Source organism: Vineibacter terrae (assembly GCF_008039615.1).
GTDB lineage: Bacteria > Pseudomonadota > Alphaproteobacteria > Reyranellales > Reyranellaceae > Vineibacter > Vineibacter terrae.
In genome coordinates, this window is sequence record NZ_VDUZ01000031.1 from 1 (window position 1) to 57,671 (window position 57,671).

General features: G+C 66.4%; 51 protein-coding genes and 1 pseudogene (1 of these 52 running past the window's edge). 18 read left to right on the forward strand and 34 right to left on the reverse strand.

Going from position 1 to position 57,671, the window contains the following annotated elements; translation table 11 throughout:
- Positions 1–157 precede the first annotated feature (157 nt).
- From FHP25_RS24210 to FHP25_RS24255, 10 genes are all read right to left on the reverse strand, one after another.
- On the reverse strand, positions 158–1,396 hold the full coding sequence (locus tag FHP25_RS24210) for an ABC transporter substrate-binding protein (RefSeq protein WP_147849551.1): 1,239 nt from the start codon (positions 1,394–1,396) through the stop codon (positions 158–160).
- A gap of 104 nt (positions 1,397–1,500) precedes the next feature.
- Positions 1,501–2,727: an ABC transporter substrate-binding protein gene (locus FHP25_RS24215; RefSeq protein WP_147849552.1), complete on the reverse strand. Its 1,227-nt coding sequence runs from the start codon at positions 2,725–2,727 to the stop codon at positions 1,501–1,503.
- Positions 2,728–2,904: 177 nt separating this feature from the next.
- Positions 2,905–3,696 carry an ABC transporter ATP-binding protein gene (locus FHP25_RS24220; RefSeq protein ID WP_147849553.1) on the reverse strand — a complete coding sequence of 264 codons (792 nt, stop codon included), beginning with the start codon at positions 3,694–3,696 and terminating at the stop codon, positions 2,905–2,907.
- A 54-nt stretch (positions 3,697–3,750) separates the two neighbouring features.
- Positions 3,751–4,974, reverse strand: a complete 1,224-nt coding sequence (locus FHP25_RS24225) for an ABC transporter substrate-binding protein (RefSeq protein ID WP_178133747.1) — start codon at positions 4,972–4,974, stop codon at positions 3,751–3,753.
- A gap of 85 nt (positions 4,975–5,059) precedes the next feature.
- On the reverse strand, positions 5,060–6,112 hold the full coding sequence (locus FHP25_RS24230) for a branched-chain amino acid ABC transporter permease (RefSeq protein ID WP_147849555.1): 1,053 nt from the start codon (positions 6,110–6,112) through the stop codon (positions 5,060–5,062).
- A 3-nt stretch (positions 6,113–6,115) separates the two neighbouring features.
- Positions 6,116–7,000 carry a branched-chain amino acid ABC transporter permease gene (locus FHP25_RS24235; protein WP_147849556.1) on the reverse strand — a complete coding sequence of 295 codons (885 nt, stop codon included), beginning with the start codon at positions 6,998–7,000 and terminating at the stop codon, positions 6,116–6,118.
- Positions 6,997–8,964: an AMP-dependent synthetase/ligase gene (locus FHP25_RS24240; protein ID WP_147849557.1), complete on the reverse strand. Its 1,968-nt coding sequence runs from the start codon at positions 8,962–8,964 to the stop codon at positions 6,997–6,999. Before FHP25_RS24240 ends, FHP25_RS24235 begins: the two co-directional genes overlap by 4 nt.
- Positions 8,964–9,788, reverse strand: a complete 825-nt coding sequence (locus FHP25_RS24245) for an ABC transporter ATP-binding protein (RefSeq protein WP_231712458.1) — start codon at positions 9,786–9,788, stop codon at positions 8,964–8,966. Before FHP25_RS24245 ends, FHP25_RS24240 begins: the two co-directional genes overlap by 1 nt.
- Positions 9,789–10,000: 212 nt before the next feature.
- Complete coding sequence (locus FHP25_RS24250; RefSeq protein ID WP_178133748.1) at positions 10,001–10,639, reverse strand: TetR/AcrR family transcriptional regulator; 639 nt, start codon at positions 10,637–10,639, stop codon at positions 10,001–10,003.
- A gap of 159 nt (positions 10,640–10,798) precedes the next feature.
- The gene (locus FHP25_RS24255; protein WP_147849559.1) at positions 10,799–11,935 is read right to left on the reverse strand and encodes an acyl-CoA dehydrogenase family protein; all 1,137 of its coding nucleotides are present in this window, start codon (positions 11,933–11,935) and stop codon (positions 10,799–10,801) included.
- Between the two features lie 160 nt (positions 11,936–12,095).
- On the opposite strand from FHP25_RS24255, the gene FHP25_RS24260 reads away from it, so the two are divergent.
- Both FHP25_RS24260 and FHP25_RS24265 read left to right on the forward strand, forming a co-directional pair.
- On the forward strand, positions 12,096–13,076 hold the full coding sequence (locus FHP25_RS24260) for a Bug family tripartite tricarboxylate transporter substrate binding protein (protein ID WP_147849560.1): 981 nt from the start codon (positions 12,096–12,098) through the stop codon (positions 13,074–13,076).
- Between the two features lie 437 nt (positions 13,077–13,513).
- Positions 13,514–14,395: a hypothetical protein gene (locus FHP25_RS24265; protein ID WP_147849561.1), complete on the forward strand. Its 882-nt coding sequence runs from the start codon at positions 13,514–13,516 to the stop codon at positions 14,393–14,395.
- Between the two features lie 81 nt (positions 14,396–14,476).
- Here the strand turns inward: FHP25_RS24265 and FHP25_RS24270 are convergent, their stop codons facing one another.
- The 5 genes from FHP25_RS24270 to FHP25_RS24290 form a co-directional block, all read right to left on the reverse strand.
- Positions 14,477–15,664 (reverse strand): acyltransferase family protein, encoded by a 1,188-nt coding sequence (locus FHP25_RS24270; protein WP_147849562.1) that lies wholly within the window; start codon positions 15,662–15,664, stop codon positions 14,477–14,479.
- Between the two features lie 318 nt (positions 15,665–15,982).
- Positions 15,983–16,882, reverse strand: coding sequence for a carbohydrate ABC transporter permease (locus FHP25_RS24275; RefSeq protein ID WP_147849563.1), 900 nt, complete (start codon positions 16,880–16,882; stop codon positions 15,983–15,985).
- Positions 16,875–17,831: a carbohydrate ABC transporter permease gene (locus FHP25_RS24280; protein WP_147849564.1), complete on the reverse strand. Its 957-nt coding sequence runs from the start codon at positions 17,829–17,831 to the stop codon at positions 16,875–16,877. Before FHP25_RS24280 ends, FHP25_RS24275 begins: the two co-directional genes overlap by 8 nt.
- Before the next feature lie 164 nt (positions 17,832–17,995).
- A complete protein-coding gene (locus tag FHP25_RS24285) occupies positions 17,996–19,327 on the reverse strand; it encodes an ABC transporter substrate-binding protein (protein ID WP_147849641.1) in 1,332 nt (443 codons plus the stop codon).
- A 99-nt stretch (positions 19,328–19,426) separates the two neighbouring features.
- Positions 19,427–20,479, reverse strand: coding sequence for an ABC transporter ATP-binding protein (locus FHP25_RS24290; RefSeq protein WP_147849565.1), 1,053 nt, complete (start codon positions 20,477–20,479; stop codon positions 19,427–19,429).
- A 237-nt stretch (positions 20,480–20,716) separates the two neighbouring features.
- On the opposite strand from FHP25_RS24290, the gene FHP25_RS24295 reads away from it, so the two are divergent.
- Positions 20,717–21,871, forward strand: coding sequence for a serine hydrolase domain-containing protein (locus FHP25_RS24295; RefSeq protein WP_178133749.1), 1,155 nt, complete (start codon positions 20,717–20,719; stop codon positions 21,869–21,871).
- Positions 21,872–22,001: 130 nt separating this feature from the next.
- Here FHP25_RS24295 and FHP25_RS24300 read toward each other — a convergent pair whose 3' ends face one another.
- Positions 22,002–22,952: a LytR/AlgR family response regulator transcription factor gene (locus FHP25_RS24300; protein WP_147849567.1), complete on the reverse strand. Its 951-nt coding sequence runs from the start codon at positions 22,950–22,952 to the stop codon at positions 22,002–22,004.
- A gap of 96 nt (positions 22,953–23,048) precedes the next feature.
- Between FHP25_RS24300 and FHP25_RS24305 the strand changes: the two genes are divergently transcribed.
- Positions 23,049–23,672 carry a glutathione S-transferase family protein gene (locus FHP25_RS24305; RefSeq protein ID WP_218578565.1) on the forward strand — a complete coding sequence of 208 codons (624 nt, stop codon included), beginning with the start codon at positions 23,049–23,051 and terminating at the stop codon, positions 23,670–23,672.
- 66 nt (positions 23,673–23,738) lie between these two features.
- Positions 23,739–24,383, forward strand: coding sequence for a cysteine dioxygenase family protein (locus FHP25_RS24310; RefSeq protein ID WP_269434404.1), 645 nt, complete (start codon positions 23,739–23,741; stop codon positions 24,381–24,383).
- A 15-nt stretch (positions 24,384–24,398) separates the two neighbouring features.
- On the opposite strand, the gene FHP25_RS24315 is transcribed toward FHP25_RS24310, so the two are convergent.
- Complete coding sequence (locus FHP25_RS24315; protein ID WP_147849568.1) at positions 24,399–25,439, reverse strand: YeiH family protein; 1,041 nt, start codon at positions 25,437–25,439, stop codon at positions 24,399–24,401.
- A gap of 84 nt (positions 25,440–25,523) precedes the next feature.
- Complete coding sequence (locus FHP25_RS24320; RefSeq protein WP_147849643.1) at positions 25,524–25,745, reverse strand: acetyl-CoA carboxylase biotin carboxyl carrier protein subunit; 222 nt, start codon at positions 25,743–25,745, stop codon at positions 25,524–25,526.
- Positions 25,746–25,919: 174 nt separating this feature from the next.
- Between FHP25_RS24320 and FHP25_RS24325 the strand changes: the two genes are divergently transcribed.
- A complete protein-coding gene (locus FHP25_RS24325) occupies positions 25,920–26,606 on the forward strand; it encodes a tRNA-uridine aminocarboxypropyltransferase (RefSeq protein ID WP_147849569.1) in 687 nt (228 codons plus the stop codon).
- 371 nt (positions 26,607–26,977) lie between these two features.
- Here the strand turns inward: FHP25_RS24325 and FHP25_RS24330 are convergent, their stop codons facing one another.
- The 8 genes from FHP25_RS24330 to FHP25_RS24365 all read right to left on the reverse strand — a co-directional run bounded on the left by FHP25_RS24330 (position 26,978) and on the right by FHP25_RS24365 (position 36,490).
- Positions 26,978–27,706 carry a class I SAM-dependent methyltransferase gene (locus tag FHP25_RS24330; protein WP_147849570.1) on the reverse strand — a complete coding sequence of 243 codons (729 nt, stop codon included), beginning with the start codon at positions 27,704–27,706 and terminating at the stop codon, positions 26,978–26,980.
- 217 nt (positions 27,707–27,923) lie between these two features.
- Positions 27,924–29,093 carry an alpha/beta fold hydrolase gene (locus FHP25_RS24335; protein WP_147849571.1) on the reverse strand — a complete coding sequence of 390 codons (1,170 nt, stop codon included), beginning with the start codon at positions 29,091–29,093 and terminating at the stop codon, positions 27,924–27,926.
- A gap of 87 nt (positions 29,094–29,180) precedes the next feature.
- Positions 29,181–30,713, reverse strand: coding sequence for an FAD-dependent oxidoreductase (locus FHP25_RS24340; protein WP_147849572.1), 1,533 nt, complete (start codon positions 30,711–30,713; stop codon positions 29,181–29,183).
- Between the two features lie 236 nt (positions 30,714–30,949).
- Positions 30,950–31,714, reverse strand: coding sequence for an ATP-binding protein (locus tag FHP25_RS24345; RefSeq protein ID WP_147849573.1), 765 nt, complete (start codon positions 31,712–31,714; stop codon positions 30,950–30,952).
- Positions 31,715–32,163: 449 nt separating this feature from the next.
- Positions 32,164–34,008, reverse strand: coding sequence for a response regulator (locus FHP25_RS24350; RefSeq protein ID WP_178133750.1), 1,845 nt, complete (start codon positions 34,006–34,008; stop codon positions 32,164–32,166).
- 230 nt (positions 34,009–34,238) lie between these two features.
- Positions 34,239–35,243, reverse strand: coding sequence for an ABC transporter transmembrane domain-containing protein (locus FHP25_RS24355; RefSeq protein ID WP_147849575.1), 1,005 nt, complete (start codon positions 35,241–35,243; stop codon positions 34,239–34,241).
- A 142-nt stretch (positions 35,244–35,385) separates the two neighbouring features.
- Complete coding sequence (locus tag FHP25_RS24360; protein WP_147849576.1) at positions 35,386–35,754, reverse strand: DUF488 domain-containing protein; 369 nt, start codon at positions 35,752–35,754, stop codon at positions 35,386–35,388.
- A 259-nt stretch (positions 35,755–36,013) separates the two neighbouring features.
- The gene (locus tag FHP25_RS24365) at positions 36,014–36,490 is read right to left on the reverse strand and encodes a DUF2231 domain-containing protein (RefSeq protein WP_147849577.1); all 477 of its coding nucleotides are present in this window, start codon (positions 36,488–36,490) and stop codon (positions 36,014–36,016) included.
- 409 nt (positions 36,491–36,899) lie between these two features.
- Here FHP25_RS24365 and FHP25_RS24370 point away from each other — a divergent pair, with 409 nt between their 5' ends.
- The 4 genes from FHP25_RS24370 to FHP25_RS24385 all read left to right on the forward strand — a co-directional run bounded on the left by FHP25_RS24370 (position 36,900) and on the right by FHP25_RS24385 (position 42,446).
- Complete coding sequence (locus tag FHP25_RS24370) at positions 36,900–37,709, forward strand: universal stress protein (RefSeq protein ID WP_178133751.1); 810 nt, start codon at positions 36,900–36,902, stop codon at positions 37,707–37,709.
- Positions 37,710–37,806: 97 nt separating this feature from the next.
- The gene (locus FHP25_RS24375) at positions 37,807–38,409 is read left to right on the forward strand and encodes a GreA/GreB family elongation factor (protein WP_147849579.1); all 603 of its coding nucleotides are present in this window, start codon (positions 37,807–37,809) and stop codon (positions 38,407–38,409) included.
- Between the two features lie 66 nt (positions 38,410–38,475).
- A complete protein-coding gene (glgA, locus tag FHP25_RS24380; protein WP_231712459.1) occupies positions 38,476–40,041 on the forward strand; it encodes a glycogen synthase GlgA in 1,566 nt (521 codons plus the stop codon).
- Between the two features lie 2 nt (positions 40,042–40,043).
- Positions 40,044–42,446, forward strand: coding sequence for a glucan 1,4-alpha-glucosidase (locus FHP25_RS24385; protein WP_147849580.1), 2,403 nt, complete (start codon positions 40,044–40,046; stop codon positions 42,444–42,446).
- Positions 42,447–42,544: 98 nt separating this feature from the next.
- Here FHP25_RS24385 and FHP25_RS24390 read toward each other — a convergent pair whose 3' ends face one another.
- Entirely contained in the window at positions 42,545–43,813 is a 1,269-nt protein-coding gene (locus FHP25_RS24390; RefSeq protein ID WP_147849581.1) for an amidohydrolase family protein, read from the reverse strand.
- A 45-nt stretch (positions 43,814–43,858) separates the two neighbouring features.
- The gene (locus FHP25_RS24395) at positions 43,859–45,508 is read right to left on the reverse strand and encodes a hypothetical protein (protein WP_147849582.1); all 1,650 of its coding nucleotides are present in this window, start codon (positions 45,506–45,508) and stop codon (positions 43,859–43,861) included.
- Positions 45,509–45,674: 166 nt separating this feature from the next.
- Here FHP25_RS24395 and FHP25_RS42665 point away from each other — a divergent pair.
- A pseudogene (locus tag FHP25_RS42665) lies at positions 45,675–45,788 on the forward strand (hypothetical protein); the annotation flags it as partial.
- Here the strand turns inward: FHP25_RS42665 and FHP25_RS24400 are convergent.
- Entirely contained in the window at positions 45,743–46,039 is a 297-nt protein-coding gene (locus FHP25_RS24400; protein WP_147849583.1) for a hypothetical protein, read from the reverse strand. The pseudogene FHP25_RS42665 and the gene FHP25_RS24400 overlap by 46 nt on opposite strands.
- 173 nt (positions 46,040–46,212) lie before the next feature.
- Complete coding sequence (gene mtgA / locus FHP25_RS24405) at positions 46,213–47,001, reverse strand: monofunctional biosynthetic peptidoglycan transglycosylase (RefSeq protein WP_147849584.1); 789 nt, start codon at positions 46,999–47,001, stop codon at positions 46,213–46,215.
- 204 nt (positions 47,002–47,205) lie between these two features.
- On the opposite strand from mtgA, the gene FHP25_RS41970 reads away from it, so the two are divergent.
- From FHP25_RS41970 to FHP25_RS24420, 3 genes are all read left to right on the forward strand, one after another.
- Positions 47,206–48,132, forward strand: coding sequence for a glycine/sarcosine/betaine reductase selenoprotein B family protein (locus tag FHP25_RS41970; RefSeq protein WP_147849585.1), 927 nt, complete (start codon positions 47,206–47,208; stop codon positions 48,130–48,132).
- A gap of 160 nt (positions 48,133–48,292) precedes the next feature.
- The gene (locus FHP25_RS24415) at positions 48,293–49,486 is read left to right on the forward strand and encodes a CaiB/BaiF CoA transferase family protein (protein WP_147849586.1); all 1,194 of its coding nucleotides are present in this window, start codon (positions 48,293–48,295) and stop codon (positions 49,484–49,486) included.
- 236 nt (positions 49,487–49,722) lie between these two features.
- Entirely contained in the window at positions 49,723–51,198 is a 1,476-nt protein-coding gene (locus tag FHP25_RS24420; RefSeq protein ID WP_147849587.1) for an amidase, read from the forward strand.
- 66 nt (positions 51,199–51,264) lie between these two features.
- On the opposite strand, the gene FHP25_RS24425 is transcribed toward FHP25_RS24420, so the two are convergent.
- Positions 51,265–51,978, reverse strand: coding sequence for an amino acid ABC transporter ATP-binding protein (locus tag FHP25_RS24425; RefSeq protein ID WP_147849588.1), 714 nt, complete (start codon positions 51,976–51,978; stop codon positions 51,265–51,267).
- A gap of 308 nt (positions 51,979–52,286) precedes the next feature.
- Between FHP25_RS24425 and FHP25_RS24430 the strand changes: the two genes are divergently transcribed.
- Complete coding sequence (locus FHP25_RS24430) at positions 52,287–52,619, forward strand: GYD domain-containing protein (RefSeq protein WP_147849589.1); 333 nt, start codon at positions 52,287–52,289, stop codon at positions 52,617–52,619.
- A gap of 112 nt (positions 52,620–52,731) precedes the next feature.
- Here the strand turns inward: FHP25_RS24430 and FHP25_RS24435 are convergent, their stop codons facing one another.
- Complete coding sequence (locus tag FHP25_RS24435) at positions 52,732–53,082, reverse strand: hypothetical protein (protein WP_147849590.1); 351 nt, start codon at positions 53,080–53,082, stop codon at positions 52,732–52,734.
- A gap of 81 nt (positions 53,083–53,163) precedes the next feature.
- Here FHP25_RS24435 and FHP25_RS24440 point away from each other — a divergent pair, with 81 nt between their 5' ends.
- On the forward strand, positions 53,164–53,754 hold the full coding sequence (locus FHP25_RS24440) for a TetR/AcrR family transcriptional regulator (RefSeq protein ID WP_147849591.1): 591 nt from the start codon (positions 53,164–53,166) through the stop codon (positions 53,752–53,754).
- A 292-nt stretch (positions 53,755–54,046) separates the two neighbouring features.
- Positions 54,047–54,577 carry a gamma carbonic anhydrase family protein gene (locus tag FHP25_RS24445; protein ID WP_147849592.1) on the forward strand — a complete coding sequence of 177 codons (531 nt, stop codon included), beginning with the start codon at positions 54,047–54,049 and terminating at the stop codon, positions 54,575–54,577.
- A gap of 85 nt (positions 54,578–54,662) precedes the next feature.
- On the opposite strand, the gene FHP25_RS24450 is transcribed toward FHP25_RS24445, so the two are convergent.
- The gene (locus tag FHP25_RS24450) at positions 54,663–55,475 is read right to left on the reverse strand and encodes an aminoglycoside phosphotransferase family protein (protein ID WP_147849593.1); all 813 of its coding nucleotides are present in this window, start codon (positions 55,473–55,475) and stop codon (positions 54,663–54,665) included.
- 268 nt (positions 55,476–55,743) lie between these two features.
- Entirely contained in the window at positions 55,744–56,724 is a 981-nt protein-coding gene (gene ppk2 / locus FHP25_RS24455) for a polyphosphate kinase 2 (protein ID WP_231712460.1), read from the reverse strand.
- A 322-nt stretch (positions 56,725–57,046) separates the two neighbouring features.
- On the opposite strand from ppk2, the gene FHP25_RS24465 reads away from it, so the two are divergent.
- Positions 57,047–57,671, forward strand: partial view of a dienelactone hydrolase family protein gene (locus FHP25_RS24465; RefSeq protein WP_218578570.1) — the 5' portion only. Its footprint extends 386 nt past the window's final position; the window shows 625 of its 1,011 coding nt (coding positions 1–625); its start codon is at positions 57,047–57,049; its stop codon lies beyond the right edge, outside the window.

Below are 57,671 nucleotides of genomic sequence, written 5' to 3' on the forward strand. Positions count from 1 at the left end.
GCAAAGCTCGGCGGATGGCATGTATATGAAACCAAGCCGCCGGGACCCATCACCTTCTTCAACGGCTTGACCTACTTCCGCGCCCTCGCACAAGGTTATGCCCTCAACGATCTGTAGACGCCCTAGCGCTCCCGCAGGGAGAGGAGAAGTACGTTCATCACCACTTGTTCAGCATGGGCACCGGCGCGTTGCGGGCGGCGGCGGTATATTTGCCGTCCTTGATCGTGCCGATGCCGGCCGCCAGCCCGGCGACCGGGAACGGCGCCTCCTTGGTGAACTTCAGGTCGGAGAAGGTGCCGAAGATCTGATCGGACGCGATCGGCGTGCTCAGCATGGTCTCGCGGATGGCCTCGCCGGTGACCTTGTCGGCACCCACCCGCTTGGCCGTGGCCTCGACGGCACGCAGCGCCACCAGCACCTGGCCCATGCCCTGGATGGTCGTCACCGACCACTGGGCCTTCATGCCGTGCTTGCTGGTCAGCATGTCGAAGAAGGTGCGCGCCGGCGTCTTCTCGTCGGTCGGCACCGCCATGGCATAGACCTCGTAGTCGCCTTCCATTTGCTTGATGTCGCCCATGGCACGGCCTGAATCGAACATGCCGTTATGCGAGCTCATCAGGATCGGCACGCTCTTGCCCAGCGCCTGCATGGCGCGCTTGGCGGCGACCACGGCGGCGGTGTTGGTCTGGATCGAGACCACCTCGGCGCCCTTGCGCAGCACGCGGCTGATCTGGGTCGTCAGATCGGTGGGCTGCACCTCGGTGAACACCGACTCGACCACCTCGAGCTTGTCGGGGTTGTCCTTGGCGTATTTCTCGATGCCCTTCTGCTGGTCGATGTAGGCCGGCGACGCCTCCGACGAGATGATGGCGACCTTCAGCGGGCCGCTGCCGCCGCGCTTCTCGCGGAACCAGTTGTAGAAGGCCACGGCCTCGTGCGAGTAGGTCGGGCGCGGGTTGAAGATCCAGGGATCGGGCTTCCAGGCAAAGCCGTAGCCGGCGGTCGACATGATCATCGGGATCTTGTCGCCCGGCAGGCGGCCCTGCAGCGCCGCGACGTCCGGTCCGCCCAGCCCGAGCACCAGCACGGGGTTGAGCTCGGCCTTGATGCCCGGCCACAGGCTTGCGACCTGGGCCGCGTCGTAGCGGTGGTCGTAATCCTTGAAGGCGATCTTGATGCCGAGCTTCTGACCGACCTCGGCGTTCCACCAGTCGACGATGGGACGGCGCGAGCCGATGATGTCCTTCATCACGTCGGCGTAGGGGCCCGTGAAGTCGGCCATCGAGGCCATGTTGTACGTGGTCTGGGCAGTGGCGCCGGCCGGCGGCAACGCCCAGGCGGCCACGATCGCCCCGGCGATAGCGGCGCGTCTTGCAACGCGTTTTGCAATACGCATGCTTCCTCCCTTTCGATTGTTCGTGCAGGAAACGCTACGCTGCTCGTTACGGGTCCGTTTTGCCGGGAGCGCGCCACTGCAGTGGCGCGCTCCCGGCAATCACCTCACCACTTGCTCAGCACCGGTACAGCCGCGTCCTTGGCCGCCGCGACGTACTTGCCGTCCTTGATCGTGCCGATGCCGGCCGTCAGCCCGGTGACCGGGAACGGCGCCTCCTTGGTGAACTTCAGGTCGGGCAGGGTGCCGAAGATCTGGTCGGACGCGATCGGCGTGCTCAGCATGGTCTCGCGGATGGCTTCGCCGGTGATCTTGTCGGCGCCGACCCGCTTGGCCGTGGCCTCGATCGCGCGCAGCGCCACCAGCACCTGGCCCATGCCCTGCACGGCCGTGACCGTCCACTGCGACTTCATGCCGTGCTTGGTGGCCAGCATGTCGAAGAAGGCGCGGGCCGGCGTCTTCTCGTCGGTCGGCACCGCCATGGCGTAGGCCTCGAAGTCGCCTTCCATCTGCTTGACGTCGCCCACGGCGCGGCCGGAATCGAGCACGCCGTTATGCGAGCTCATCAGGATCGGCACGTTCTTGCCCAGCGCCTGCAGGGCGCGCTTGGTGGCGACCACGGCGGCGGTGTTGGTCTGGATCGAGATCACCTCGGCGCCCTTGCGCACGACGCGGTTGATCTGGGTCGTGAGGTCGGTGGGCTGCACCTCGGTGAACACCGATTCGACGATCTCGACCTTGTCGGGGTTGTCCTTGGCATACTTCTCGATGCCGCGCTGCTGGTCGATATAGGCCGGCGAAGCCTCCGACGAGATGATGGCGACCTTGAGCGGGCCGCTGCCACCGCGCCTGGCGCGGAACCAGTTGAAGAAGGCTGCGGCCTCGTGGGAGTAGGTCGGGCGTGGGTTGAAGATCCAGGGGTCGGGCTTCCAGGCGAAGCCGTAGCCGGCGGTCGACATGATCATCGGGATCTTGTCGCCCGGCAGGCGGCCCTGCAGCGCCGCCACGTCGGGGCCGCCGGCGCCCAGCATGATGATGGGATTGAGCTCGGCCTTGATGCCGGGCCACAGGCTGGCGGCCTGGGCCGCGTCATAGCGATGGTCGTATTGCTTGACGGCGAGCTTGATGCCGAGCTTCTGGCCGACCTCGCCGTTCCACCACTCGATGGCCGGCCGCTGCGAGCCGATCAGGTCCTTCATGACATCGGCGTAGGGGCCGGTGAAATCGGCCGTCGCCGCGAGATTGTAGGTAGCCTGGCCACTGGCGCCGGCCACAGGCAGAAAGCTTCCCGCCGCGATCGCCCATGCAGCGGCAGTGCGTGTGAAGACCCTCATGTTCCCTCCGTTCGCTCGTTGGCGCAGGAATGCGTTCCCGTTGGAGCGAAGCGAAGGATCCTGCGGTGATCAGGGCCCTGCAATCATGCTACGCGTTCTCTACTCTCTACCGGCACTCTCCTTGACCGTCACCGCAAGGTCCTTCGCAGCGCTCAGGACGACAGAAGCCGCTCGTCTCTACCCCAGCCAGCGCTTGCGGCGGCGGTAGTGCTTGATATCGCGGTAGCTCTTGCGCTCGCCCTCGAGGTTGAGGCCGAGATAGAACTCGCGCACGTCCTCGTTGGAGCGCAGGTCGCTGGCCGCGCCCTCCAGCACGATGCGGCCGTTCTCCATGACATAGCCGTAGTCGGCGATGTCGAGCGCAACGCGGGTGTTCTGCTCGACGATCAGCAGGGTGACGCCCGCCGCCTTGAGGCTCTTCAGCAGGGCGAAGACCTCGTCGACCATCAGCGGCGCCAGCCCCAGCGAGGGCTCGTCGATCATGATCAGCTTCGGCTTGGCCATCATGGCGCGGCCGATCACCAGCAGCTGCTGCTCGCCGCCCGAGAGATAGCCTGAGGTGCGGTCCTTCAGCGCCGCCAGCCGGCCGATGCGGCTGTAGATCTCGTCGAGGCGCGCGCGCACGTCGCGCAGCGATGACGCCATGTGGCCGCCGACCACCAGGTTCTGCTCCACGGTGAGGTGGCGCAGCACGCGCCGTCCCTCCATCACGTGGATGATCCCGCCCTTGACCACCGCGGCGGGGTCCTCGTTGTCGATGCGTGTGCCGCCGAAGCTGATCGTGCCGGACGTGACGCGGCCGTCCTCGGTCTTCACCACGTTGGAGATGGCCTTCAACGTCGTCGACTTGCCGGCGCCGTTGCCGCCCAGCAGCGTGACGCACTTGCCGTCGGGCACGTTGAGCGAGATGCCCTTAACGGCCAGGATCACATCGCTGTAGATCACTTCGACGTTGGTCAGTTCGAGCACGGCGGCCTCCCGATGCTGTCCTTCTCCCCGCTTTCGCGGGGAGAAGGGAAGAGCTCACCACTTGTTCAGGGTGGGAACCGGCACGCCCTGGGCGGCGGCGGCGTACTTGCCGTCCTTGATCGTGCCGATGCTCACGGTCAGGCCCGACACCGGGAACGGCGCGTCCTTGGTGAACTTCAGGCCCGGCAGGATCGAGAACATCTGGTCGGCCGTGATCGGCGTGGTCAGCACCGTCTCGCGGATGGCTTCGCCGGTGATCTTGTCGGCGCCGACCCGCTTGGCCGTGGCCTCGATCGCGCGCAGCGCCACCACCGTCTGGCCCAGGCCCTGCACGGCCGTGACCGTCCACTGCGCCTTCATGCCGTGCTTGGCGGCCAGCATGTCGAAGAAGGCGCGGGCCGGCGTCTTCTCGTCGGTCGGCACCGCCATGGCGTAGACCTCGTAGTCGCCTTCCATCTGCTTGATGTCGCCGATGGCACGGGCCGAATCGAGCACGCCGTTATGCGAGCTCATCAGGATCGGCACGTTCTTGCCCAGCGCCTGCAGCGCCCGCTTGGCGGCGACCACGGCGGCGGTGTTGGTCTGGATCGAGATCACCTCGGCGCCTTTGCGCACGACGCGGTTGATCTGGGTCGTGAGGTCGGTGGGCTGCACCTCGGTGAACACCGACTCGACGACCTCGAGCTTGTCGGGGTTGTCCTTGGCGTACTTCTCGATGCCCTTCTGCTGGTCGATATAGGCCGGCGAGGCTTCGGAGGAGATGATGGCGACCTTGAGCGGGCCACTGCCGCCGCGCTTCTCGCGCAGCCAGTTGAAGAAGGCCACGGCCTCGTGCGAGTAGGTCGGCCGCTGGTTGAAGATCCAGGGATCGGGCTTCCAGGCGAAGCCGTAGCCGGCGGTCGCCATGAACATCGGCACCTTGTCGCCGGGCAGGCGGCCCTGCAGCGCCGCGACGTCGGGACCGCCCAGGCCCAGCACGGCGACGGGATTGAGCTCGGCCTTGATACCCGGCCAGAGGCTCGCGACCTGGGCCGCGTCGTAGCGGTGGTCGTAATCCTTGAAGGTGATCTTGATGCCGAGCTTCTGGCCGACCTCGGCGTTCCACCACTCGATGGCGGGACGGCGCGAGCCCAGCAGATCCTTCATCACGTCGGCGTAGGGGCCCGTGAAGTCGGCCATCGAGGCGAAGTTGTAGGTGGTCTGGGCGCCGGCCGGTGCCGACAGGAAGCCCAGCGCCACTGCCGCCGCGGCGATCGGGGCGTGCTTGAGGACAGACATGCGTACTCTTTCTCTCCGGTTTTCAGTCATGGGTTCCTCGCTCCGCGAGAGCGGGGAGAGGTGTGAATGGCGCCACTGGCGCTTGTCAGTAGGGGAAGGGCCATAGCCGGTAGGAGCGCTTCATGATGTTCCAGCGGTGCATCAGGCCGCGCGGCTCGAAGATCAGGAAGGCTGCGATGATGCCGCCCAGGAACACGTTCATGGTCGCGAACACGACGTCGCCGCCCAGGGCCGGGAACTGGTGCACCAGGCTGGGGCCCAGGGTGACGAAGCCCTCGCGGATGGCGGTGATGATGAACACGCCGATCAGCGCGCCGGTCACCGAGCCCATGCCGCCGACGATGATCATGGCGATGAACCAGATCGAGTGGAACAGCGTGAACTGGTCGACGGCGACGAAGCGCACGTAGTAGGCCCACAGCCCGCCGCCGATGCCGGCATAGAAGGCGCCGATCAGGAACGCGGTGGCCTTGGTGCGCACCACGTTGATGCCCATCATGCCCGAGGCGACGTCGTCATCGCGCACGGCGACGAAGGCGCGGCCGTGGCTGCTGCGCACGATGCCGTAGGCGCCGAAGGCCATGATGATGGCGACGACCAGGCACAGGTAGTAGATCGACCGGTCGGTGGCGAGCGCGATGCCAAAGAAGGTCGCCGGCTCCAGCGACAATCCGTTGGAGGCGCCGAACCAGGACGACGGCAGGTTCAGGATCAGGAAGTGGAACAGCGCCTGCGCCGCGATCGTGGTCAGCGCCAGGTAGAAGCCCTTGATGCGCACCGCCGACAGGCCGAAGACGAAGCCGAACACGGCCGCCGCGCCGCCGCCCAGCGGGATGCTGAGCCAGAACGGCAACCCGGCCTTGGTCGCCAGCACCCCGGTGGCATAGGCGCCCACGCCCATGAAGGCCGCCTGGCCGAGATTCACCTGCCCGGCATAGCCGGTGTTGATCTGCAGGCCGATCACCACCACGGCCGAGATCATCATGGCGGTCGAGATCGCGACCAGCCGCGGCCCCACCACATAGGGCAGCACGAACAGGGCCAGGATGAAGAGGGTGAACGCGATCCATTGCTGGCGCGTGCGGATCAGCGCCTGGTCGCGGGCGAAGCTGGTGGCGAAGACGCCGGCGGGATCCATGCCTCAGACCCTCTCGATGGTCTTCCAGCCGAACATGCCGGTCGGTCGCACGAACAGGATGAACAGCATGATGACGAAGGGGAAGACGGTGCCGACGGCGCCGCCCACGGCCGGATCGACATAGGCGGTGACCAGGCCCTGGATGATGCCCACGATCAGGCCGGCCAGCAGCACGCCGGCGATCGACTCGAAGCCGGCCAGCAGCGCCACCGGCAGCGCCGCCAGCCCGATATCGGAGGCCAGGAAGCTGAGCGACTTGCCGCTGAGGTAGATGATGGCGCCCAGGGTCGAGAGCAGGGCTCCCAGGATCCAGGCGAAGGCGATCGAGCGCTTGACCGAGATGCCGAGCGACATCGCCACCTGGTGATCCTCCGCCACCGCCGTCATGCGCAAGCCGGGGCGGGTGCGATTGAAGAACCACGACAGGCCCAGCCCAACGATGATGGTAAGGATGGCGCCGAACAGCAGCGAGCGCGGGATCAGGATGTCGCCGAAGATCACCGGCTTGAGCGGGAAGATGATCGGGAACGGCCGCACCTGCGCGCCGAACAGCACCAGAACCAGGCCCCGGATCAGGATCAGCAGGCCGATGGTCACCATCACCATGGCGAACACCGACTCGCCCACCAGGCGGGAGAAGAAGATGCGCTCGATCAGCAGGCCGAACACGGCGGCGGCGACGAAGGCCAGCGGCAGCCCCACCGCGAGCGGCATGCCCATGGCCAGCACCATCCACCAGACGATGAAGCCGCCAAAGACGACCAGCTCGCCTTGCGCGAAGTTGAAAACCTTCGAGGCGCGGTAGATGACGATGAAGCCCATCGCCACCAGGGCGTAGAGCAGCCCGACCAGCGCGCCGTTGATGAGGTAGTTGAGGAAGTCGATCATCCGGCGGCTCGCAGTTTCTCGCGGTTGGGCTGGCGCTGGGCCGCGCCGGGCTCGACGTCATGGATCTCGACCCGCGCCACGAGCGCGCCGCGGCGTCCGTCCTGGTAGGTCACGGGAATCTCGACGGTAACCTTGTCGCCGCCGTCGTAGAGCCCGTCGATCAGCGCGCCGTAGCGTTCCAGGAGGAACTCGCGCCGCAGCTTGCGGGTGCGCGTGAGCTCGCCCTCGTCGGGGTCGAGCTCCTTGGGGAAGTTGGCGAAGCGGCGCACGCGCGCGGGCTCGGGCAGGAAGCTGTTGACGCGCGCGATCTCCTCGCGGACCAGCGCCGCCACCTCGGGCTTCTGCGACAGGTCGGTGAAGGTCGAGAAGCCGATGTTGCGGTCCTCGGCCCAGCGCGACACCACGCTCATGTCGATATTGATCAGGGCGCCGATATAGTCCCGGGTCTCGTCGCCCAGGGTCATGATGTCCTTGATGAAGGGGCTGAAGCGCAGGCGCGTCTCGATGAACTGCGGCGGGAAGCGCTCGCCCGAGCGCAGCTTGCGCAGGTCGTCGATGCGCTCCAGGAACACCAGCTCGCCGCTGTCGGTCATCGAGACGGCGTCGCCGGTATGATACCAGCCGTCGGTGATGCGCTCGGCGCTCTTGTCCGGCTTCTTGTAATAGCCCTGGAAGAAGCTGCCGCCGCGCACCAGCAGCTCGCCGTCCTCGGAGAGCTTCCATTCCAGCTTGCCGCCGGCCTCGGGATGCACGTCGACCCAGTGGCCCACGGTTTCCAGGTCGTAGCGCGCGCCCTGGTGGATGGTGACGATGCCGATCTCGGTGGCGCCGTAGAGGTTGCGCAGCGGCACGCCGATGGCATGAAACAGCCGGAACACGTCGGGCGCCATGGTCGAGCCGCCCGACAGCGCCACCTTGGCGCGCGTCAGGCCGAGCTTGTCGCGCAGCGGCTTCAGCACCAGCGCCTCGGCCAGCGGATAGGCCAGCCGCGCCGACAGCGGCACCGGCTTGCCGTCCAGCCGCGCCACGTTGACCTGGCGGCCGACCTCGACGCCCCAGTTGTAGATGCGCTGGCGCATCTTGCCGGCGTCGAGCATGCGCGCCTGGATCGTCGCCGCCAGGCTTTCCCACTGGCGGGGCGCGAACAGCAGCATCTCGACCGCCAGCTCGCGCAGGTTGCCCAGCACCTCTTCCGGTCCTTCGGGGAAGTTCACCACCAGCGGCAGGACCATGCCGATGGTGATGCCGAACAGCTGCTCGGTGCCCCAGGCCGGCGCGATGTAGGTGAGGTACTCCATGCCGGGCTTGGCGCCCGTGGCGGTGATCAGGCGATGGGCGTTGTCGATCAGGTAGCGGTGCGTGATCACCACGCCCTTGGGCTTGCCGGTGGTGCCCGAGGTGTAGGACAGCACGGCGATGTCGTCGGGCTTGCCGGCCGCCACCAGCGTGGCGAACAGCTGCGGCTCGGCGGCGTGGCGCTTGCGGCCCTCGTCCTGCACCGCCTCGAACGTGGTCAGCACCTCCTGCTGGTACGACCACATGCCGGTATCGTCCCAGTAGATGATGCGGCGCAGGCCGGGCACATTGGCCAGCACGGCCAGGCCCTTGTCGACCTGCTCCTGGTCCTGGGCCACGAGGTACACCGCCTCGCTGTCGGCCAGCAGGAATTCGGCCTCGGCGGCGGTGAGGTCGGGGTAGAGCGACACGGCCTTGCCGCCCAGCGCCAGCGCCGCGAACTCGGCCCAGAAATGCTCGGGCTCGTTCTCGCCGATGATGGCGAGCGTCTCGCCCGGCTTCAGGCCCATGGCGTGCAGGCCCAGGGCGAAGGCGCGCACATTGTCCAGCAGGTCGGCGTAGGTGTACTCGCGCCAGATGCCGCGGTGCTTGTGGCGCTCGACCAGCCGCGAGGGGTTCTCGGCGGCGCGCTCCAGCAGGAGCTGCGGCAGGGTGCGTATCGGCAGCATCAGCGGTCACCCTCGCCGAGATAGGCTTTCAGCACCACCGGGTCGGTCTGGATCTGCTTGGGCGTCCCTTCGGCGATCTTGCGGCCGAAATCGAGCACCACGATACGGTCGGCGAGGTCCATCACCACGCCCATGTCGTGCTCGACCAGCACCACCGGGATGCTGCGCGCCTCGCGCACGTCGAGCACGAAGCGCGCGAGGTCTTCCTTCTCCTCGGTGTTCATGCCCGCCATGGGCTCGTCCATCAGCAGGATCTTCGGCTCCTGCGCCAGCGCCCGGCCGAGGTCGACGCGCTTGCGCAGGCCGTAGCCCAGGCTGCCCACCGGCTGGTGGCGGATCGACTGGATCTCCAGCAGCTCGATGATCTCCTCGACGACCTCGCGGTGGCGGAACTCCTCGGCGCGCGCCGGCCCGAAATGCAGGAACGCGGCCGGGATCGAGCTCTTCATGTGGATGTGGCGGCCGACCATGATGTTCTCGATCACGGTCATGCCCGAGAAGATATGCGTGCCCTGGAAGGTCCGCGCCAGGCCCAGGCGGGCGATGTCGTGCACGCTCTTGCCGCTGATCAGGTTGCCGTTGAACCGCACCTCGCCCTTCTGCGGCCGGTAGAAGCCGCTGAGGCAGTTCATCAGCGACGTCTTGCCGGCGCCGTTGGGGCCGATGATGGCGACCAGCTCGTCGGCGCCGACCGTGACGGAGACGTCATTGAGCGCAACGACGCCGCCGAAAGCAAGTCGAATGCCTTGAGCGGTGAGAACCGGTGCCCTGGCATGCACCGCATCGCGGAATGCCGAGGAGTCCGCTTGCGCCGCCGCGCTCACGATCCGCCCACCATGCAGGAAGCCGCGCGCCTCATCGAACCTCCCTCGTCACCAACATGCTGACGTCTCTTTTTTACTAGTTGGCAGTATCCATTACTGATCAGTCAAATCGGGTCAAGTTGTTTCCCCGATGTGAAGGCTCGCTGCGCGATACAGACTCCGAAGCACCAGCTGGGAGGATGCGCGTTGATTGTCGACGCTCGTGCCCGGCGCTACGCCCGCGCCGACGCGCGTGATCGTGCGGCCTTTGCCGCCGGCTCGGCGGGGCTCGCCGAGATCGCCTTGTCGAGCAGGTCCGCGAAGTGGCGCGCGATGTCGGTGCCGGGCAGCGGTCCGTCGGGCCTGAACCAGCGCGTCATCCAGTTGATCGCGCCCATGAAGAAGAACACCGTGAGCTTGGGATCGACGGCGCGTATGCTGCCGTCGGCGATGCCATCGCTGACCAGCTTGCGGAAGTGGCGGTCGAACTTGTCGCGCCGGCGCGCGATGATGGTGCGGTTCTCGGCGTCGAGCGCATCGAACTCGCCCAGCACCGCGAAGGAGCCCATCTCGCTGGTGATCAGCTCGATGTACTTCGTGGCCAGCAGCAGGATCTTGTCGCGGCCGCTGCGGCCGTTCTGCTCGCTGTGCTGCAGCGCCGTCTCGCCGAGATCCTGCGCCTGCATGTGGCACTCGAAGAGGATCTCCTGCTTGTTCTTCACGTAGTAGTAGAGCGCCGCCTTGGTGACTCCCAGCGTCTTGGCCACGTCGTCGAGCGAGGTGTCGTGGTAGCCGTGGGCGCTGAAGGCGCGCGCCGCTTGGCGCAGCAGCGCCGCCCGCTTCAGGGCGAACTGCTGGTCGCGGCTGAGCACGACGTTCTTCCAGGCTGATGAATGACGGCCGCGCCGCACGTAAGGTCCTTGTGAGGTGCCGAAGGCCAGGGGCAGAAGACACGTCTAGGTACCGCTTTTTGACGACTTGGTCAAATTCGCCGGTGGATCGGTCGCCTTGCTGACCGCCGGTCAAATCGGTCACAGGTTGCGCGAGATGATCAGCTTCTGGATGTCGCTGGTGCCTTCGTAGATCTTGCACACGCGCACGTCGCGGCAATAGCGCTCGGCCGGGAAGTCGCGCAGGTAGCCGTAGCCGCCATGCACCTGCAGCGCATCCGAGCACACGCGTTCGGCCATCTCGCTGGCATAGAGCTTGGCGATGGCCGCCTCCTTGAAGCAGGGGATGCCGGCCTCCAGCAGGCGGGCGGCATGCAGGTAGTATTGGCGCGCCACGTCGACCTGCATGGCCATCTCGGCCAGGCGGAAGGCCACCGCCTGCAGCTCGATGATCGGCCGGCCGTAGGCCTCGCGCTCGCGGGCGTAGCGCACCGCCGCGTCCAGCGCCGCGCGGGCGATGCCCACGGCCTGGGACGCGATCGCGATGCGGCCGTCCGACAGGGCCGACATCACGGTGCCGTAACCGCCGCCGACGCCGCCCAGTACGTTCTCCTCGGGCACGCGCAGGTCCTCGAGCGCGATCTGCGCCACATGCGCGGTGCGCTGGCCCATCTTGTCCTCGACCCGCGCCACGCGGTAGCCGGCCGCCTTGGGATCGACGATGAAGATGGTGAAGCCGCGCTTGCCGGCGTCCTTGTCGGTCTGGGCCAGCACCAGGGCGGTCCCGGCCTCGCTGCCGTTGGAGATGAACTGCTTGGCGCCGCTGAGCACGAAGCCGTCGCTGTCGCGCCGGGCGCTGGCGCGGAAGGCGGCGGTGTCGGAGCCGGCCTGCGGCTCGGTCAGCAGGAAGGCGCCGATGTGCTCGCCGCGCGCCATGGCCGGCAGGTAGCGCTGGCGCTGGGCGTCGTTGCCGTGACGCAGGATCGAGGCGGCGCTGGTGTTGTGCACATGCGCGATCGTGCCGACGCCGCCGTCGGCGGCCGAGATCTCCTCCAGCACCAGGCAGTAGCCGACGAAGCCGATATCGGCGCCGCCATGGGCCTCGGGCAGCAGCATGCCCATGAAGCCCAGCTCGGCCAGGGCCTTGAGCTCGGCATGCGGCCACGCCGCCGCCTGGTCGCGCGCCGCCGCCGTGGGCGCGATCACCTCGGTCGCCACCTGGCGCGCCAAGTCGCGCACCGCCACCTGCTGGTCGGTCAGCCCAAGCACCGTCGCCATGGCGTCCTCCGATATGTTTACCGCTTGATTGATTAATTGACGCTAAAGTCAAATACACGAACCCGTCGGGGTGTCAACTGCGGTGCACGGAAATCCTTGGGATTTGCCCCCGGCCGTGCCACATCGGCACCGGATCGTTAGCCTTCCAAGGAGACCGGACATGAGCAGACCAGTCGTCGGCCGGCGCGCCGTCATCGCTGCCGGGGTCGCGACGCTGTCGCTGCCGGCGCGGGCGCAGGGGGCGTATCCCGAGCGGCCGGTGAAGTTCGTGGTACCGTTCCCGCCGGGGCAGGCGGCCGACACGTTCGGGCGCCTGATGGCCGAGCGGCTGTCGGCGCTGTGGAAGCAGCAGGTCGTGGTCGAGAACAAGGGCGGCGGCGCCGGCATCCCGGCGATGGAGGGCGTGAAGGCGGCGGCGCCCGACGGCTACACGCTGGCGGTCGGCAGCAGCGGCACGCTGGGGATCAACCCGGGCCTATACGCCGGCAAGCTGCCCTACGACGCGGTGAACGACTTCGCGCCGTGCTCCAACATCTTCCTGGTGCCGCTGCTGATCACGGCCCATTCCTCGCTGCCGGTCGCCACCCTCGCCGAGCTGATCGCGCTGGCGAAGAAGGAGCCCGGCCAGCTCGGCTACGGCTCGCCCGGGGTCGGCTCCTCGCAGCACCTGGCTATGGAGCTGTTCAAGCACACGGCCGACGTCGATATCCGTAACATCCCCTACAAGGGCAGCGGGCCGGCCGTGTCGGACCTGCTGGGCGGCCACATCAAGCTGATGATGGACAGCGTCACCTCGGCGCTGCCGCATGTGCGCGAGGGCCGCATCAAGGCGATCGCCGTCACCACGGCCAAGCGCGTGCCGCAGCTGCCCGACGTGCCGGCGATCGCCGAGACGCTGGCGGGCTTCGACGCCGCCGGCTGGGCCGGCGTCGTGGCGCCGGCCCGCACACCGCGCGCCATCGTCGAGAAGATCAGCGCCGACATGCGGGCCCAGATCGCGCTGCCCGAGGTGCAGCGGCGCATCATCGAGCTGGGCGGCATTCCCGATCCCGGCACGCCCGAGCAGTACCACGCCTTCATCAAGGCCGAGGTCGCCAAGTGGACCGAGGTCGTGCGCATCTCTGGCGCCAAGGTGGATTAGGCTTTGAACCCTCTCCCGCCTTGCGGGAGAGGGAGGGGCCCGTTGCGCGCAGCGCAACGGGAGGGTGAGGGCCCAAGGACGCGGTGCCGTCAGGCCCTCATCCGCCGGGCGCTTGCGCCCGTCGACCTGGTCTTTGGACACGAGGACACAACGGTCGGACGGCCGGAATAATCCGGCCTGATCGGGGTTGGTCAATCACGGACGTTGGATTCGGATGCGACTCATCCGATGCGACGCAGCACCGACGCCGCGGAGACGAGCGGTCCCGCCGGCAAACGATGCGGTGCTTGCGACGCACGCCGTTTCCTCGCGCTGCCGCATAGAGAACAATCTCTGAGACTTTCTCAACCGGCCATGAGGGATGCCGTCCAGCTGGTCAGCGTACTGATGTCGAGCAAACGCTCACACATCTTCACGCGACCATGGGAGCTCCGAACATGACCTACACCCTGCCACACACGTTCCAAGGTGGTGGATACGATGTGACCATCAACGCCGACCGCTCGATCCGGGTCAGGCAAGGCGACTGGCTGAGCAAGTATTCGATGGCGGTCTATGGCGACTTCACCCACATCAGGAAGTTCAAGGAGAAGATCGGCATCAACCTCTACCGCGACGTCCCGAATCCCAACCTGATCCGGACCGGCGCCACCCTGTACCACCCCGACTTGCTGCCGGGCGAGGCACCTGGAGCCGGCGCGCCGGGAAGCGGGCAGCCGGGGACCGACCCGCAGATCCCCCATAGCCGCATCAGGGCGTTCTTCGAGTGGATATGGAACCGTTTCGTGGTGTGCGACTGGGAGCTGACGGGGACGGCCGGGTTCAATCTTTCCGCGTTTTTCATCAGCGGCCAGTACATGACCGTCGACGTCAGGCAGAAGGCCACGCAGGTCACCGGCCACTTCTACAACGTCGCGGGGGGCCTGACGCTGAACGTTCCCAAGAGCCTGTTCGGCGGATCGGGCGCGCCCTCCTTCTTCCCGACATACGGCACCATCTGGCGCACGCCGTGGCGAGACCACCTGATCCTGGAAGATTTCTGCCACGGCACGCTCGTCGTGGAGTTCAGCTTCGCCTATTGGCTGGGCGCGTCGCCGTCGATGCTGTTCTTCGGCATGGGCATGCCGCCGTGGCGCATCCTCGACGCGTTGAACCGATATCTCCGGTCCGGTGACCCGACCATCTTCGCCATGCTCCTGGTGGACACCGGGCCGAAGGGCGTCATGCTGTTCGCCGGCCCGGAATTGTCCTCGCCGGGCGTCGGTGTCGCCTGCCGGGTCGGCGCCATGTACGACCGGCTGCCCTGGAACGCCCGCTAGCGCCGGAGTGGCCCGCCACCATCCTCTCCCACGTCTTGTGGGAGAGCACGGATGGCGTCACGCCGGGTCGCCATCGCGGCGTCACCCCGATATCGGGCGCGTCGGCTGCAGGCTGCGCCAGGCGCCGCCGCGCATCTTCATCCCGAACAGGGGGCGCATCACATCGATGCGGCGAACCACGCCTTCATAGATCAGCCACGTGCCGAGGAACGTGGCGACGGTGGTGATCAGGAACTTCACTGTCACCGGCAGGTTCGCCGCCGCGAGGTGCCAGGCCACGATCACGGTCACCGTCTGGTGCAGGATATAGAATGGGTAGACCGCCTCGGTGGCATAGGCCAGCGCCGCCGACCGCCGCGTCATGTGGCGGGTGAAGAAGCCGACAATGGCGAACAGCCAGGCCAGCGTGTTGACGGCCTCCAGCAGATGGTGGTCGAGGCGCCCGGCCAGGGCCGGCACCGGCCAGGCCGGGTCAGAGAAGAAGACGGCGTGGAGCACGCCGTAGGTGAGGGCGCCGACGGCCAGCGACGTCCAGCGCTGCCGTGCCAGGGTCTGCAGCAATGCCGGGCTGCGGAACAGCAGGGCGCCATAGAGCAGCAGCAGCGCCGCGCCCGCCAGCCCGACCCAGTCGCCGACCAGGCCGTTGCGGTTGGATGACAGCGGCGTCAGCCAGAACGACACCGCGGCAGGCGGCAGGGCCAGCAGCCAGAGCAGGGCGCTGTGGTCGGCGGCGCGCTGCGAGAGCCGGTCGAGCCGGGCGCTGCCGGCCCGGCCGCGCATCCACAGGAACAGCGGCAGCAGCGCCATGGTCAGCACCAGCACATAGGCCAGGAACCAGAGATGGTGCCAGCTCATGTTGCCCGCCGGGTAGACGCCGGTGAAGGCGTGCGGCAGGAACTCGAGATACGAGCCGGTGAACTGGCCGCGCTGCAGGCGCTCCAGGTAGACCTGCGGCGGCACGATCACCAGCATGCCGAACGCCAGCGGCAGCAGCAGCCGCTGCAGGCGGTCGCGCACGAAGGCGCCCGGGCTGCGCCGGCCCAGCGCCAGCAGGATGGCGGCGCCCGACACCAGGAACACCAGCGGCATGCGCCAGCGGTTCATGAACCGCATGGCGATCTCCAGCCACTGCGCGTGCTGCGGGTCCTTCACATGCCAGGTCCAGGAATTGTAGGCCATGCCGGCGTGGTACAGGATCAGCAGCGCGAAGGCGCAGACCCGCAGCCAGTCGATGTCGGCGCGGCGGTCGATGACAGAAGGGGTGGTCATGGGATGGCCCTGGCGGTGGACGACGGCCGTGTTGTCGCCGCCAAGGACCTGATCTCAGGGCAAAAAGTGACGACCGGCGGCCCCGCCGTGACGACCGGTGGCCGGCCCGGGACGAGCGGTCAACCCTCTCCGCCCACGTAGTGGGGGGAGAGGGAGGGGCCCATGCCGCAGGCATGGGAGGGTGAGGTGGGTCGTTCGACCAAACGAGGTCTCGTGAGCAAGAGCCCGTTCGTCACGGGCAACCCACCTCACCCTCCCATCACGCTGCGCGTGATGGGCCCCTCCCTCTCCCCCCGCTTTGCGGGCGGAGAGGGGGCTTCACTCCTTCACCGCGCCGGTCAGCGAGGACACGTAATAGTCCACGAAGAACGAATAGAAGATCGCCACCGGCAGCGAGCCCAGCAGGGAGCCGGCCATCAGTGCGCCCCACTGGTAGACGTCGCCGGAGATCAGCTCGGTGATGATGGCCACCGGCACCGTCTTCTTCTCGCTGCTCTGGATGAAGGCCAGCGAATAGATGAACTCGTTCCACGACAGCGTGAATGAAAAGATCCCGGCGCTGATCAGGCCCGGCACGGCCAGCGGCAGGGTGATGCGGCGCAGGATCTGCAGCCGCGTGGCGCCGTCGATCAGGGCGCATTCCTCCAGCTCGTAGGGGATCGACTTGAAGTAGCCGATCAGCAGCCAAGTGCAGAACGGCACCAGGAAGGTGGGGAAGGTCAGGATCAGCGCCAGCGGCGAATCGAACAGGCCGAGCTGGAACACCACCGTCGCCAGCGGGATGAACAGGATCGACGGCGGCACCAGGTAGGCCAGATAGATCGCCAGCCCGACATACTGGCTGCCGCGGAAGCGCAGGCGCTGGATCGCGTAGGCGGCCAGCACGCTGCTGAGCAGCGACAGGGTGGTCGACGCCACCGCCACCATCATCGTCGTCAGCAGCCATCTGGGATAGGCGGTCTGGAACAGCAGCTTGTAGATGTGGTCCAGCGTCGGGCTGCCGATCAGGAACGGGTTGTAGGTCTTGTAGTCGTAGAGCTCGGCGTTGGGTTTGAACGACGTCACCGTCATCCAGTAGAACGGAAACAGCAGGATCAGCACGAAGCACGCCAGCGGCACGTACAGCAGCACCACCCGGCGCGCCCGGTTGTCCCACGCCATCGCCTCGGGCACGGCGGTGGCCGAGCCCTTGGTCTCCGCGGCCGGCACGTCAGTCATTGGCTTCTCCCTGCTGCCATTTGCGCCGCGCCAGCGCGAAGTAGCTGAAGAGGGTGGCGAAGACCAGGAACGGGATCATCGCCACGGCGATCGCCGACCCCTCGCCCAGCTCGCCGCCGGCGATGCCGCGCTGGAAGGCCAGCGTCGCCATCAGGTGGGTCGAGTTCACCGGCCCGCCGCGCGTGATGGCGTAGACGAGCTGGAAGTCGGTGAACGTGAAGATGATCGAGAACGTCATCACGATCGCCAGGATCGGCAGCAGCAGCGGGAAGGTGACGTAGCGGAAGCGTTGCCAGGCGGTGGAGCCGTCGAGCAGGGCGGCCTCGTAGAGCGACGGTGAGATCGTCTGCAGCCCGGCCAGCAGCGAGATCGCCACGAACGGGATGCCGCGCCAGATGTTGGCCGCGATCAGCGACCAGCGCGCCGGCCAGGTCGTGCCCAGGAAGTCGAAATACTTGTCGCGCACGCCCAGCACGTCGACGAACACGTAGGAGACGATCGAGAACTGCGGGTCGTAGATCCACCAGAAGGCGATCGCCGACAGCACCGTGGGCACGATCCAGGGCAGCAGGATGATGGCGCGCAGCAGGCTCTTGAAGGGGAGGTGGTTGTTGAGCAGCAGCGCCAGCCACAAGCCCAGGCCGAATTTCCCGAACGTCGCCACGGCCGTGTAGAAGATGCTGTAGAAGACCGCGCTCCAGAACTGCGGGTCCGACATCAGGTATTCGAAATTCTCCAGCCCGACCCAGACGCCGCTGCGGCCGATCTTGGTGTCGGTGAAGGCGAGCCAGATCCCCAGCCCCAGCGGATAGGTGAGGAACACCGTCAGCAGGCCGACCGCGGGCAGCAGGCAGGCCACGACCAGGAACGGCTTGTAGTCGAGCAGCCGCGCCAGCCAGCTCGGCTGCGGTCGCGCGCGCGTCCAGTCGGTCACGGTGGCAACGGCCATGAACCCTCCTGCAAGAGAACAAGAGAAGATTCACCACAGAGACACAGAGGACACGGAGATCACAGAGGATGACTTCTAGCGCCGCAGGCGCTCAGACCTCTTCTTCTCTGTGTGTCCTCTGCGCTCTCCGTGCCACTGTGGTGAAGGTTTTCTCTTTTCTGCCTCTACCCGCGGTAGTACCGCTTGGTGCGGCGCTCGGCTTCCTTGGCGGCATCCTCGGGCGTGGCCTGGCCCGAGGCCACCGAGGCGCACATCTGCACCTGGATGTACTCGGCCGCGACCGTGCCGGACGCCTGGGTGATCGGCCCCTTGTAGCCGGTCCAGAACTGGTTGTTCATGCCTTCGCGATAGATCGCCAGCTTGGGATCGCTCTCCCACACCTTGCTGGCGTTGTACGCCTTCAGCGGGTGCGCCCAGTAGCCCAGGCAGCCGGTCAGCCATGTGTCGTACTGCTCGGCCTCCATCATGTAGGTGAGATACGCCTTGGCGGCGTTCTGGAACTTGGAGTGCTTGAACACCATGGCGTTGAGGACCAGCGCCGATTGCGGCTGCTTGCCGATCACGCCGCTGGGCAGCGGCGCATGGTTGGTGTCGTCGGCGATCGCCTTGGTGGCCGGATCGTTCTTGAGCGCGAAGTACAGCGACACGCCGTTGGCCGTCAGCCACACTTCGCTGGCGGCGAAGGCGCGGTTGTTGCTGGGATCGCCCCAGCTCATCGTGCCGGCCACGAAGTTGGGATAGAGCTCCTTCAGGTACTTCAGCGCCGCCACGGTCTCCTTGCTGTTGATAGCGACCTTGCCGTCCTCGTCGACCAGGTAGGCGCCGTGCGACCACAGCAGCCAGTTGGCGAAGCCGTTGCCGTCGCCCACCGCGTTGCCCAGCGCGAAGCCGGCCGGCTTGTTGGCCTTCTTCAGCGCCTGGCAGAGCTTCAGGAAGTCCTCGTGCGAGCTCGGCACCTTGTCGAAGCCGGCCTCCTTCAGGGCCGACTGGCGATAGGCGATCGGCCCGGTCGAGCCGCCGAACGGCAGGCCGATCCAGTTGTTGCTCTTGGCGCGCTTGCCGTATTTCTCGCCCAGGAACATCCAGCCGCCGTACTTCTTGCCCAGGTACTCGGCGATGTCGCTGAGCTCGATCAGCTTGTCGGTGTAGACATGCGGATCCTCGGCCCAGCCCAGCACGATGTCGGGGCCGGCGCCGGTGTTGGCCGACACCGCCGTCTGCTGGCGGATGTCCTCCCAGCCCACGAAATCGACGCGCACGTTGACGCCGGTCTCCTTGGCGAACTTCTCGGTGTTGGCGCGGAAGATCACCTCGTCGGGCTCGACGAAGCGCGCCGGCCGCAGCACGCGCAGCGTGGCGCCGCTTTCGATCGGCAGCTTGGGCGCGGCCGCATCGGCCTTGGGAATCTGGGCCGAGGCGCCGTTGGACAGGGCGAGCGCCGCAGCCGCTCCGGCGCCCAGCTTGATGCTGCCACGCCGCGTGATGATGTAGACCACAATTTCCTCCTTGATCGTCCAGGCATCCATCTTTTCTTGGATCGCGCGTGCGCACGCGCGCTCATGACGATGCGCGCAGACCAGCGCGCGGTCAGAGGGTCAAAGCCGCCTGCCGCTCTCGGGGTCGAACAGGTGCACCAGCGACGCGTCGGGCCGCACCGGCAGCGTCTCGCCGGGCCGCGCCGAGATGCGCTCGCGGAAGGCGCCGACCACCGATGCGTCGCCGACGCGCATGATCACCTGGGTCTCCGACCCGGTCGGCTCCACCACCTGCACGGTGGCCGGGATGCCGGCCGAATCCAGCGTCAGGTGCTCCGGCCGCACGCCGTAGACGGCCGGTCCGTCGCGCCGGGCCGCACCGTTGGCGGGCAGCGGCCACGACGTGCCGTCCTCGGTGCGCAGCGATCCGTCGCTGATCGTGCCCTTGACGAAATTCATGGCCGGCGAGCCGATGAAGCCGGCCACGAACAGGTTGGCCGGCCGGTCATAGAGCTCCAGCGGCGGGCCGGCCTGCTCGATGTTGCCGTTGTTCATCACCACGATCTTGTCGGCCATGGTCATGGCCTCGATCTGGTCGTGGGTGACGTAGACCGTGGTCACCTTCAGGCGCTGGTGCAGCTCCTTGATCTCCGAGCGCATCTGCACCCGCAGCTTGGCGTCGAGGTTGCTGAGCGGCTCGTCGAACAGGAACACCTGCGGGTTGCGCACGATGGCGCGGCCCATGGCCACGCGCTGGCGCTGGCCGCCCGAGAGCTGGCGCGGATAGCGGTGCAGCAGCTGCTCCAGGCCCAGGATCCTGGCGGCGCGCCCGATCTCCTCTTCCATCACCTGGCGCGGCGCGTTCGCCAGCTTGAGCGAGAAGCCCATGTTGTCGAACACGGTCATGTGCGGGTAGAGCGCGTAGTTCTGGAACACCATCGCGATGTCCCGGTCCTTGGGCGGCACCGTGTTGACGACGCGGTTGCCGATCGCGATCTCGCCGCCGCTGATGTTCTCCAGCCCCGCGATCATGCGCAGCAGGGTGGACTTGCCGCAGCCCGAGGGGCCGACCAGCACCACGAACTCGCCGTCGGCGATATCGACACTCACCCCATGCAACACTTCGACCGACCCGAAGGTCTTGCGCACGTTACGGACTTCGACCGTCGCCATCGATCCTCCCAACTGAACGCTCTTCGACCGCCCATGCTTCTTCGGGCATGGTGAGAACACGACGCAGGCTAGCACGTGCACGCACGGACGCCAGTCCCTTCATGTGCGGGAACCTTCCCGTGCATTTCGGCCATTGAACTCCGCCCCGGGATGTTGCAGCCGCGCAGCTTCATCCGTTTGACAAGGCCGGCCCCGGGCCAAATAGTCCGCCATCGTCACGCCCAGGGAGGGAAGACCATGAATGCCAAGGACAAGGTGATCAACACGGCTGTCGCGAACGGCGACATGCCCTTCGCCGTCGCCATGGCCGGCAATGCCAAGGGCATTTCCTATCGCGCCGCCGCCGGCGATGCGGCGCCGGGCCGCAAGGCGGCAGCCGACACCGTCTTTCGCATCTTCTCGATGACCAAGGCGGTGGGCTCGACGGCAGCGATGATCCTGGTCGACCGCGGCAAGCTCGATGTCGACACGCCCGTGGAGGCAATTCTGCCGGAGTTCGCGAGGATCCAGGTGATCGAGCGCTTCGACGGCGACAAGCCCGTGATGCGTGCGCCCAGGCGCAAGGCCACCATCCGGCACCTGGCGACGCACACGTCGGGCCTGGCCTACGAGTTCTGGAACGCCGACGTGCCCAGGTACATGGCCGCCACCGGCCATCCCACGATCCTGAGCGGCACCAAGGCGTCGATGTTCTATCCCATGGTGTGCGATCCCGGCACCCGCTGGGAGTACGGCATCAGCATCGACTGGCTGGGCCAGGTGGTCGAGAAGATCGACGGCCGCCGCATCGACCGCTTCCTGCAGGACGAGATCCTCGGGCCGCTGGGCATGACCGACACCGCCTGCGAGGTGCAGGACCACATGAAGGACCGGCTCGCCACGGTGTCGGCGCGCGGCGAGGACGGCAAGTTCGCGCCCTTCGAGCTCGCGCCGCCGTCGCAGCCGGAGTTCTACGGCATGGGCCACACGCTCTACTCGACGGCCACCGACTACATGACCTTCCTGCGCCTGTTCCTGAACAAGGGCACGCTGAACGGCCACAAAGTGCTGTCCGAGCAGGGCGTCGAGCGCATGCTGGGCGACCACATGAACGGCCTCACCTTCGACAAGATGACCACGATCGCGCCGGCCGTCACCGCCGATGTCGACATCTTCCCCGGCGTGCGCAAGACGCACAGCTTCGGCTTCGTGCGCAACGAGGCCGACATCCCCGGCATGCGTTCGGCCGGCTCGCAGAGCTGGGCCGGCGTCTGCAACACGCACTACTGGTTCGATCCGAAGAAGGACATCGCGGCCGTCATCATGACCCAGTCGCTGCCCTTCCTCGAGCCGCCCTTCGCCCGCGCCTACGAGGCCTACGAGAAGGCCGTCTACGCCGAAGGCGTGGCCTGAGGTAGCTGGGAGCGCGCCACTCCAGTGGCGCACCGGCGCGTAGCGCCGGATCATGATCCGCATGGCACGGCGGCCCGGCCCTTCGGGCCGGTGCGCCACTGGAGTGGCGCGCTCCCGGCGAGCCGTACGCCTATGTCCGCACCGGCACGACCTTCTCGAACCGCGGTCGGTAGCGGCGGCTGAGGCTGACGACGGCGCCATCGTCGAGCTTCAGGCGCGAGTCGCCGTTGATCCACGGCTCGACCTCGCGCACGCGCGCCACGTTGACGATGTAGGATTTGTGGACCCGCACGAAGCGCTGCGGGTCGAGCTCGGCCTCCAGCCGCGCCAGCGACGAGCGGATGTCGTAGGTCTCGCCGCCGACATGCAGGATGGCGTAGTTGCCGGCGGCCTCGATCCAGGCGATGTCCGCCGCCGACACCAGGATCTCCTTGTCCTTGCGGCGCACCGCGAAGCGCTCCAGAAGCGGCGCCGCTGGCGCGTCCGCCGCGGCCGGTGCTGCCGTCGGCGCGGGCGCGGGTACAGGATCGGCTGCCGGCGCGGGCTGGGGGGCAGCAGCGGGCGCCGCCGTCTCCTGCGGCTCGGCGAAGGCGTAGCGCAGGGCCAGCAGCGCGGCGCTGAAGATCAGGTAGGTCACCGCATCCTTGCGGTACTCGTAGAGCAGCGTGCCGATATCGAGCTGGATCGGGTAGGCGCGGCCGAACAGCGGCGCCGCCAGCCAGCGCAGCGCGAACATGCCCAGCACGTGCAGCAGGCTGAACGGCACGGTCAGCGCCACATGCGCCAGCACGGTGGGGCTCACCGGGCTCACCGGGAAGCGGCGATGGAACCAGTAGACCAGCGGCACCAGCGCTCCCAGCACCAGGTGGCTGGTGCCCTCCAGCACGATCACCCAGGCGATGTCGGGATTGCGGCCTTGCCGGCGGGCATCGGCGCTCAGCGTGGCGACGGCGATGACCGTGACCGCCACCAGTATGGCCGCCCACAGCAGCACGAGCCGGTGGCGCCGCAGCGCCGCGCCCAGACGCCGCCATCCCGAGGGCGGCGCATCGCCGGTGGTCGCGGAGAGGTCGTCGGCCATCGCTGCGCTGCATACCCCGTCGCCGCCGCAGGCGGAAGAGCGTGCGCTTCCTGAAGGGGAAGGCTATGGGATCACCATGACATCCCGGAGGCACCCGTGAAGCTCTATCTGCTGAAGAACGGCGTCAATCCGCGCCGCGTGCGCATCTTCCTGGCCGAGAAGAAGGTGCGCCTGGGCGCCGATCTGCCGGTCGAGGAGTTCGATATGGAGAGCGCCGGCCACAAGACGCCGGACTTCCTGGCCCGCAATCCGCTGGGCACGCTGCCGGCGCTGGAGCTCGACGACGGCACGGTGATCGCCGAATCGGTGGCGATCTGCCGCTACTTCGAGGAGATGATCCCCGAGCCGGTGCTGATGGGCCGTGGCGCGCTGGGCGCCGCCACGGCCGAGATGTGGAACCGGCGCATGGAGCTGGAGCTGCTGCTGCCGACCATCGATGTGTTCGTGCACACGCACCCGTTCTGGGTCGGCCGGCGCCCGCAGATCGCCGACTATGGCGCCGCGCGGCGCGAGCATCTGGTGGCGCGCATGCGATGGCTCGACGGCGCGCTCAAGGACCGGCCCTTCATCGCCGGCGACACCTACGGCATCGCCGACATCACGGCCCAGGTGGCGCTCGTCACGGCGCGCGGCGCGCTGAAGCTGGCGATCCCCGACGACCACGCCCACCTGGCGCGCTGGTTCGCCGCCGTCTCGGCCCGCCCCTCGGCGCGGGCCTGACTCGGGCGGGTCGTCGCCGTATAAGAGCAGCAGGCATTCCGCTGGATGCGATCGAGGGGAGGGCCAATGACAACGACGGCACAACGACCCGCGATGATGCCGAACCATGCCCGGTTGCGGCGCTTCCTCGCCGACATGACCTCGCTGGTCGGCGGCGCGAGGCAGGACCAGGACGAGGCGGCGGTGATCGAGGTCGGCGGCCAGCTGCTCGCCGCGCTGGTCGCGCATGACGACTGGCTGCCCGAAGCCATGGCCGGCGGCGCTTCCGAAGGCTACCTGCAACATCTGCTGTATTGCGATCCGCATGAACGGTTTTCGCTGGTCAGCTTCGTCTGGGGGCCAGGCGCCCTGACACCGGTGCACGACCATACCGTCTGGGGCCTGATCGGCATGCTGCGCGGCGCCGAGGTCGATCAGCGCTACGAGCTTGACCCGGCATCCGGCCAGCTGTGCCCGGGTCCGACGACGACGCTGACGGCGGGCGATGTCGCGGCGCTGTCGCCGACGCTCGGCGACATCCACCAGGTGCGCAACGCCTTCACCGACCGCACGTCGATCAGCGTGCACGTCTATGGCGGCAATATCGGCTCGCTGGCGCGCCATCGGTTCGATCTTGCGACCAGCACGGCGCGCACCTTCATTTCCGGCTACAGCAACGCCACCATGCCCAATATCTGGGACCGCTCGCGCGACGGCGAGTCCGCCGGATGACGTCGCCCGGCCGGGTCAGAACCAGCGCGACGCGTAGATCGTCAGGACCACCACCAGCGCCACGAACGCGGTCTGCACGAACAGCAGCGCCACCGGGCGCGGGCCGATGGCGGCCAGCGCGGCCAGCGACGTCTTGATGCCCAGCGCCGCGATGGCGACGGTGATCAGGATGCCGGACGCCATGCTGAACGCCTGCTGCACGGCCGGTGAGAACAGGCCCAGCGAGTTCAGCGCCGCCAGGGTCAGGAAGCCGAACAGGAAGAACGGGGGCCGCGGCCGGGCCGCGCCGGCTGCCTCGCCGCCGCGCGTCACCCACCAGACGATGAACAGCACCGCCGGCAGCAGCATGGCCACGCGCAGCAGCTTGGTCATCACCGCGTCGGCCAGGATCTTCGCGTCGCCCATCATCTGACCGGCGCCGGCGACCTGCGCCACGTCGTGGATGGCGCCGCCGAGGAACATGCTCATCTCGAACGACGAGTAGTGCAGGGCGCCCTGCAGATAGGGATAGGCCACCATCGCCAGCGTGCTGATGGCGTTGACGCCCATCACGGTGAAGGCGATGTCGCGGTCGCTCGAGGGGTGGCGGGGCAGGGCGGCGCCGGCGGCCATCGCCGCGGCGGCGCCGCAGACGCCCACCGAGCAGCCCGTCAGCAGGCCGAGGTCGCGCGGCAGGCCGAACCAGCGTGCCGCCATCGCGCCGAACGCGATGGTGCCGAACACCGCCAGCGCCGCCACCACCACGGGCGCGAAGCCGCCGGACACCATGTCGCCGAACGTCAGCCGCGCGCCCAGCAGCGCGACCCCGACGCGCAGCAGGGTGCGGCCGGAGAAGTCGACGCCGGGCGCGAACAGGGGCGCGATGGCCACCGGCCGCAGCGCCATGCCCACGAACAGCGCCACGATCAGCGGCGGCACCCACCAGCTCCCGATCCGGGTCCAGCCCAGCCGGTCCATCATGAACGCCGCCACGCCGATGGCGCTGGCCAGCGCCACGCCGGGCAGGGCGCGGACGATGCGCGTCAGGTCGAGGTATCGCCCGACCAGGCCGCGCACCGACCGAGGGCTGGGCTCGGATGCCTTGTGTGGGGAGATGGTAATGTCAGCTACCTTGGACCGGGCGCGGCAGCGGGGCCGGCCTCACGCCTCGAGCGTGGCGACGGTCTGGCCCTCGGCCACGGATTCGCCCTCGGCGACCAGGATTTCCTTCAGCGTGCCGCCGCGCGGCGCCAGCACCGGGATCTCCATCTTCATCGACTCCAGGATCATGATCTGACCCTCCTCGTCGATCTGGTCCCCCACTTTCGACTCGATTTTCCACACCTTGCCGGCGATTTCCGACTTCACGACCACCTTCGCCATATCACCTCCGCTCATCAGTGCCGGCTTTGTCCAACAGGCGCGCCGCGAGTTCAAGCGGCCTCGTGCCCGCCGCCGGCACATGGCTGCCGTGCGGCCTGCCCTGGAACGCCGGACGCCCCGCGCCTGCGGCCTTTGGGGGCTCGCCCTGTGGCGCGCAAGCCGCTATGCGAGGCCATGACCGAGATAGCGCCCACCGATGCCGCCGATTGCCCCGGCTGCGGCAAGCCCATGCCCCTGTGCGTCTGCCCGGCGCTGGCGCGGGTCGAGAACGCCATCGAGGTGCTGGTGCTGCGTCACCCGCAGGAGCAGGACAAGGATTTGGGAACGGCAGGACTGCTGTGCCGCCAGCTGGCGCGCGCCACCCTGCGCACCGGCCTGTCCTGGCCCAACCTGGCCAAGGCGCTGGGCCGCGAGGCCGATCCGCGGCGCTGGGCGGCGCTCTATCTCGGCACCGCCAGGCAGGCGCCGGCGCCCGAGCTGGGTCCGCTGGTCGTGGTCGACCGCGACGGCATGCCGCTGTCGGACCAGGATCAGGCCCGCGCCGGCATCTCGGGCCTGATCCTGCTCGACGGCAACTGGTCGCAGGCCAAGGCCCTGTGGTGGCGCAATCCCTGGCTGCTGAAATGCCGCCGGCTGGTGCTCAATCCCCAGGCAGCCTCGCTCTATGGCAATTTGCGCCGCGAGCCGCGCCGCGACAGCGTCTCGACCCTGGAGGCGGCGGCGCAGGCGCTGGCCCGGCTCGAGGCGCGGCCCGAGCTGGCCGAGACGCTGGCTGCGCCGATGCGCCTGCTGCTGAGGAAGTACCGCGCCCTGGCCCCGCGCCGCCCGCGCCCCGACCGCCGCCGCCCCCGCCGGCGCTGACGCCACGCTCAGAGCGCCTTTATCCTTCCCCCGTTCCCCCTCGCCCTGCGGCAGCGGGGCGAGGAGACCGCACCGGTGCTCCCATATGCGATCGCCCTCCGGGGGAAGGCGATCGCATATGGCGTGGGCTGCCGAAGATAGGCGACGTTTTCTACCTTCCCCCGCTTGCGGGGGAAGGTGGCGCGAAGCGCCGGATGGGGGATGCTTCAACGCAAATGGTGCATCCCATCGAGCACCCGCGCTGTTGCGCCACCCCCCATCCGCCCTTCGGGCACCTTCCCCCGCAAGCGGGGGAAGGTAGTCGAAAGCCGACGCTCCCGCTCATATGCGATCGCCCTGCCCCTCCGGGGGAAGGATGAGATCGCAAACTCTCAGCGCTGCGCCGACACGATCAGGATCATCGGCCGCTCCATCTCCTCGGCCAGGGCGGGCGTCTGCCGCACCTGATCGTCGGTCGGGGCCCATTCCTCGACATGCCGGATCGCGAAGCCGGACCCGATCAGCGTGTTCAGCGTCGTGCCCAGCCGGCGGTGCTGCTTGACCACACCCTCGGCGAGCCAGTCCGTCGTACGCGGGCCCTCGACGGCATAGCGGTCGACCGGCCAGGTCTTGCGGCCGGACGCATCGATCGCCCAGCCCGGACGGGTGGGCGCCATGTAGATCGGATGCTCGATGGTGAAGACGAACGGTGCCCCGGGCACCAGCGCGCGGTGGACCGTGCGCGCCAGCCGGCCGAAATCCTCGAGGTAGTGGAACACCAGCGAGCTGTAGGCGAGGTCGAACGACGCCGCCGGCAGCTCGAGCCGCTCCAGGTCGGCGATGCGGTAGGTGATGGCCGCGTCGTCGGTGTCGGCCCGGGCACGGGCGATCATGTTCTGCGACAGGTCGAGGCCCAGCACGGTAGCGGCGCCGTGCGCGCGGGCCCAGCGCGCGAACCAGCCGAAGCCGCAGCCGAGGTCGACGATGCGCTTGCCCGCCAGGTCCGGCAGCAGCGCGCGGATGGCCGGCCATTCGGCGGCGCCGGCCAGCCCGTGCACCGAGCGGCCCAGCCGGCTGTAGCCGGCGAAGAAGTCAGGTTGATCGTAGATGTTCTGTGCCATGTCTTGCTCCATCGTCTGCCGATGGGCGGGGCACATGCCGCACGCAAACAAGCCCCGTCCGTTCCGGCGGGGCTGCTGGGGTCCGTGATCCGATGCGCTGGTCGTCAGCGAACGCGATGGCCCTGCATCCCGCCTGTTGGGATGCGCGCCACTCGGGCGACAATGTGGATGTCGATCGCGTGCATGGTGCCTGTGTCGGCGATCGCGACGGGGGCTGTCAACCCTTTCCCCCGGACGCATCGCGCAGGAACGCCAGGAGCAGCGCGCTCACGCGTTCGGCCTGCTCCTGCTGCACCCAGTGGCCGGCGCCGTCGATGAGGTGGCAGCCCAGCATGCGGGTGCAGGCCGCTGACTGCATGCGCTCGATCGAGCCCGGGCGCTGGTGGATGCCCCAGTCGCTCTTGCCGGCGATGAAGCACGACGGCACGTCGATGGTGCGGCCGTCGAAGAGCTGCAGCTCGGCGGCGAAGCGCGGGTCGGTGGCGCAGCGATACCACTGCAAGCCGCCCTGGAAGCCGGTGCGGGCGTACTCGCCGCTGTACACGCGCAGCTCGTCCTCGGGCAGCCAGCGGCAGGCGGCGATAGCGTCCTGCGACGGCATGTGCGGCGCCACGGTCTGCGCCATGTCCTGGTCTAGGTCCATGACGTAGTAGGTCGGCAGGCGCGCCAGCTCCGGCGCGGTCCAGGCCTTCAGCGGCTCGGGCCGGTTCTCCTTCCAGTCGGCGCTCTTGTAGTGGTAGTAGGCGCGCAGGAACGCGTGCAGCCCCTGACTGCAGTCGAGCATGTCGCGGTTGGCCGCGCGCGTGCCGTAGTACCGCTGGTAGTGCTTGCGCGGCCGCGCCAGCTGTGCGAGCGCCTCGTGGATGCGATCGCCGGCCGCCGCATCGGGATGCCCCGGCTTGCCGGCCGTGTCGAAGGGCAGGGCGGGCGGCCCGGCGAACGGCGCGCTCATCAGCACGACCGACCGGAAGACATCAGGCCGCACCAGCGCGCACCACGCCGCGACCGGCGAGCCGAAATCATGGCCGACGACGGCGGCTACCGAGCGGTGGCCCAGCGCCGTCACCAGGCCCAGCGCGTCGCGCGCGAGGTTGAGCATGCGGAACGAGGCGAGGTCGCCGTCGTAGTCGCCGTCCCAGCCGGTGGTGCGGCCATAGCCGCGCTGGTCGGGAGCCACGACGTGGTAGCCGGCGGCGGCCAGCGGCAGCATCACCCTGCGCCAGCTATAGGCCAGCTCCGGGAAGCCGTGCAGCAGCAGCACCAGGGGCCGGCCCAGTGTCTCGTGGCCGGCCTCCAGCACATGCAGGCGCAGGCCGTTGATGCCGTCCACGAAGCGCGCCCGTATCCCGGACGGCAGGGTGGGGCTGGTCAGGGCATTGTCGATCATCGGGGCCATCATACCTTGCGGCGCGGGCCTGTCATCCCGCGCTGCGCTCGGGATGACAGGCGTGTCAGCGACCAGCGATTCCAGGTGCTAGGGAGCAGATGTCTTCTCGAAAGCGAGTTCGGCCCGAAGGCTCTCGAGATCGCGTTGGATCGTCAGGACAGCCTGCTTTCTGTCGCCGCGATAGTACACCACCATGCAGTCCCGCGTGGTGATATCGCCGTCGATGTCCGTCCTGTCCCATTTCTCGGCGTGGCCGACGTAGGAGATCGTGACGTCGTAGTGCTGGCTCCAGAAGAACGGCACGGCGTCGAAGCGCTCCCGCCGCCCGAGAATGTTGCGGGCTGCGGTCTGTCCCTGGCGTTCTGCGACCACCCAGTGCTCGACTCGGATTTTCTCGCCGGTGAGCGGATCCGGCCAGCGTGCGATATCGCCGGCAGCGAAGATGCCGGCCACGCTCGTCTCGAGATATTCGTTCACCAGTATGCCGCGGTCTGAGACGAGGCCAGCCTGTTCGGCCAGCGAGGTGGCGGGCCGCACGCCGATCCCGACAACGACGAGGTCGGCCTGGATGGTCTCACCACTCTTGAGCGTGACACTCCGTTCATCGATCGAGGTGACCGTTGTGCCAAGATGGAACACGACGCCATGCTCTTCATGGAGCGAGCAGATGAAGTTGCCGACCTCGGCGCCCATGATGCGCTCCATCGGACGTGTTTCCGGCGCCACCACATGCACCTCAATGTTGCGCGCCCTCAGGGATGCCGCGACTTCAAGGCCGATGAAGCTCGCGCCGACAACAACCGCCCGTCGTGCGGCCGAGGCCTTGGCGACAAGAGCGCGGCTATCGGCGAGGCTGCGGAGGTAGTGCACATGGGGACACTCTGCGCCAGGAATCGTGAGCCGCACCGGATCGGCGCCCGTGGCCAGCAGAAGTGCGTCATATTCATGCCGGCTCCCGTCAGCGAGGTCGACCTGCCGCTTCCTGGCGTCGATCGCCACGACGCGCGCGCCCAGCTTGAGGTCGATGCCTCGGTCTCTGTAGAAGGTCGGCGATCGGAGCGGAATCCAATCCTCGGCAGCGCTGCCGGCAAGATAGTCTTTGGACAGATTGGGCCGGTCATAGGGTCCTGACTCGTCGGCACTGAGCATCGTGATGCGACCAGCGTAACCCTCGTTGCGGAGAGTCTCCGCGGCGGCGTTGCCTGCCGCGCCGCCGCCCAGGATGATGATCGAGCCTGGCGTGCCGGAAGCCGTCGGCTGGGCTGGTGGAGCTGCGCTCTCCAGCTTTTCCCTGACACGAAGCACGCCGTCCTGCTGCTCGACGCGCCAGCAGGAGACGGGATCGAGGGCCGGCGCACGAAGAGCTGCGCCCGTGCGAAGGCTGAAGCAGGCGTGATGCCAAGGACACCGGACTGTTTCGCCCACAAGAAGACCCTCGGCAAGCGGGCCGCTGTAGTGCGTGCAGACGGCGCCGATTGCAAACAACTCGTCGCCGCACCGCGCGAGAAGGATCGGTTTGCCTTGGGTGTGCCCCAGCAACATCGCGCCATCGGCGATTTCGCTGAGGGCAATCCCCTTCGCAAGGTCGGGGCCGCCGAGTGGCTCTTGTCCGTCGCTCATCTGATCCTCCTTGGCAGTCGAATCTGGCGAGATTCATTTGTGTGAGCACCGGTCCTGGTGACGGAAGCACCAGGACGCGCTACTGCGCGCTCGCAAGATTTTCTGTGGCGAAGTCCCAGTCCACCCACCGGTCGAAGAAAGCCGTGGACGAAGTCCGTAAGCCGGTTCTGATGGTCGACGCAGCAAGCGGTACGCACGCTTCTCTACAACCAATCCCGGGACATATGAAGCGGCTTTCAGTTCGACGCTGGACCATGCCCGTCTGTTTCTCCCGAGGGGAAGAAGAGACTTACGGTTGTCCCGACTCCCCACTCGCTCGCGATGCTTACGTGGCCATTGATTAGCCGCATGAAAGCAGACACTTGCGGCAGGCCCAAACCGGTTCCTCCTTCCCCCTTGGTCGTGAAGAATGGATCGAAGACCCTTCGGGTTACTTCCGGAAGCATGCCTTGCCCGTTGTCCTTGACCTGAACACGGACGTAGATCCCGGGCAGGGGCGCATCGACAGTCACGGTATTCACGGCCCAACGCTGCGTGCTGATCTCGATGATGCCCCCCTTCGGCAAGGCATCGCGCGCATTGATCACAAGGTTGAGAATCGCGGCATTGAACTGCGCCCGATCAGTGAGACATTTGGGAGTATCAGTCGCGAGCTCGAGCACGATGCGGATTTCCGGACCTGCGCCGGATTTCAGGAACAGCTCGAGATCCTTCAGGCACTCATTGAGATTCTCCACACGCACACCAAGATCCTGCTCCCTCGCGAAGGTCTGAAGTTGGGTGGTCAAGTTCGCGCCGCGGCGAACTCCTTCCTGCGCCTTGCCAATGAAAGCACGCACCTTCTCCGGATCACCTGAATGTCTCTCGGCGAGCGCCAAGCTTGATCCGATGATCGCCAGGATATTCCTGAAATCGTGGACAATGCCTCCCGTCATTTCTCCGAGGATGCCCAACCGTTGTGCAACACGGGCACGCTGCTCTGATTGTTCCAGCTGGGTCAAGTCCGGTACTTGGGGCACCTCGAAATGCTCCCGCGATCAGGTCGAGGCGCCTTGGGAACGCTTACATGCTCCACTCCCCAGATGCATCTGATCGAAACCTCGGACAAGATTCCCGTTCCACTCTGCTTCCGCCGTTCTGATCGTCATTTCACCCTCCACCTGAGCGACGCATGTCGTATCCACGCTCAGCCAGCGGGCCATGTCAGCACCGCCAACCCCGACAGTACTGACGACGCTCCAGGCATATCAGACTCGGAAACTACGGAGATAAAAGCAGTGTTGCGTCACCGTCGGCCGCGGGAGGCTCTTGCACAGCGGCTGATGCGGTGGTGCCGACCGAGGCAGCTGGCCGCTCATCGACGCAAGCCGGGGCAGCAGCTCGTCGAGGTCGGCCATGCGCGGTTTGCCCCTCGCCATGCAAGCAATCTTTCAGCCGGCATAGGGGGCCGTCACGTGCCTTGCGGCGATCCGGCGATCGTCAGGTGGATCAGTTCGGAAAGCGTCTTCGCGCCGACCTTCCTCATGGCGGTGGCACGGTGGGTCTCGACGGTCCTTTGGCTGATGCCCAGGACGTAGGCGATCTGCTTGTTCGGATTGCCCTCGACAACCATTTCTACAACCTGCCGCTCGCGCGAGGTCAGGCCTGCCATCCGCTTCGCAGCAGTCTCGCGCAACGACGCGAGCGCGGTTGAGTTTCGCGTCAACTCCAGTGCTCGCTCGATGTTGACGACCAAATCATCGTACTGGATTGGCTTTTCGAGGAAAGCCATGGCGCCGGCTCTCATCGCTCGAACTGCCAGCCGAACGTCGGCATGGCCGGTAATCATGATGGCCGGTGGTCCACCGCCCCTGATTCTGAGTCGTTCGAGCAGCTCCAGGCCACTCATCCCTGGCATCCTGGCATCGACGACGAGACAGCCTTCCTTGCCAGGACGATAGGCCTCGAGGAATGCCATGCCGCTTGGGTACGCTTCGACTGCCCACCCCTCGTCCTGCAGCAATTCGCGCATCGCCTCCCGCAGCGCACCCTCGTCATCAACGACGAAGATGGTTGGCTGGGACGCATTGTCTTTCGGAGCACCCCGCGATGGCGAGGCTGTCCGCACCTTGGCTTCGTGAGCTGCGTCCTGCGTTGCGCCCCATCGATGACGCGTGCCTGGCGCTTCCTGCTGCCTTTCTCCAAGCGGTGCTTCGATCGCGAACACAGAACCCTTGCCCAGACGGGAATGGACATCGACGGAATGCCCTAGCAAATGCCCCAGGCGCTGCACGATGGGAAGACCGAGGCCGAAGCCGAGGATGCCATCATGGGCAGGATTGCCGGTTTGATGGAATTCCGTGAAGATTGCCTGAAGCTGCCCTTCCGGTATGCCGATGCCGGTATCCCAGACCTCGATGCGCAGCCTGTCACCGCGCCGTCGACAACCAAGCAGGATCTTGCCACGTTCGGTGTATTTCACCGCGTTCGACAGCAGATTGCGGAGCATCAGTTCCAGCAGGTGCGGATCGCTCCAAACGCTCAGTCGGCAGGGAACCACATGCCAGCGAAGGCCGCGCTCTTGCGCATGATAGGTGAATTCGGTCCTCAGCCGCTCGAGCAGGTCGTTGATCGGGAACTCGACCTCATGTGGTTCAATGACGCCAGCTTCCAGCTGATTGATTTCGAGCAGAGCGTTCAACATGCCCAACATGACGTCCGACGTCTTGTTGAGCTGAGTGATCAGCTTCAAACCTTCCTCGTCCTTGATCTTCTTGGCCAGAACCGCCCGCATCAGGTTGAGGGTGTGCAACGGCTGCCGCAAATCATGGCTGGTAGCAGAAAGGATGCGTGATTTCCCGAGATTGGCGCGGTCCGACTGCCACTTGGCGGCAATCAGTGCCATTTCCGCTCGTCTGCGTTCGGTGACATCGTCGATCATCACCAGTATTTCTCGCGGCGTGGTCGGCTCGTTATGGATCTGCTGCCCGCTCAACAGCAGCACTCGGCTGCCTAGCGCGGGAATCTCGACTTCGATTTCACAGTCCTCGACGACCGTGCCGTGCGCTTGGATCATACTGAGAAAGTCGCGAACCCCGGCAACGTCGAGACAATGGTCGCCGATGGTCGTCAGGAGCCGACCGATGATTTCATCGCGTGAGATCGCAAAGGCATGACAAAAAGCGAGATTCGAAAATACGACATGCAGTTGATCGTTCAGTATGGCCAGTGGCTGAGAGATGATATCGACGACGCGGCTTGCAGTTGCGCAAGTGAGCTTGCCCTCGGCAAACCTCGCCGATGACGTCGCGACCACAGAGCTTGACTTCCCTCCGCGACGTCGTCCCCCCGCCATGATCGTCCTCTCGCTGCCCTGTTCAGTGAGGAGAAAGAAGTGATGCTTCTATCACGCTTCGCTTTCTGATACTGCGATCATGTCCGGATGTTTGGCTAGCTGGAATAGCGGCAAGCCGTAAGCGCTGTTGCGGCACCACCGGAAGGTGACTTCACCTGCAATCGATTCGTCCCTGGGGCTCGCTTCGGCCTTCAGGTTGTTTTTCCGATCGGCGTCACCGCTGCAAGCCGTCTCGCGGCTTCGACGAACAGCCGATATTTTACGCTGACGGCCGAAAATTCTCGTGACCAGTTGACGATGTCGTCCCATGGATCTTTGAGCTTTCCGAGTCCAGAAACGACCGCCACTACCGTGCCGACATCGACTCGACCCGTCGTCGCGAACCATCCTCCAACGCCCAATGCAGCGGCTACTGCAAGGTGATGCATGACATGCATCAGCAGATGCATCGAATACTTCAGCTTGTAGATACCCATATTGAGCGTGAAAATATGCTCGATCCGTCTTTCATCTTCTTCCTTGACAATTGCTGGCAATGACGTCTCTGCGACAATCGCGCTGCTGACCTCGCGCAACGTCCTGATGCGCATCTCAGCCCGGTGATTGATCGCGCGTTGCATCAATGGAACGAAAACGAACTGGGGGACCAGGAAGAGGAGGCTGAGCAATGCCATATAGGTTTCAAGATACACCATGTAACCGATCACGCTCACCATGATGCCACCTTGCAGCAGCGGCTCCGATACACTGATTCCAACGAACCCCCCGATCGGAACGGCTTCGTCGAGGATCATCGATATCTGTGTACCTGTCGTCGCAGGCGGGTTCCGCTCTGGCGAGGTGCTTGGGCTCAGGGAATAGATCCGGCGGCGCAACGCTCGAATGCTGCGTTCGCTGAGCCAAGCCCTGTACAGATTAAGAATGAGCTTCAGCACTTGTGCGCCAAGCGCGACACCGGCGTATACAAGCGCCGACCACAGGACAGTCTCCGTCATGCCCGCCTTGATGGCGTCGTTCACAATACGCCGCTGCAGCTCGAGTGGCATCGTGCTGAGCAAGAACACGCAAACCGACAGCAGAGCCAGAACGATCTGATGGCGGCCCGTGAACCGCACGACATATCCCATCACTGCTTGCGGCAGAGCGGTGCAATCCATTCTGGCGCGACCGACATCCTCTGCCTTTGCAGTGCTCAAGTCGCATTCCTTCGAAGCTTATTCGCTGTGTCGATAAACACTGCGTTGACACACGGCCGCCGTCTTGTCGGAATGTCTTGTGTTGGTTCGTGTAGAGGACGGTTCGTCGAGATGGAATGATGCCCTGGGAGCGGAAGCCGGCCTAGCGTTCCAGGAGGACGTTCCTCAGCACGACCGCGTTGTTGCGAAGTTCGTCATGCGCGGCAAATACGAGCGTGATCGGGCCTTTGCGTGCCATGGCACGCAGTTCCCTAAGCCGATCGGGATGATCGTGGATCTCAGCCGCATAGCGACGGCAGAATTCCTGCCAGCGCGCAGGATCGTGCCCGAACCACTTCCGCAACGCCGTGCTAGGGGAGACGTCTTTGATCCAATGATCGATGGCTACATCGGATTTTCTCACCGCGCGCGGCCACAGCCGATCGATCAGTATCCGCGTGCCGTCTTCCACTGAAGGCGGGCTATAGGCCCGTTTCAGTTTGATATTGCATGCTGCGATTTGGTTTTTCATCGGATTGCCGAGCCTTTCGATATTGGTGGCCGAGTTTCTCCTCGACGGCTCCGCTCGCTGGCGAGCAGGCTTAACTCGACGCGATGGAAGCCCGATTGCATCAGGTCGTCGATGGCCGCCTGGAACGCCTCGGCGCTTTTTGAGACGCCGACGGCTTCGGCTGCTGCTTTACGGGCATTTCCGCTCACTCCAGCCTTTGGCAAGCTACATGTCGTAGAGCAACCTGAGGAAATGGATCCTTCGGCATGCCGACGCCCGGTCAACCACCACCCTTGTTGTCGATAATGCCGATGCGGTGTCGGAAGACGAGCTCGCCGCCAAGCCAGCCCGTAACGAGAAATAGGGCAACGACCACTGCCGAGAGAATGATTCCGAACGGAACGACCGCGGCACTGGGGTCGCTTTCCGTTCGATACAGGAGGTTCCCGAGTGCGATCAGTATCGCTGCCGCGTTTCCCAGGAAATGGACCCAGCCCGCTGTCAGTGAGCGGACGCGGCTTATGGCAATGAACTCGATCAAGCCGGCCACTGCCGCGAGAACTCCCATGATCACGCCGGCTGCCAGCAGCCACACCGAAGCGCGTGCCCAGAAGTTGTCGCCGGTGCCCCAGAAGGCAAGGTCTGTCGCAAGCGCACCTGCCAGGAAGGCGATTGGAAACATCACGAGCATGGGGTGGATCGGATGGCCACCGACAGCGGCGGTGCTTGGCGTGCCATGATAGTCTGAGGCGTTCATCCTGGTTCTCCTGCCAACGATTGCACGAGGATATTGGTGTGCGGCGGGGATGGGCAGCCTCGGAAAATACCTAGTGCCCGGAATCGCTGGTCGCTGATACGTCCGTCATCCCGAGCGCTGCGAGGGATCTCCTGCGCGGGACGCACGGTGCGCCATTCGCGGGAGATCCCTCGCTGCGCTCGGGATGACGGCAGCGGCTGACCTTTCATCGATAGCCGATACTGGAGGGCTCAATAGTTCTTCTGCGCAGCAGAGAGGATACCTTGGTTGCCGGGTCTCCGTAGTTTCCGAGTCTATTGCTCGATTTTCAGCCGCTTATGGTTGGGGCAGCTGGTGCGCTGGAACTCAGGTTTTCCGGGCCGCGATCCACGGCGAAGACCAGATCGACCGCACGAAGGAGGCAGCTGGAATGTCTTTGCGAACGTTGTTGGTTCATGCCGACACAGACGAACAGTTGATGAATCGCGTGACGCTGGCCGCCGGTCTCGCTCGTGCGCACGATGCGAAGCTGATAGTCGCCTTTCCGTTGCAGGCGCCCTTGGACGTCACATTCTACTCCGAGTACGTGGCGGTGGAGACGATACAAGCTCTGATCGGGGCTGAGCAGCAGCGTGCCGCGGATGTACGAGCCAAGGTCGCTGACCGATTGGCAGGCGAAGGTATCTCCTGGCAATGGCGCACTTGTGACGGGGGTGCGCAGAATACGCTTCCCAGGATCGGTGCCGTCGCAGATGTCATCGTCATGGGCCAGGGCGCGGTCGATACACACGCGTCACTGGTGGCCGCCGTGGCGCTGACTGCAGGTCGGCCGGTCCTATGCATGCCGAACGGCGCGAGGTTCGAATCCTGCGGAAAGCGGATCCTTCTGGCATGGAACGGCAGCCGTGAATCGGCGCGCGCGGCTCATGATGTCCTGCCCTTCTTGAAGGGCGCCGACCAGGTTGTAGTCTTCACTGCCGGCCGAATCACGGGACACGACGCCAGCGTGGCCGATATCGCCGCATACTTCGCGGCCCACGGCACCAGAATCGAGGTCAGGCACGCGATGCTGGCCGAAGTGGACACTGGTACCGGAATCCTGCAGGCCGCGGCTGAGAGTGACGCCGACATGATCGCCATGGGTGCCTATGGTCACAGCCGGCTCCGTGAATGGGTCTTCGGCGGGACCACCCGCACCATCCTGACCGCGATGACGATACCGGTGCTGCTGTCTCATTGAAGCTTGGTGCGGAACGTCAGTGACGGCAGGAGTCCGGCACCGCAGCACATTTGTTGCCGTACAACTCGTCCAACGCGTCCTTCGAAAGGGGGGAGATGTGATCCACGCAGCTGTGCGAACGGCGGACATCGCGCCGGAAATCATCATGACGGAGCGAGATCATGCCAGACTCGACAATTTGCTCCGCGAGCATGCGTCCATCCGGTCCTGGAAGGCTGTCGTCTTCCTGACAGGTGAAATGAAGCGGGCGAGAATCATCGCCGACGACGAGATCGATGAGACCGTCGTGACGCTTCACACGCGCGTCGCTTTTCTTGACGACTACAGCGACGAGCCAACCATCGTCACGCTGACATTGCCGGGCGAGCGAGGTTTGTACGTGGATGCGATCTCCGTGCTGACGCCGCCGGGGGCTGCGCTACTGGGCCTTTCCGAAGGGCAGTCGATCACGTACGCCGCCCCGGATGGTGGTGTGAAGACCATCACGGTCACCAAAGTGCTGTTTCAACCTCAAGCAGTCCGGACTCGGACGGTGCGCAGCTTGAGGGGCTTCAGCTCGACTTCAAACAATTTGGACGCGCCCGGCGAGGGGGGGCATCGAGCATCGGGGCCTACGGACATTCGCGGAAAGTCGGACTGTTTGCGGGCCGGGCGCGACGCGATCGCGACCGGCGGTTCTGGTCGGTTCTCCAGCTTCTAGCCTGTGAGCGTGAGCTCTGGCGCGATACCGGCTCGAAACAACGAATCGGCGAAGGATGGGAGTGAGATGATGGATGATAGGCATCGTATTGCCGGCTCAGCGCCGCGCATTCTGTTCGTCTCGTCGGAAGTCTTTCCGCTAGCCAAGACCGGCGGCCTTGCCGACGTCTCGAGCGCTCTGCCCGCGGCCCTGTCATGTTTGGGAGCGGACGTCCGTGTCATGCTCCCCGGCTATTCGCAGGCGCTCGATCTCGCAGGCTGCCTGGATGTCGTGAGCGGCTGCGAGTTGCCCGACGGCAGGCTCCTCATGGGTCGTCTGCCGGATTCGGGTGTGCCGATCATCTTGTTCGATGCACCAGCGCTGTTCGCGCGTGAGGGTGGCATCTACCAGGACAGCGACCGCAAGGATTGGCCCGACAATGATCACCGCTTCGCCGCGTTCTGCCGGGCAGCAGCCTTTGTCGCGCTCGGAAGGACCACGCTCGGCTGGCGCCCGCAGATCGTTCACGCCAATGACTGGCACACCGGGATGATCTCCGCTTTCCTGCACTTCAGCGGCCAAATTCGTCCGAAGACCGTCTTCACCATTCACAACCTGGCCTTTCAGGGCAACTTCCCGCTGACGGCGTTCTCCAATCTGGGTCTGCCGAGCGAAGCTTTGTCGCCGGAGGGAATCGAGTTCTACAATCAGATATCCTTCATCAAGGCCGCCATCCGCTACAGCGACCGACTTACAACGGTCAGCCCGACCTACGCGCGCGAGATCCTGACGCCGGAGCATGGCTGCGGCCTCGATGGCCTGCTGCGTGCCCGCGCCGCCGACCTCACCGGTATCCTCAACGGCGTCGACTACGATGTTTGGGATCCAGCAAACGACACCGAGCTGCCATGCCCATACAGCCACGACGACCTCGCTGGAAAAGACGACTGCAAGGCGAGTCTCCGCCACGAGATGGGGCTCTCGCAGGCTGTGGGTGCACCACTCATAGGCTATGTGAATCGGCTGACCCATCAGAAGATGGCGGACGTCGTGCTGGACGTCGTGCCGCGAATCGTCGCCAACGGCGCGCAAATCGTGGTCCATGGCAAGGGCGACCGCGCTTTCGAGGAGCGCTTCGAAAGCGTCGCACGGGCACATCCCGACAACGTTGCGGTACGGCTTGGCTATACCGAGGCATTGGCGCATCGGATTGTCGGCGGATGCGATCTTTCCCTCACGCCGGCCCGCTTTGAGCCCTGCGGACTGACGACGATGTACGCCATGCGATATGGTGCGCTACCCGTCACGCGCGCTGTCGGAGGCCTCGTGGACACAGTCGAAGATGCGGGGACAGTGAATGCCGACGATGATCTCGGCTCTGGCTTCGCGTTTGCACGGGCGACGGTCGATGATATGGAAGACAGCCTGATAAGGGCTTCGTCGTGGTATCACGACAGCGATGCCTGGAAGCGTCTTCAACGTCGCGCCATGCTGCGGGACTTCGGCTGGAAACGATCGGCACAACGGTACTTGGAGCTTTACGCCGCTCTCCTCGGCGGAGCGCCACCTCGGTTTGACGAGCGGCCGCCGGCGCGTGATGAATATCCGATTGCTCCTTCCGTCCCATGTGATGCCCTTCAGATGGGAGGATGAACATGTCCTTCGAGAAACCCGCGCCGGGATGGCCTGGCAGTCCGGCGCGGTGGACGTCGAGCGCCAAAAGCGGCGTCGGCACGGCGCTGCAGCCGCAGAGTCGGGTCTGGTTCACCCTGAGTCACGGTATCCTCAACGAGATCTACTATCCACGAGTTGATCAGGCGTGCACGCGGGATCTGGGCCTCATCGTCACCGACGGGCACAGCTTCTTCTCGGAAGAGAAGCGTGATGCGAACAGCACAATTCGACAGATCGCCGAGGGCGTGCCGGCCTTCATCGTCACAAGCGTATGCAATCAGAAGCGCTACCAGATCGAAAAGTTGGTGTTCGCTGATCCTCGCCGGGATGTCGTGCTTCAACGCGTGACGTTTGAGGCGCTCGCCGGCGCCGCCCGCGACTACAAGCTTTATGCGCTCCTTGCACCACATCTTGTGAACAAGGGCGCTGGCAACACGGCATGGATCGACGATTACAAGGGCGTATCGATGCTCTTTGCCGAGGGCGACGGAACGACGCTGGCCTTTGGCTGCTCGATTCCCTTTGCCGGGAGCTCGGCGGGCTTCGTCGGAGTCTCGGACGGCTGGCAGGATCTGCGGCAACATTTCGAGCTGCGCTGGCGCTACGATGTTGCGCGCAACGGCAATGTCGCGCTCACCGGCGAAGTGAACCTGGCAGAGTGTGATGGCAGCTTCATTCTCGCATTGGGGTTCGGCAGGACGGCCGCAGAAGCCGCGCTTCGGGTTCACATCAGCCTCAACAAGGATGTTGACGAGGCGCTCGGCGAATATGTGGCTGGATGGCGCGCATGGCAGGACACGCTCCTGCCGCTCGACCATGCCGGGCATTCGAAAGGACACAATGCATATCGGGTGAGCACAGCCGTGCTGCGGACGCACGAGGCTCGCTCGTTTGCCGGCGGCTACATCGCCAGCTTGTCCGTTCCCTGGGGCTTCGCCAAGGGCGACCATGATCTTGGCGGCTATCATCTCGTCTGGCCGCGCGATCTCGTCGAGACCGCCGGTGGGCTCTTGGCCGCGGGAGCGAAGAAAGAGGCACGACAGGTCATCGATTACCTCCAGGGCATTCAGGAAGCCGATGGCCACTGGCCGCAGAATTGCTGGCTCGACGGAACGCCTTATTGGAACGGTGTGCAGCTCGACGAATGCGCTTTTCCCATTCTTCTCGTCGATCTCGCACTCCGCGAAGGTGCCTTGTCCGGAGCCGATCTGCCCGGTCTGTGGCCGATGATCGCGAGAGCCGCTGGATATATTGTCAGAAACGGACCGGTTACTGGACAGGATCGTTGGGAAGAAGATGGCGGCTATTCGCCCTTCACTCTCGCGGTCGAGATCGCCGCGCTGCTGGCTGCAGCCGAACTGGCCGATGGCATCGCTGCACCGGGTTCAATCACCTACCTTCGCGAGACCGCCGATATCTGGAACAGTCTGATCGAGCAGTGGACCTATGCCACCGATACGCCGCTCGCCCGGCAAGTGGGCGTCGAAGGCTACTACGTTCGTATCACTCCGCCGGAGACTGCCGATGCCGCATCGCCCATGAGCGGCTTCGTTCCCATCAAGAACCGCCCGCCTGAAGCGAGCCGCGAGAGAACGTCGCTTGTGGTGAGTCCCGATGCGCTCGCGCTCGTGCGCTTCGGGCTGCGAGCCGCCGACGATCCACGCGTTCTGAATACCGTGCGGGTCGTCGATGCCCTGCTGAAGGTGGATTTGCCCGCGGGGCCGTGTTGGCATCGTTATAACAATGACGGGTACGGCGAGCACGAGGATGGTCGGCCGTTTGATGGTACTGGCATCGGTCGCGCTTGGCCGTTGCTCACGGGCGAGCGGGCGCATTATGAGCTCGCGGCGGGTAACCGGGCCGGCACCGAGGCATTGGTTGCGGCGCTCGAAGGTTTCGGCAGCGATGGTCATCTCATCCCCGAGCAGGTGTGGGACGTGGCGGACATCCCCGAGCGCGAACTCTTCCATGGCAGGCCTTCTGGCTCGGCGATGCCGTTGGCCTGGGCGCATGCGGAGCATGCCAAGCTCCTGCGCTCGCTGGCGGACGGGCGTGTGTTCGACATGCCGCCGCAGCCGAAAGAGCGCTATCAGGCTCAACACCTACGCCCTCTCCCCTCCATCTGGCGTTTCAACAACAAGTGTCGCTGCTTGCCGGCAGGACGTGTTCTGCGAGTCGAGCTTCTTGCGGCGGCGTCGGTCCACTGGAGCGTGGACCGCTGGCAAACCATCCGGGATACGCCGACGAAAGATAGCGGCCTCGGTATCCACTTCGTCGACCTCGATACAGCGAGCCTCAGGCGGGGTAGCGCGATCGTCTTCACGCTCTATTGGCCTGTCGAAGACCGATGGGAAGGTGTTGACTATGATATCGTCGTTGAGTGATCTCGCTGCCAGCGAGAGATTTCAGCAGCGACAGCGTTGTTGCGTCCTGCTTCGCGGTATCCGCGACGACCGGGGATGGGACGGCAGACGCCGCATGCCTACGGCCATGCGAACGGCTGTGGATACGGTCGCCCGAACGGCCGTCCGGCCTTCACCGTCTGCACCGGCTTGATGTGGCGCTCGCCCTTGCGCTGGTTCTGGCGGGTGTCGACGAAGTCCACCGGGCCTTCCACCAGCGCGACGATGGACAGGTCGGCCGGCGCCCCGACCTGCAGCGTGCCGAGCCTGGGCACGCGGCCGATCGCGGTCGCGGGGTTGATCGTCGCCATGGCCACGACATGCTCCAGCGGCACGCCGAGGTTCAGGAACTTGCTCATCACCCACGGCAGGAACGGCTTGCCCGGCGTGTTCACGCTGACGGCGTGCACGTCGCTGCTGATGATGTCGGGGGTGAAGCCCTGCTGCAGCGCCGCCTCGCAGACCGTGTAGTCGAAGCTGCCGCCGCCATGCCCGACATCGATCAGCACGCCGCGGCGCTTGGCGGCCAGCGCCGCGTCCAGGACGCGTCCGTTGACCACGGTGTTGTTGCCGGCGCCGCTATAGGCGTGCGTCAGCACGTCGCCCGGCCGCAGCAGGTCGAGCAGCGCCGAGAGGTCGCCCGGCGCGTTGCCGATGTGGCACATCACCCGCGCGCCTTCGACGCCTGAGCGTTCGGTCGCCGCGATCGCGCGCTTCAGCGGCTCCAGGCCGTTCTGGCCGACGACATCGAGCGTCTCGCGCACCTTCATGCCCAGCAGCACGTCGGGGTTCTCGGCCAGCATCTTGGCCGCGGCATCGACCCGGGCGTGGTCGATGTTGAGCATCTCGCCGACCGGGAAGCCCGACAGGCCGATCGACGAGATGTGCAGGAAGGCGAGGATGCGGGTGCGCGACTGCGCGATGACTGCACGCTTGAAGGCCGAGAAGCTGCCGACGCCGGCATCGCCGGCGCTGACATAGGTCGTGGTGCCGGTGTAGGGCACCAGCTCGTCACCCGACAAGCCGATGCCGCCGCCATGCAGCACATGCGCATGGAAATCGATCAGGCCGGGCAGCACGAGCTGGCCGGCGGCGTCCAGCGTCTGCGTGCCGCGCTGGGGCGCAATCTCGCGCTCGACCGCGGCGATCATCGCGTTGCGGATGCCGATGTCGCGCCGCCCGCGCAGGTTCTGGCTCGGATCGATCACCTCGCCGCCGCGCACGACGAGGTCGTAGGGATCATCGGGCCCGAAGGCGGCTACGCGCGCCATCGCCTCCTGGATGAAGCCGGCCGCCGCCAGCGAGGCGCCGGCACCGTGCAGCAATGTCCTGCGGGTCACGTCATCCATGATCGTCTCCCCAAGGTTCCGCCGCCGTCCCGTCCTGCCGCCGGCTCACGCCGCCGCGCGCCGGCACAGGCACGAGGCGCGCACCGGCACGTCGGCGCGGGCCTGCGCCAGGTCGAGCCGCGCCTTGATCAGCGGCGCCTCCACCGTGTCGCCGCGCCGCGTCAGGCACTCGTGCAGGCCATGCAGGCTCCAGACATTGTCGGGGTGCTGGCAGGCGCGGCTGAGCGTGTGGTCGAAGCCGAGATCGGCGCGGTAGACCGCCTCGGCCTCGGCCAGCCGGCCCTGCTCCAGCAGCAGGGCGCCCAGCGCATGCCGCGTCGGCTGCATCCAGCCCCACGGCTCGTCGTAGGGCAGCGCATCCTCGAGCGCGACCGAGCGGCGCAGATGGGCGAAGGCGATGTCGATGTTGCCGCGGCGGTATTCGAGCTCGCCCGTCAGCATCTCGTCGGCGATGGCGAGCAGGTCGACGACCGTGTTGTTGTGCACGCGCCGTGTGTCGGGCACGCGGGCGCGCGCCTCGCGGAACGCCGCGCGCGCCTGCTCCGCCGCCGCGATCTCGCCCAGGACCGAATGCGCCAGCCCCTTGGCGTAGAGCATCATCGCCGTCGTCGCGCAGTAGAGGTCGCGGTCCCGGGGCAATTCCTGGTCGATGATCTCGCGCCATTTGCCGAAGCGCACCAGCACATGCTGCTTCATCGGAATGTAGCCCTCGACGAAATCGGCCATCGGCGGCGAGGGGATGCGCATCAAGGCTTCCGGCGTGGTGTCGATCAGCTCCTGCGCCGCCTGCAGCGCCGGCGCGTACTGGCCCAGGAACATCGCGCCGTAGATCGCGAAATGGTGGTTGTGGGTGCGGTAGAGCGCATAGACGTTCATCGCCCCTTCGCGCGCCAGGTACTTGCGGTCGACGGCGATCGCCTTCTGGTTATAGACCAGCACGTCGCGGTAGTTGCCGCACAGCACGTCGATATGGGTCGGCATGTGGATCAGGTGGCCGGCATCGGGCACCAGCTCGCGCAGCCGGTCGCCGGCGCGCAGCGCGCGCTGCGGAAACGGCGACATCTCCATCAGGTGGACATAGAGGTGCAGCAGGCCGGGATGGTCCCACGCCGCCGGCTCCTTCTCGAACAGCCCTTCCAGCAGCGCGACCGCCTCGCGCGTGCCGGCGTCCTGCGCGACATCGCCGGTCGACAGGTCCCACATCTTCCACGGCGTCTCGTTCATGATCGCCTCGGCCAGCACGCAGGCGACGTCGAGGTCGCCGCCGAAATCGCCGAACACAAGGCGCATCTGCCTGGTGTAGGCCTTGTCCCAGCCGGACTGGTCCTCGATCGGCTCGCGCTGCGGATAGCGGGCGGGCAGGGCGCGGATCAGGGCCTGCTCGACCGGGCTGGCGCCACCGGCCAGCGACAGCGCCGCCTGCATCGCGTCGTAGGCGACGGCCAGCGCCTGGGCCTTGCCGGCCGGGTCGTAGAGGTGCCAGGGCAGGTTGTAGTTGGGGCCGGCCGCATAGGCGATGCCCCATTGCGCCATGGCGCAGCCCGGATCGTGCTGCAGCGCGTTGCCGAAGCACTTGATTGCCTCGGCGTGGTTGAAGCCGAACACCCAGTTCAGCCCGCGGTCGAACCACGCCTGCGCCGCGGCGGACGTCGTGGTGATCGGGCGGGAATAGGCACCCAGCTCGTAGTAGCTCATGTCTCGCCTCCCAAGCCTGGCCTGTTGTGTCGACGCGGTACCGGGATGCGCTGGCGCTCGGCAGCCCCGGCCAGCCTCGGGAGCCGTGCCGAAGCGTAGGCCAGCCCGGCGGCCGGCGGAAGACATAAGCCGGCGCCGAATGGGTACGCAAAAGCCTGCGTTGATCATGCCGGCCGACGGCAGCACCATCGGCCTGATCGATCACCTGGGCGCCAGGCGGTTCCTGGTGGTGGGCTACTGCATCGGCGGCCCGTTCATCTGGAACCTCATCAGGCGGGCGCCCGATCGCGTGGCCGCGGCGGTGCTGGTGCAGCCCAGCGGCTTCCGGCCGGAGCTGCCCGACCAGTTCCATGACAGCAACATCGCCAACTGGGGACCGGCGCTGTGCGCGCGCCGGCCCGACATCACGATGGACATGGTGAGCGCCTTCCTCGAGAGGATGTACCGCGCCAACGCCGATTTCGTGTTCACCGTGACGCGCGACTTCGTGCGCAGCTGCCAGGTGCCCGTGCTGGTGCTGCCCGACGACATCCCGCCGCATCCGCTCGCGGTGGCGATGGAGACGGTGCGGCTGGCGCCGAGATCGGAGGTCAGCCTCTACCCCTGGAAGGAGCCCAAGGAGATGATCCCCGTGGTGGTGCGCCAGGTGCGCAGCTTCCTGCGCGCGCACCAGCCCCCGCCGGATCATGACGGGGATTGCCGCCTCAGCCGGTCACGCATGTCGCGAGCGGCGCGATGTTGCGCATCCGGCGCAGCAGCACGGGCACGCGTTTCGCCGCGTAGCCGCGGTTCGGCGACCAGTCGCGCGGGTCCGGCAGGATGGCCGCGATGCCGGCCGCCTGGCGCGCCGACAGCGCCGCGGCGCTCTTGCCGTAGTAGCGCCGCGCCGCGGCCTCGACGCCGAAGATGCCGCGGCCGGTCTCGGCGACGTTGAGGTAGAGCTCGATGATGCGCTGCTTGCCCAGCAGCAGCTCGACCACCGGCGTCCACAGCGCCTCCAGCGCCTTGCGCGGCCAGCCGCCGCCGGGCCACAGGAACAGGTTGCGGGTGAGCTGCATCGAGATCGTGCTGGCGCCGCGCAGGCGCTCGCCGGCCTGCGCGTCCTCGATGGCTTCCGCGATCGCGCCCCAGTCGAAGCCGTGATGCCGGCAGAAGCGGTTGTCCTCGGCCGCCATCACGGCCAGCGGCATCGCGTCCGGCAGCGCATCGAGCGCCACCCAGGTGCGCGACGCGCCGTCGCCCTCGAGCGCGCGGATGACCATCAGCGGCGTCGCCGGCGGCGGCACGAAGCGATAGAGCCCGGTCAGCACCACCGGCAGCAGCAGCAGCGCGGCGAGGGCGAACGCGGCGCCGTGCAGCAGCCGCCGTGCCCACACCCGTCCGGGCGATGCCCGCGAAGCGACGGGCGTCGGCGGGGCCGTGATCGGGAAGGAGATCGGCTCTTCTTCGGCGGCTCGTGCCTCGGCATGCCCGGCCGGCTCAGGGCACTGCATCGGGCATGCGCGAGCGGGTCGTCCACGCCGACCGCGCATCCATGCCGTGGGGAGCCATATGTTCATGTCGCAGGGAAGCGTGCGCTCTGAGGGATCGATCGCCGAGGGCCGAACGGTAGCAGTGTATAGCGTATGCAAGAAAGAGGCGAGACGGCGGCGCCGATGCCGATTGACCGACGGCCCGTCGGACCCTAGCCTCGCCCCATGACCGATTCGCACATCTTCGCGCCGGATCACGACGCACCGATCGAGTACATGCGCCGCACGCGGGAGTATTACCTCGCGCTGGGCTACGACAATCCCTATCGCTGGGCGCACTACATCGATGCGCCGTTCCAGCCGCTGGCCCGGAAGCTGGCCGACAGCACGGTGGCGCTGATCACCACCGCCGCGCCGTTCCAGCCCGACAAGGGCGACCAGGGGCCGGGCGCGGCCTACAACGCCGGCGCCAAGTTCTACACCGTCTATTCGGGCGACACGTCGGTCGACCACGACACGCGCATCGCCCATATCGGCTACGACCGCAAGCACACGACGGCGGCGGACAGCAACACCTGGTTCCCGCTGCCGCTGATGCGCCGCTTCGCCGCCGAGGGCCGCTTCAGGCTGGCGCCGCGCTTCCACGGCGCGCCCACCAACCGCAGCCAGCGGGTGACCCTGGAGACCGACGCGCCCGAGATCCTGGCGCGCTGCCGGCAGGACCAGGTCGATGCCGCGCTGCTCGTGCCGACATGACCCGTCTGCCACCAGACCGTGAGTCTGGTCGCCCGACATCTGGAACGCAACGGCATCGCCACCCTCGTTATGGGCGCTGCCAAGGACATCGTCGAGCACGCCGGCGTGCCGCGCTTGCTGTTCAGCGACTTCCCGCTGGGCAATTCCGCCGGCAAGCCGCATGAGCCCGACACCCAGGCCTTCACCCTCGACCTGGCGCTGAAGGTGCTGCAGAGCGCCGTCGGCCCCCGCACCACGGTGCAGTCGCCCCTGCGCTGGGCCGCGGACGGCGACTGGAAGCTCGACTTCTCCAACGTCGAGCGCATGAGCCCGCAGGAGGTCGCCAGGAAGCGCGCCGAGTTCGACAAGGCCAAGCAGGTGGCGCTCGGCCAGCGCAAGCAGGCCGGGGTAGGGTAGCGGCTGCCGCTGGCGGCGCTGGCAAGAGGCCGGGCCGCGCCGCTCCAGCGGCGCCTCTTCCACATCACATCGTCTGCCATGAGCGTCGCTGGAGCGACGCGGCCCGACCGATCACCCAGCAAGGGCCCCCCTTCACTGCGCTCCGGACAATGAGAGAACCATGACCAAGCCTTTCACCGGCATCCGGATCCTCGACTTCACGCGGGTGCTGGCGGGACCCTACGCGTCCTATCAGCTGGCGCTGCTGGGCGCCGACGTGATCAAGGTCGAGGCGCCCGGCGGCGAGGACATGCGCTACGGCAACCGCGCCGATGACTGGGAGAAGCGCGGGCTGGCGGCGCCGTGGATGGCCGTCAACGCCAACAAGCGGTCCGTGACGCTCGACCTCAAGAAGCCGCGCGCGATCGAGGCTGTGAAGCGTCTGGCCGCCAAGGCCGATGTCGTGATGGAGAACTTCCGGCCCGGCGTGATGGACGGGCTGGGCATCGGCCACGAGGTGCTGCGCGCGATCAACCCGCGGCTGATCTACTGCGCCGTGTCGGGCTTCGGCCAGACCGGGCCGCAGCGCGCCACGGCGGCGTTCGACGGCATGATCCAGGCGATGTCCGGCCTGATGTCGATCACCGGCTTCGAGGCCAACGGACCCACGCGCGTGGGCTTCGCCGGCGCCGACGTGATGTCCGGCGCCACCGCCGCCTTCGGCGTGGCTTCGGCGCTGTTCCAGCGCAGCCATACCGGCAAGGGCCAGCTGGTCGATGTCGCCATGCTCGACGCCGTGATGGCCTACATGGCGCAGCAGGTCAGCGAGCACCTCGTCACCGGCCGCGTGCACGGCCAGAGCGCCAACCTGTCGGTCACGAAGAAGCCGACCGGCGACCTCTACCGCACCCGGGACGGCTGGATCGTGCTGGCGGTGATGACCGAGCCGCAGTTCCGGCGTCTGATGCCGGCCCTGGGCCGCGCCGACGCGCTCGACGATCCGCGCTTCGCCGACTGGCCCGGCCGCATCGCGCATGCCAAGGATCTGCACCAGATCATCGAGGACGCGCTGATGCGCGAGACCTCGGCCGAATGGGCACGGTGCCTGGCCCAGGCCGATGCGCCGGCCGCGCCGGTGCTGGGCATCCCGCAGACGGTGCAGCTGGAGCAGCTCGCCGCGCGCGACATCCTGCAATCCATCGAGACGCCGCACGGCACGGTGCGGCTGGCCGGCTCCGGCTTCCGCCTCGAGCATGGCGGCGGCAGCGTCGAGCGCGCGCCGGCGATGGCCGGCCAGCACACCGACGAGGTCCTGGCCGAGGCCGGCTATTCCCCGGCCGACATCGCCGCGATGCGCGCCGACGGCGTGCTCTGAGCTGATCGGCACATTCGGGAAAAGAAGGCTTCACCACAGAGACACAGAGATCACAGAGTGGCACAGAGAAAGAAAAGGGCATGCTGCTCCACTCTGCTCTCTGTGTGCCTCTGTGATCTCTGTGCCTCTGTGGTGCATTTTTCGCCAACGCCGGCAGAGAGCTACGTGCCTACGCGATTGACCCCGCGCCCCGTTCCTCTAGCCTTGCCGCCTTCACGCAGGAGCCATGGAACGACATGACGTTGGCAATGAGCTGGGACGAGTGGGCGGGGCACGATGCGCTGGGGCTGGCCGAGCGCGTGCGCCAGGGCGAGGTGACGCCGGCCGAGCTGGCGGCGCAAGCGTCCGCCGCCATCGCCGCCACGAACCCGGCCCTGAGCGCTGTGGTCGAGGTGTTCGACGATGTCGTGGCCGATCCGCTGAAGGACGGCATGAACCCGCGCGGCACCTTCGCCGGCGTGCCCTACCTGATGAAGGATCTCGGCCCGACGCTGAAGGGCCGGCTGCAGGAGATGGGCTCGCTGCTGATGCGCGGCAACCGTGCCGCCGCCGACAGCCACCTGACCGGCCGCATCCGCCTGGCCGGGCTCAACATCATGGGGCGCAGCACGACGCCGGAATTCGGCTGCTGCAGCTCGGCCGAGAACCCCGCCGTCTACATCACGCGCAATCCCTGGGACACCGATTACACCACCTGCGGCTCCTCGGCCGGCACCGGCGCCATGGTGGGGGCGGGGGTGGTGCCGATCTCGCATGGCAGCGACGGCGGCGGCTCGATCCGTATCCCGGCCGGCGTGAACGGCGTCATCGGGCTCAAGCCGTCGCGCGGCGTCTTCTCGATCGCGCCCGGTGCGTCCGACCTGACCGGGCTGGTCTCGACCCAGGGCTGCCATACGCGCAGCGTGCGCGACACGGCCGCCTTCTTCGACAGCTGCCGCGGCGGCGCGCCGGGCGAGTTCATGCCCTACTGGACGCCGGCCGAGCCCTATGTCGAGCTGATCCAGCGCGACCCGGCGCCGCTGCGCATCGCGCTGTCGCACGAATGGGGCGACTATCGCGCCACGCCGCATATCGCCGCCGAGCTCGCCCGCGTCGGCCGCTTCCTGGAAGGGCTGGGGCACCGCGTCGACTGGGCGCTGCCCGAGGTCGACCTGCGCGCCGCCTTCGCCGCCCAGACGACCTGCTACATCAGCAACTTCGCGCAGACGATCACGAACCTGATCGCGCCGCTGGGCCACGAGCGGCCGCCGGCCGACCTGGTGGAGCCGGTGAACATCCGCATCTGGGAGGCCGGCCGGACCATGTCCTTCACCGAGCGGGCGCGCATGCAGGCGGTGTTCAACACCACCGCCCGCGGCTTCGGCGCCTTCTTCGAGGAATGGGACATCATCCTGACGCCGATCACGGCGCTGCCGACGCCGAAGATCGGCACGCGCGAGTTCCTGACCATCAGCGACAACCCCTCGGTGCTCGACTGGTTCGGCAATCTCTGGCGCTTCTTCTCCTACACGCCGCTGGCCAATCTCTGCGGCATCCCCGGCATCTCCCTGCCGCTGGCGGCGCACGAGAACGGCCTGCCGCTGGGCATCCAGGCGCAGGCGCGCCAGGCCAATGACGGGCTGCTGCTGCAGCTCGCCGCCCAGGTCGAGCGCGCCATCGGCGGCAAATGGAACCAGGGCGGCGTCCCCAAGGTCCACGTCACCCGCGCCTGAGCAGGAGCATGTCCCAATCGAACGGAATCGGCCCTCCTGCGCGGGCTGCTCCAAGCAGCGGGGAGCTCAATGCAATACTGCGCTTAGAAACGTCTCCAGCTCGGGCGTGCGTGGCCGGGTGAGCGTCGCGGCGGCGGGGCCTTGCTCCCAGATCTTGCCCTGGTGCATGAACATCACGCGGTTGGCGACCTTGCGAACGAAGCCGATCTCGTGGGTCACCAGCATCATGGTCATGCCGTCGCGCGCCAGCGCCTCCAGCACGTTGCGTGCCTCGCCGACCAGCTCCGGATCGTCGAGCAGCAGGAGCTGCGGCGACATCGCCAGCGAACGCGCGATGGCCACGCATTGCTGCTGGCCGACGGAGAGCAGGTCGGGATAGGCGTCGATCTTCCCGGGCAGCCCCACCTTTCGAAGCACGGCTTCGGCCAGGCGCCGTGCCTCGGTCGGCGGCACCCCCTTCATCACATTGGGGGCGAGCGTGATGTTCTTCTCGACGCTGAGGTGCGGGAAGAGATTGAAGCTCTGGAACACGATGCCGACATGCTGGCGCAGCTGGCGCAGGTCGGTGCCGGGATCGTTGACCACCGTGTCGTCGACGCAGACGGTGCCGCCCTGGATCGGCTCCAGTCCGTTCACGCAGCGCAGCACGGTGCTCTTGCCCGCGCCCGAACGACCGATGATGGCGACGGTCTCGCCCTTCTCGACGATGAGCGACACGCCGTTCAGCACGGTGTGCTGGCCATGGCGCTTGATGACGTCCCTGAGTTCGACGAGCGACATGCCACCCTCCGCTCGAGTCGTCTTGATCAACAATGAGTGAGCAAGCTGACCAATCGCCGATGCGCGTCACTTTCCGTCCCTGACCGATGGCGGAAGGCGATCACGCGGGGTAGGATGCCAGCGTCCCACACTGGCGGGAGCGCGACAATGCCCTCCTGCACAACGCCCGTTGCTGCGTGGTCGCAAGTAAGTTGTCCGGTGGGGACTCCTGATGGTTGTCTGGTGCGGTTGCTATCCTGGATCAAGCCGCGGAAATTCCGCGTCCTGGATCTGCTCGGCGGACATCTTAATTAAACAGGGAGACCGAAATGCCTACGTTCATCACCTACGCTTCCTATTCCCGGTCCGGTGCCAAGGGATTGATCGACAAGCCCTCGGATCGCTCCGGCGCGATCAAAGCCTTGATCGAGAAAGCCGGCGGCAAGCTGATAGCACTATATTTTACGACGGGGTCGAACGACGTCGTCATTGTCTCCGAAGTCGCGGATGGATCGGATGCTGTGGCCATGGGAATGGCCGTCACGGCAAGTGGCACGTTATCGAGGATCGAGACCGTTCGTGCCTGGACCTCGAGCGAATTCAAGGGCATCGCGGAAAAGGCTGCCAAGGTTGCAGGTGCCTACACGCCGCCCGGAGAATGATGGGCAATGCGAGGTGTCCTTAGTGGCGCCGTGCGCAATCACAAGGTGTGAATTGGAGAGCCGCCTCCGGGCGGCTCTTCTTTTGAATGCGATGCCGGTGCGACGGGACGCTTCAAAGCCCCAGCAACGCCAAGGCAACGACACCGCCCATCAGGTACCCGCCAACGTGCCGGCCGCGCGTGGCCACGGCGTTGCCCACGGCGGCATACCCGTAGACGACGACGGCGACGGCGATGATCCATCTTCGTGCGTCCTCCGAGCCGAATGCCGGCGCGGCGATCAGCAGGATGCCCAGCCCGATCCAGTCGATGGTGCTGGCCTGCCAGACCATCCGCAGCAGGCGGCGCGTCCATCGCGGCTCGATATGCGATCGGGCGAACACGCGCAGCTCGGCGATCGCCCCGTGCGCGAGGGCGATGAGGATCGCCAGCACGCCCGCGGCCTGAAGTGCTATATCCCGCATTGCCACCTCCATACAGGAGTGTATGGAGAGCCTATTCGCGCCGATTGCGGGATTCAATACAGGACTGTATGGTGCGACCTCATGACCAAACGGCTGACGGTGCAGGACTGGATCGATTTCGCGCTGGCGACACTGGCGCAGGAGGGCTTCCACGCCTTGAAGGCGGATGTCCTGGCGCGCCGGCTCGGAGTCTCGCGCGGCAGCTTCTATTGGCACTTCGCGGACCTGGAGGCCTTTCATGCCCGGGTGATCGGGCAGTGGCGGCAGACGGCGACCGAAGCGATCATTTCAGGCCTCGAGCGGCATGAAGGACATGAGCAGCGTCTCGACGTGCTCTTGCGCGGCGCCTTCGGACATGACTCCCTGCTGGAGGTCCGCATGCGCGCCTGGGCCGACAACAACGCTGCGGCCGCACGCGTCGTGAGCGACATCGACCGCAGGCGACGGCAATACATCGAGCGGCTGCTGGTGGCGGCGGGCATCGCGCCGGCGCTGGCGGCGACCCGCGCCCAGCTGCTTTACTGGACCTATCTCGGCGCTGCGCTGAGCCGCAGCAGGCTGGCCGGCGAGCAGCTCGATCGGGTCGTGGCCGAGCTGAAGACGATCGGGCTGGGCGGCGCCGCCCCGCCGGCACGCGGCCTCCGGAACCGATCCGGGCTTCAGCGAGTGTAGTGTCTCTTTGCCCCGCGGTAGCGCTACGGCATTCACACATTTTCACTGTCATCCCGAGCGCCAGCGAGGGATCTCCCGCGAAAGACGCACGGTGCGTCATTCGCAGGAGATCCCTCGCTGGCGCTCGGGATGACAGTCCTATTTTTCGGGACGCAAGCTCTCTGGGACTGGATGTGTGAACGCCGTAGCGCTGCCGCGGGGCGAGGGGTGAACGGCAGCATGGGCGATCGCCCTCGCGGGCCTTGGCGATCACCCCTACAATGGCTGGCAGCATTTTATCCGGGGAGCAGAAATGGCGATCTACGCGTTCGAGGACTTCCGGCCCGTCCTGCCCGGGAATGGCCGGTTCTGGGTGGCGCCGGGTGCGCATGTGATCGGGCAGGTGAGGATCGGCGCCGACGTCAGCATCTGGTTTGGCGCCGTCGCGCGCGGCGACAACGAGCCGATCGACATCGGCGAGGGCACGAACGTGCAGGAAGGGGTCATGCTGCATGCCGATCCCGGCTTTCCCCTCGTCATCGGCGCCGGCTGCACCATCGGCCATCACGCGATCCTGCATGGCTGCACGGTTGGCGCCGGCACGCTCATCGGCATGGGGGCGACGGTGCTGAACGGCGCCAGGATCGGCGCCAACTGCCTCGTCGGCGCCAACGCGCTCGTCACCGAGGGCAGGGAGTTCCCGGACAATTCGCTGATCATCGGCGCGCCGGCCCGGGAGGCCCGGCCGCTGCCGGCGGGAGCGCTCGAGAAGATCCGCAGCGACACGCTGGGCTACGTGGCGCGATCGCGCCGCTTCGCGGCGGGGCTGAAGCAGATCGATTGAGGTCGACGCCGCAACTCCCTGCGGACACTGGCGCCGGCCGACGCGTGGCTGCGCCGCCTGTGCCGACGTCCCGAGCGTGCTGCGTTCAGTCCTGCGGGCGCAGGGTCGCTTCGATGCGCCGGATCAGCCGCTCCCGCTGGGCGCTCGCCGCCCCACCGAGGAGGACACGGACGCGGACGATCGGCAGGTAGGGCTCCATCGCCGCCGTCAGCGCCGCCGGGGACATGCCGGCCAGCCGCGCGTACGCGCACTGCGCGGCCGCATTGACGGCGCGCGGCCGCTGCGGGTTGTCGACGAGCGCCGGGGCGATCTCGGTCAGGACGACGTGGCAGATCCCGAGGTCGAAAGCGGCGGGCGCGCGGACCGCGGCCATCCAGTCGACAATTCTCGGCCCGTCCGCCGTCATGATCACGTTGTCGGGGTGGAGGTCGCCGTGGCACAGCCCGTCGCCCGGCCGCAGGCGCTCGATCAGGGCGAGGATGCCGGTGGCGATGTGCTTCGGAACAATGCCGCCGGCGCTGCTCAATGCGCCGTCCATCCAGTCGCGCAGGGGGAGGACTTCCCATGTCGGCGGCGTCTTGTGAACGGACATGAGGAGGGACGCGAGGATCGCCCCCGCCTGCCCGAACGTCATGGCGCCGCTGCGCGTGAGCCGCAGCAGGGTCGGTCCGTCGAGGCGACGGAGCACGATGCCGAAGCGCCCCTCCAGGGTCACCACGTCGAGCACCTCGGGCGCCGGGGCGCCGGCGGCGAAGACGGCGCGGGTCATGTGCGCCTCGTGCCAGCCGAGCTGCCGCGGGACGCCGGCCTTGAACAGCTTCACAATCTGGCCAGGCGCCCAGGCGTGAATGTCCGCCGAAGCGCCTTCGCCGATCTTCTCGCCCAGGGATCCCCGCATCGTCGGTCCTCCGCGGCGCGGAGCAAACACCTGATGCGGGCAAAGAAAACCCGCTTCTTTCGCCTGGCTGGCAGAGAAGCTTGACAGCAGATCTGACGGTGTCGCATCGTCAGGATTGCAAGGATGAAGATTGCGCCAAGGCCGGCCGGTGACCCCGCGCCGGCCTTCGTGTTGGGCGGCTCATGTCCGACCCGCGCAGCCCACCGCCGAAGCCCAGCCCTGTGCCGAAACGCGCCGCGCAGTCGTGAACGCCCAAAGATGCCGTCGATCAATACACCTCGGGGACGAATCTCTGGGACGACATCTGGGGGCGTTTGTAGCCCGTATCGGATTGACGCGGCGGAACCTCGATCTCCACCGGCTTCATATCCTGATAGGGGATCTGGTCGAGCAGGTGCCTGATGCAGTTGAGCCGGGCCCGCTTCTTGTTGTCGGCGTTCACGACAAACCACGGCGTCTTCTTGAGGTCAGTGTGCTCGAACATCTCGTCCTTGGCTCTGGAATAATCCACCCAGCGCTTGCGCGACTCCAGATCCATCGGGCTCAGCTTCCAACGCTTGATCGGATTGCTGATACGCTCCTGAAACCGCCGCTCCTGCTCCTCGTCGTTCACCGAGAACCAGTATTTGATGAGGTAGATACCCGACCGGACAAGCATCTCCTCGAACAGCGGGCAGGCGCGAAGGAACTCCCGATACTCCGCCTCGGTGCAAAAGCCCATGACACGCTCGACACCGGCGCGGTTGTACCAGCTTCGATCGAACAGGACGATTTCGCCCTTCGTCGGCAACTGAGCGACATAGCGCTGGAAATACCACTGACCACGTTCGCGCTCCGTCGGCGTGCCAAGCGCCACGACACGGCAGATACGAGGGTTCAGAGACTCGGTGATGCGCTTGATCGAACCGCCCTTGCCTGCAGCGTCCCTGCCCTCGAACAGCACGGCAACCCTCAACCCGTTCACCCGCACCCACTCCTGCAGCTTGATGAGCTCGAATTGCAAATGAGCGAGTTCTTCGACGTATTTGTAGTCTTTGGGCGGCGTGCGTGCCTTTGACCGGTCGGCCAGGTGCCAATATTGCTCGATTGCCGCCGCTTCCGTGACGTCGCGCAGCACCGACAGCTTGGGCTCGCCAGACTTGTGCTTCTTGGACATGAAGGCCTCCTCTGCCCCAATCAGACCACCTTCCCGGCGGCGGCGAGGTGTGCCGATCATATCATCGTCGCACGGCTTCTCGAAGTCCGCCATGACGATATCCCATGCGTAAGCCTATGGCGGTCCTCAATATCAAGATCGCCAACGCGTCGGACCTCACCGTGCCGCCCTCACTGCTCGCGCGCGCAGATGAGCCAATAGTAACGACGCTGTTTGTCGCGATTCAGGAGTCCGTTTTTAACCTAACTCGGAAGGGCCGCTCTGAATCAATCATGTCCGGTCATTGGGAGCCAGCAGACGTGTCCAACCTGCGCTGAAACTGACACAATTGACCCATCTCGGACGTTCGGCCTAGTCGGACGTCGGCCCATTCTCTGCTAGATAAGGCATTCGATTTCCTGGGCCGAGGTGCGTCTTGAGCGACAAGCGCGTGGAACGGAAACCGCCAGCCGTCCTGACGGCAGATGTCGAGTACAGGCACTTGTCGGCGGCTGATGAAGCGAAGGGCGAGCCCGTCCTGCAGGATATGGCTGCACGGACCGAGCTGCATTCAATTCATACCCTGACGCTTTCGGACACGCAGTTCTTGCGCGGTGATGCCAACGGGAAGGCAACGACGACCTCGGGACAGCTCCGGCTCGCAAGGAGCCCGGGTCGGTTGCCGGTTGTGGTACTGCAGCATGGCTCCGCCGGGATGGCACCCAACGTCGAGATGTGGGCAAGGGAGCTCAACAAAATCGGCGTTTCGACATTTGCACTCGATGGCTTCACCGGGCGTGGGCTCACCGAGGTAAACACCAACCAAGCCCTGCTCGGCCGCCTCAATTTCATACTCGACATCTATCGCGCCCTCGATGTGCTGGCGAACCATCCGAGCATTGATCCGGCACGCATCGCGCTGATGGGCTTTTCACGTGGAGGTCAGGCCACGCTCTATGCGAGTCTCAAGCGATTCCACCGGTTGTGGAACAAGTCAGGCGTTGAGTTTGCGGCCTACGTTCCGTTCTATCCGGATTGCATGACGACATTTCTGTCCGATA

Coding starts and splice junctions, on each gene's coding strand:
- FHP25_RS24210 (WP_147849551.1), bottom strand. CDS start 1,396: ATGCGTATTGCAAAACGCGTTGCAAGACGCGCCGCTATCGCCGGGGCG.
- FHP25_RS24215 (WP_147849552.1), bottom strand. CDS start 2,727: ATGAGGGTCTTCACACGCACTGCCGCTGCATGGGCGATCGCGGCGGGA.
- FHP25_RS24225 (WP_178133747.1), bottom strand. CDS start 4,974: ATGTCTGTCCTCAAGCACGCCCCGATCGCCGCGGCGGCAGTGGCGCTG.
- FHP25_RS24230 (WP_147849555.1), bottom strand. CDS start 6,112: ATGGATCCCGCCGGCGTCTTCGCCACCAGCTTCGCCCGCGACCAGGCG.
- FHP25_RS24235 (WP_147849556.1), bottom strand. CDS start 7,000: ATGATCGACTTCCTCAACTACCTCATCAACGGCGCGCTGGTCGGGCTG.
- FHP25_RS24240 (WP_147849557.1), bottom strand. CDS start 8,964: ATGCTGCCGATACGCACCCTGCCGCAGCTCCTGCTGGAGCGCGCCGCC.
- FHP25_RS24255 (WP_147849559.1), bottom strand. CDS start 11,935: ATGGCGACGGTGCTTGGGCTGACCGACCAGCAGGTGGCGGTGCGCGAC.
- FHP25_RS24260 (WP_147849560.1), top strand. CDS start 12,096: ATGAGCAGACCAGTCGTCGGCCGGCGCGCCGTCATCGCTGCCGGGGTC.
- FHP25_RS24265 (WP_147849561.1), top strand. CDS start 13,514: ATGACCTACACCCTGCCACACACGTTCCAAGGTGGTGGATACGATGTG.
- FHP25_RS24270 (WP_147849562.1), bottom strand. CDS start 15,664: ATGACCACCCCTTCTGTCATCGACCGCCGCGCCGACATCGACTGGCTG.
- FHP25_RS24275 (WP_147849563.1), bottom strand. CDS start 16,882: ATGACTGACGTGCCGGCCGCGGAGACCAAGGGCTCGGCCACCGCCGTG.
- FHP25_RS24280 (WP_147849564.1), bottom strand. CDS start 17,831: ATGGCCGTTGCCACCGTGACCGACTGGACGCGCGCGCGACCGCAGCCG.
- FHP25_RS24290 (WP_147849565.1), bottom strand. CDS start 20,479: ATGGCGACGGTCGAAGTCCGTAACGTGCGCAAGACCTTCGGGTCGGTC.
- FHP25_RS24295 (WP_178133749.1), top strand. CDS start 20,717: ATGAATGCCAAGGACAAGGTGATCAACACGGCTGTCGCGAACGGCGAC.
- FHP25_RS24300 (WP_147849567.1), bottom strand. CDS start 22,952: ATGGCCGACGACCTCTCCGCGACCACCGGCGATGCGCCGCCCTCGGGA.
- FHP25_RS24310 (WP_269434404.1), top strand. CDS start 23,739: ATGACAACGACGGCACAACGACCCGCGATGATGCCGAACCATGCCCGG.
- FHP25_RS24320 (WP_147849643.1), bottom strand. CDS start 25,745: ATGGCGAAGGTGGTCGTGAAGTCGGAAATCGCCGGCAAGGTGTGGAAA.
- FHP25_RS24325 (WP_147849569.1), top strand. CDS start 25,920: ATGACCGAGATAGCGCCCACCGATGCCGCCGATTGCCCCGGCTGCGGC.
- FHP25_RS24330 (WP_147849570.1), bottom strand. CDS start 27,706: ATGGCACAGAACATCTACGATCAACCTGACTTCTTCGCCGGCTACAGC.
- FHP25_RS24335 (WP_147849571.1), bottom strand. CDS start 29,093: ATGATCGACAATGCCCTGACCAGCCCCACCCTGCCGTCCGGGATACGG.
- FHP25_RS24340 (WP_147849572.1), bottom strand. CDS start 30,713: ATGAGCGACGGACAAGAGCCACTCGGCGGCCCCGACCTTGCGAAGGGG.
- FHP25_RS24360 (WP_147849576.1), bottom strand. CDS start 35,754: ATGAAAAACCAAATCGCAGCATGCAATATCAAACTGAAACGGGCCTAT.
- FHP25_RS24365 (WP_147849577.1), bottom strand. CDS start 36,490: ATGAACGCCTCAGACTATCATGGCACGCCAAGCACCGCCGCTGTCGGT.
- FHP25_RS24370 (WP_178133751.1), top strand. CDS start 36,900: ATGTCTTTGCGAACGTTGTTGGTTCATGCCGACACAGACGAACAGTTG.
- glgA (WP_231712459.1), top strand. CDS start 38,476: ATGATGGATGATAGGCATCGTATTGCCGGCTCAGCGCCGCGCATTCTG.
- FHP25_RS24385 (WP_147849580.1), top strand. CDS start 40,044: ATGTCCTTCGAGAAACCCGCGCCGGGATGGCCTGGCAGTCCGGCGCGG.
- FHP25_RS24390 (WP_147849581.1), bottom strand. CDS start 43,813: ATGGATGACGTGACCCGCAGGACATTGCTGCACGGTGCCGGCGCCTCG.
- FHP25_RS24395 (WP_147849582.1), bottom strand. CDS start 45,508: ATGAGCTACTACGAGCTGGGTGCCTATTCCCGCCCGATCACCACGACG.
- FHP25_RS24400 (WP_147849583.1), bottom strand. CDS start 46,039: ATGTCGTCGGGCAGCACCAGCACGGGCACCTGGCAGCTGCGCACGAAG.
- mtgA (WP_147849584.1), bottom strand. CDS start 47,001: ATGCAGTGCCCTGAGCCGGCCGGGCATGCCGAGGCACGAGCCGCCGAA.
- FHP25_RS24415 (WP_147849586.1), top strand. CDS start 48,293: ATGACCAAGCCTTTCACCGGCATCCGGATCCTCGACTTCACGCGGGTG.
- FHP25_RS24420 (WP_147849587.1), top strand. CDS start 49,723: ATGACGTTGGCAATGAGCTGGGACGAGTGGGCGGGGCACGATGCGCTG.
- FHP25_RS24425 (WP_147849588.1), bottom strand. CDS start 51,978: ATGTCGCTCGTCGAACTCAGGGACGTCATCAAGCGCCATGGCCAGCAC.
- FHP25_RS24430 (WP_147849589.1), top strand. CDS start 52,287: ATGCCTACGTTCATCACCTACGCTTCCTATTCCCGGTCCGGTGCCAAG.
- FHP25_RS24435 (WP_147849590.1), bottom strand. CDS start 53,082: ATGCGGGATATAGCACTTCAGGCCGCGGGCGTGCTGGCGATCCTCATC.
- FHP25_RS24440 (WP_147849591.1), top strand. CDS start 53,164: ATGACCAAACGGCTGACGGTGCAGGACTGGATCGATTTCGCGCTGGCG.
- FHP25_RS24445 (WP_147849592.1), top strand. CDS start 54,047: ATGGCGATCTACGCGTTCGAGGACTTCCGGCCCGTCCTGCCCGGGAAT.
- FHP25_RS24450 (WP_147849593.1), bottom strand. CDS start 55,475: ATGCGGGGATCCCTGGGCGAGAAGATCGGCGAAGGCGCTTCGGCGGAC.
- ppk2 (WP_231712460.1), bottom strand. CDS start 56,724: ATGGCGGACTTCGAGAAGCCGTGCGACGATGATATGATCGGCACACCT.